This is a genomic window from Pseudomonas fluorescens (assembly GCF_018614775.1).
In the GTDB taxonomy this organism is placed as follows: domain Bacteria; phylum Pseudomonadota; class Gammaproteobacteria; order Pseudomonadales; family Pseudomonadaceae; genus Aquipseudomonas; species Aquipseudomonas fluorescens_BY.
Genome location: NZ_JAGGOF010000090.1, coordinates 1 through 57,671, shown reverse-complemented (window position 1 = coordinate 57,671; position 57,671 = coordinate 1). Strand labels below are relative to the sequence as shown.

Genomic DNA, 57,671 nt, shown 5'->3' with positions numbered 1-57,671 from the left:
TCGTGCTGGTCACCGGCCCCACCGGCAGCGGCAAGACCACCAGCCTCTATGCCGCCCTGGCCCGACTGGACGCCAGCGTCCACAACATTCTCACCGTCGAGGACCCGGTGGAATACGACCTGCCGGGCATCAGCCAGATCCAGGTCAACGCCAAGATCGACATGACCTTCGCCCTGGCGCTGCGGGCGATCCTGCGCCAGGACCCGGACATCATCATGATCGGCGAGATCCGCGACCTGGAGACCGCACAGATTGCCGTGCAGGCGTCCCTCACCGGGCATCTGGTGCTGGCGACCCTGCACACCAACGATGCGGTGTCGGCCGTCAACCGGCTGATCGACATGGGCGTCGAGCCGTTCCTGCTGGCCTCGTCGATGCTGGGCGTGCTGGCCCAGCGCTTGGTGCGCCGGTTGTGTTCGAACTGCAAGCAACCGGATCCGGCTGCGCCCGGCACCTGGCGCCCGGTGGGCTGCGCAAGTTGCAACCAGACCGGCTACAGCGGCCGGACCGGCATCCATGAGTTGTTCTGCATCGACGACGACATCCGCACGCTCATCCACCAGGGCGCCGGCGAACAGGCCCTGCGCGCCGCCGCCCGCCAAGCCGGCATGTTCAGCCTGCGCGAGGACGGTGAGCGCTGGGTGCGCAGCGGCGCCACCGCGCCGGAAGAAATCCTGCGCGTGACACGGGACGCCTGATGAATCGCTACCGTTTCGAGGCCGCCGACGCCCAGGGCAAGGTCCAATCCGGGCACCTGGAAGCGGACAGCCAGAGCGCGGCGTTCAGCCTGCTGCGCAGTCGCGGGCTGACCGCGTTGCAGGTCGAGGCCGAGCGCAACACCGCACAGGCCAATGGCGGCGGGCTGTTCAGCGCCAGGCTTTCGGACAACGACCTGGCCTGGGCCACCCGGCAACTGGCGAGCCTGTTGGGCGCGAGCCTGCCGCTGGAAGCGGCGCTGAGCGCCACGGTGGAACAGGCCGAACGCAAGCACATCGCCCAGACCCTGAGCGCGGTACGCGCCGATGTGCGCAGCGGCATGCGCCTGGCCGAGGCGCTGGCGGCGCGGCCTCGGGACTTTCCGGAAATCTATCGGGCGCTGATCGCCGCCGGCGAAGAGTCCGGCGACCTGGCCCAGGTCATGGAGCGACTGGCGGATTACATCGAGGAACGCAACAACCTGCGGGGCAAGATCCTCACGGCGTTCATCTACCCGGGCGTGGTCGGGCTGGTGTCGATCGCCATCGTGATTTTCCTGCTCAGCTACGTCGTGCCCCAGGTGGTCAGTGCGTTCTCCCAGGCTCGGCAAGACCTGCCGGGACTGACCCTGGCGATGCTCACCGCCAGCGATTTCATCCGTGCCTGGGGTGGGCTGTGTTTCTGCGTTCTGGCCGGCGGCTTCTGGGGGTGGCGGATGTATTTGCGCAACCCAACGGCACGGCTGAACTGGCATGCGCGGGTGCTGCGCCTGCCGCTGATCGGGCGTTTCGTGCTGGGCCTCAATACCGCGCGATTTGCCTCGACCCTGGCGATCCTCGGGGGAGCGGGGGTGCCGCTGCTGCGGGCGCTGGAGGCGGCACGGCAGACCTTATCCAATGACCGTTTGAGCCTGAGCGTCAGCGACGCCACCGCCAAGGTCCGCGAAGGGGTCAACCTGGCGGCGGCCTTGCGGGTGGAAAAAGTCTTCCCGCCGATACTGATCCACCTGATTGCCAGCGGCGAGAAAACCGGCTGCCTGCCGCCGATGCTCGAACGCGCCGCGCAAACCCTGTCCCGCGACATTGAACGCCGGGCCATGGGCATGACCGCACTGCTGGAACCGCTGATGATCGTGATCATGGGCGGCGTGGTGCTGGTGATCGTCATGGCGGTGCTGCTGCCGATCATCGAGATCAATCAGTTGGTGCAATAACCACGCACCCCCAGCTGACACAAAACCTGTGGGAGCAAGGCTTGCCCGCGATGAAATCGTCGCGGTCCCGCTTGAATCGAGTTGCCTGTATCGCGAGCAAGCTTTGCTCCCACAGGTTCCCCCACAAAAGCGGCCAGGCAAAAAAAATCTGGCCGCCGGCACACCTCCCGAGCCTCACCCGGCTCAAACTCGGGTTCCCCGTTCTGTCATCTTCCGCCGCCCGCGACCACCCGCCGCCAGCCCCACCACAAACCCCTGTGACTTTGCCGTCGAACCGGCTGTGAATCCCGCTCTAGAGCCCTCGAACACCCGAGAAAAAACCCGCGGAATCAGCCTTCAGCTCCCGAGGTTTTTTCCTTTATCTGTCACCGGAACCTGCGAATTTCTAACCCATGGCCTCACCCAACGCCTGCGGCACCGGACCGAGCGCCATGACGGCAAGCATGCGTCACCTACCTAACGTACGAACACGATGAAAGGAGATTCTTCATGTTTAAGCGCAACGTTCTCGCGGTATCCCTGACCCTCGCTGGCCTCTGTGCCGCCCAGGCTGCCATGGCTGATGTCAATGGCGGTGGTGCGACCTTGCCACAACCGCTGTACCAGACTTCCGGTGTACTGACCGCCGGTTTCGCCCCTTACATCGGCGTGGGCAGCGGCAACGGCAAACTGGCGTTCCTGAACAACGACTACACCAAGTTCGTGGCCGGCGACACCAGCAAGAACGTGCACTGGGCCGGCAGCGACTCCAAGCTCAGCACCACTGAGCTGAACAACTACGTCACCGCTCACGGTGCCGCCTGGGGCCCGCTGATCCAGGTGCCTTCGGTGGCCACTTCGGTCGCCATTCCGTTCAACAAGACTGGCACTGCCAACGTTGATCTGAGCGTCAACCAACTGTGCGGCGTGTTCTCCGGCCGTCTGACCGACTGGAGCCAGATCACCGGTTCTGGCCGCACCGGCGCGATCACCGTGGTATATCGTGCAGAAAGCAGCGGCACCACTGAACTGTTCACCCGTTTCCTGAACGCCAAGTGCGCTGAAACCGGCACTTTCGCCGTCACCACCACCTTCGCCTCCAGCTATAGCGGTGGCCTGCCAACTGGCGCGGTAGCCGCTACTGGCAGCCAGGCTGTGATGACTGCGGTGAACGCTGCCCAGGGCCGCATCACCTACATGAGCCCGGATTACGCCGCAACGACTCTGGCCGGTCTGGACGACGCCACCAAGGTTGCCCGTGTTGCCGGTGTTTCCCCAGCACCTGCCAACGTGTCGGCTGCCATCAGCGCCGTAGCTGTTCCCGCCGCTGCCAACCGCGCCAACCCGAACGCTTGGGTACCCGTGTTCGCTGCCGTCGCCAACCCTAACGATCCAAGCGTCGTGCCTTACCCAACCACCGGCTACCCGATCCTGGGCTTCACCAACGTGATCTTCAGCCAGTGCTACGCCAATGCTGCTCAAACCACCCAGGTGCGTGATTTCTTCACCCGTCACTACAACGCCACTGCGGCCAGCAGCAACGACGCGGCTATCACGGCCAACCGCTTTGTGCCGCTGCCAGGTGCCTGGAAATCCGCCATCCGCGGCAGCTTCCTGACCGCTTCGAGCGCTCAAAGCATCGGCAACACCAACGTCTGCAACGGCATCGGTCGTCCGCTGTAACACCCCATCCGAGCGACACGTAACACCTGTCAGCAACGGCGAAAGCCGTTGCTGACTTTTGCGTAGTGCCGTCATCAACACAGCCACATGAAATTTTCATGACAACCGTTCGGTCCCGAACGGCTGCAACCGCCTAACCCCTATAACCAACGCTGGCAGCTTGATGGCACTGCGTTGCGCGCCCTTAGAGCAAACCGAAGGATGAGTAGGATGCTGCGCTGCAAACCCCAGACGAAACTGCAGGCCCCCCGTCGCGATGGCGAATTGTCGATGCTGCGGCTCAAGCCGTTGGCCCAGGCCATTGCCCTGCTGATGGTGGCCGGCAATGCCCAGGCGGCGACGGCGTTCAGTTCGGCCTGGTTTGCCGCCAAGGGCGCGACTCAGGCCGGTGGCGCGGCGCGGCCCACCACCGCACAGCCCGGCATGCCGCCGCCCCTGGCGCAACAGCAGCGGGCCAATGCGCAGTTGCAGCGTTCCCTGACCAACCTCAACAACACCGTGGCCGCCATCGCGGCCCAGCAGGCGGCGCAAGCTGCCGGGCGGCAAGCCGCGCTCGGGCAGGTCCAGGTCGTGCCGGATGGCTTGGGCGAGGGCGGGCTCAAGGTCGACAACAGCCTGACCCAGGGCTGGCTCAACGCCAAGGGGCCGCAGCAGTCCCAGAGCGGTGGCAAGACCACGGTGAAGATCGAGCAGACCGCCGACAAGGCGATTCTCAACTGGGAAACCTTCAACGTCGGGCGCAACACCACGGTGGATTTCCAGCAGCAAGCGGACTGGGCGGTGCTCAACCGGGTCAACGACCCCCAGGCGCGCCCGAGTCAGATCCAGGGCCAGATCAAGGGCAGCGGCACGGTGATGCTGGTCAACCGCAACGGCATCGTTTTCAGCGGCAGCAGCCAGGTCAACGTACGCAACCTGGCGGCGGTGGCGGCCAACATCAGCGACGAACAATTCAGCCAGCGCGGGTTGTACGTCGATGCCACTGGCACCCAGCCGACCTTCACCGATGCGGCGGGCAAGGTCGACGTGCAGCAGGGCGCGCTGATCGAAACCCACCGCGCCGCCACGTCCACGGCTGGCGGCGGCTATGCCTTGCTGTTGGGCTCGGAAGTGGAAAACGCCGGCTCCATCATCACCGCCAAGGGCCAGACCACCCTCGCGGCCGGCGACAGTTTTTACATCCGTCGCGGCCAGGGCACCAGCGGCAACCTGCGTTCAACCACCCGTGGCAACGAAGTGGCGACGTCCCTCAAGCCCGGCAGCAGCGCCGGCACGGTGATCAACAGCGGGCTGATCCAGGCGAGCGCGGGTGACATCACTCTTACCGGGCACCGGGTGGAGCAAAACGGCGTGGCGGTGGCCAGCAGTTCGGTGGACACTCGCGGCACCGTGCATTTGCTCAACGCCATCAGCAACAGCAGCGCCAGCGTGACCCTGGGGCAGGGCAGCACCACCGCCGTGCTGCTCGACGCTGCGGGCGGCAGCGCCCTGGACAGCCAGCGCAACGCCGGACCGGCCGGCCTGGACGGCACGCCGAACAACCTGATCTCCGGCCCGTTCAACAACCTCGGCAGCGTGGTCGACCGCAGCGACCAGTCCCGGGTCGAGATCGTCAGCGGCGGCAGCGTCGACTTCCAGAACGGTTCCATCACCCTGGCGACGGGCGGGCAGGTTGCGGTCAGCGCGGCCGGTCGCAGCCTGGTGCGCGATGGCGCGGTGATCGACGTTTCCGGTGCGGTGGGCGTCAAGGTGGCGATGGAGTCCAACTCGATCAAGGTCAACGTGCAGGGCAACGAGCAGCGTGACGCGCCGTTGAATCGTGAGGGCGGCAAGCTGACCAACAACGATGTGTGGGTGGACGTGCGCGACCTGGTCTACGTCCCGGCGGGCACCAACGGCTACGCCACTGACCGCTGGTACACGGCAGGTGGTCTGTTGGAAGTTGGCGGTTATCTCGGCACCCGTGGGCACAGCGTCGGTGAGTGGGCGGCCCAGGGCGGCACCGTGACGTTTGCTGGCAACGACGTGGTGACCCAGCAGGCTGCTCAGTTGAACCTGTCCGGCGGCACCCTGGATGTACAGAGCGGGTACTTGCGCCAATCCTGGCTCATGGGTGCCAATGGTCGTCTGTATGAGCTGTCCAAGGCCCCGGGCGACATCCTCTACACCGGTCTCTACAAGGGTTACGAAGACCACAGCCAGCGCTGGGGCCAGACCGATTACTACTACAACCCGCTGATCGCCCCGCGCGAGCGTTTCGAGGCCGGCTACACCGTCGGCCGCGATGCCGGCAAGCTGGTGGTGTCGACCCGCAACGCCGTGCTGGAAGGCCAGATCGTCGGCGAGGTCTACCAGGGCGAACGCCAGACCCAGGCGCCGAACCTCAACCTCGACGGCTACCAGCAATCGCAAAACGCAGTGGCCCGTCGAGCGCAATTATGGGTGGGCAGCTACACGCCGATCCATGACAAGACCAGCGGCGTCATCAACAGTGGCCTGAACCCCACCTTCGATCAGGTCACCCTTGGCAAGGTGAACGACAAGCTTGCTGCGGGGTTGGACCTGACTTCGGTGGTCGGCACTGATCGGCAAGGCAAGCTGGTGCTGGACAATGAATTGCTCAATGGCTTCCAGCTCGGCGCGGTCAAGGTAGCGGCGGGTGAAGGCATCAAGGTCGACGGCGTACTCAAGGTCGCCGACGGCGGCGACATCACGCTTTATGCCCCGCAGGTCGAGGTGAACGCCGACCTGACGGCCCGCAGCGGTCGGATTTTCCTGGGCAACGTGCTCAAACAGGTCAGGACCGATAATTTCCAGCTGGGAGACGTCACACTTTCACCCGCCACGGGGCAGCGGGCGACGGTCACATTGGGCGAGGGCGTCAAGCTGAACACCGCCGGGCGCTGGAGCAATCTGCTGCTCGACGGCAACGACCGCCAAGGCCTGCCGTTCATCAACGGCGGCAGCGTGTCCGTGCGCAGCAGTGGCGATATCGATGTGCAGCAGGGCAGCCTGATTGACGTCAGCTCCGGTGCTGCCGTGATGGCCGATGGCAAGACTCGCGGCGGCAAGGGTGGGGACTTGACCTTGACCGCGAGTACCGGTGCATCGTCCGGCAGCGGCGACTTGAACCTCGAAGGTGAACTGCGCGGTACCGGCGCAAGTGGCGGCGGGACCTTGAAGCTGGCCGCCAGCAAAGTGCTGATCGGCAACAGCGGCACCCCCCTCGAACCCGGCACTCTGCAACTGGGCGGCGATTTCTTCGACAAGGGTTTCTCGGCCTATGACATCACCGGCAACGAGGGCCTGACTGTGGCCGACGGGACCCGGGTCGATGTGACCATGCCGGTGTACCGTGTTGGTGAGCAGGCGTTGGTCACCGGCAACGACGCAGAGCCGGTCGCAGCCTTGCAGCGCTGGACGCCGCAGCTGTATCAGGAGGACGCGATCAAGGCTGTCCTGACCCAGCGTCGTGGCGCGAGCCTGAGCCTCACCGCCGGTACCGCGAATTCCAGCGCCGTCGACATGGCGAGCACGGTATTGAGCCTGGGCAAGGGCAGCGTCATTACCGTTGATCCAGGCCAGGGCATCGACGTCCGGAGCAGCGGGCAATTGACCGCCAACGGCACGCTTGACGCCTGGGGCGGGCGGGTCAGCCTTACCGAGTTGAGCGTCGATGATGCGGTTCGCGATCAGGTCAATGCCCAGGGCCATGGTCGTTCCATCTGGCTGGGCGAGCAGGCGCTGATCGATGTCTCCAGCCGGGCCGTGACTGCCCGGGATATGCGCGGCCAGGCCTACGGCCTGGTGCGCGATGGCGGGCAGATTGTCATCGGTGGCCAGATTGATGCCGCGAAAGGATCGACGTCTGCCTCCGAGCTGTTTGTGGTGGTGCGCGACGGTGCCCGTCTGCAGGCGGATGGCAGCCAGGCCGTGCTGGATGTTCCCGGCCAGGGACGCACGGTGGTGGCGAGTAATGGCGGAAGCATTTCCCTGGTGTCGGCCAACGGCCTTTACCTGAACGGCGATTTCAGCGCACGTTCGGGCGGCACAGGGGCCGCCGGGGGCCGGTTGTCGGTGGCGCTCGAAACCCCTTATTACCTTAATAGCTCGCTCGAGAACCGGGTCTTGCAGGTGCGTGAGCTGGTGCTGGGGCAAACCGCCCAGGCGAGCACGCTGGGCGATACGGCCGAGGCCTCGGCGGACTCCCTGGTCTACGGTCATGGGCGTTTGGGCGTGGAGCAAGTCCAGGCGGGCGGCTTCGACAGCCTGGTTCTGTTGAGCAACGGCCTGATGAGCTTCGATGGTGACCTGTCGTTGTCTCTCGGCCAAAGTCTGAGCCTGCACGCTCGCAGCTTCGGCTTGAGCGCAGCCGCGCCAGCTGATACCCAAGTCCAACTCAATGCCCCCCATGTTTTGCTGGCGCGTCCAACGGGGAAAGTGAGCAGCCGCCCGACTTTGGAGGGTTACACCCGACCAGTGATGGATGGCAACGATGTGTCCCTATTGGCGAACAAAGCGCTATTTTCCGTCAACGCGGACCTGTTGGATGTGCAAGGCAATGTGATGTTCAGCAGCAAAGGCATGCTGAGACAGGCCGATGGCACCATGGTTGGGCTTGAGCGCGCCGGGTTCGACCGGGTCCAGTTAAGCAGCAGCGGTGATATGCGATTCCTGGCAGGGATCTCCAGCGACGGATTGCCTACGGGCTTTACCACACAATTGGTGACCCCTTCGGACATGATCCTGCAAGCGGCGCAACTGTATCCGGCGACCGGGGTTGGGGCTCGAGTATTGGCGGGGTATGGATGGGGCACATCTAACGGCACCTCTCTTTACGATCCGACGCGCAGCCTGGTTATCGGGCGAACCACCCAGGCCATACCACAAGTGCCTTATTCGGCATTCGGTCACTTGCAACTGGGCAGTGCGCAGATCGAGCAGGGTGGGGTCGTTCGGGCGCCGTTGGGATTAATTGAAATCGGCACCAATGACATCACTGGCGTCACTGCCCGGGTGGATTTGCTGCCCAACAGTCTCACTTCAGTCAGTGGCCTCGGTCTGGTGCTGCCTTATGGCGGTACCGTCGATGGTCAGAGTTATGAGTACGCGGGCAAGAAGGTGGTGTTCCTGGGGCAAGGGGCCATGCCGTCTGTCAACGGTGATCTGAACATCGGCGTGATTCTGGGCGGAAAGTCTGTAATGGCCCAGGAAGGCTCGGTACTCGATCTTTCCGGTGGTGGTGATCTGCTCGGCGCCGGTTTCATCTCCGGCCGTGGTGGTTCCACCGATGCGCGCTTCAACCCGCTGGTGCAAATTGGTGCCAACGGCGGCTTTACGTTGCCTGGCCTGTCCAGCAACCCGGTCTATGCCATTGTGCCGGGTAATCAGAGTGCATACGCGCCAGTGGCGCCCGAGGGCGGCGCCGTCGACCCGAGGGTCGGCCAGCAAATCACCATCGGTGCCGGTGTGCCGGGGCTGGCCGCGGGTACCTATACACTGATGCCGTCTACCTATGCCTTGTTGCCTGGGGCGTTCCGGGTGGAGGTCAACGGCCTCGCGGGTCAGGGTTCCACGACGGGTGCGTTGCAGATGCGCAACGGCTCCTGGACCACCGCCGGGGTGCTGTCGGTGGCCAATACCGGGCAGCGCAACAGTCTGGCCAGCCAGATCATCCTGACTTCAGGCGATGTGCTGCGTCGCTATTCGCAGTACAACGAAACTAGCTATGCCCAGTTCGCTGTAGCCGACGCCGCACGCCTGGGTGTGCCTCGGGCCCTATTGCCGGTGGACGCCAAGACCTTGAAGTTGAAGCTGGCCCCAGGGGCGGGAGACCAAGCGTTCTCCTTCAAAGGCATTGGTAAGTTCGCGCCTCAGAAAGGTGGCTACGGCGGCACTGTCACGGTAGTGGGTAATGTGGGGGGCGCGCTGGAGGTAGTGGCTGATGGACGCGGGGCTACGGCTGGCTTCGAAGGTGTGACACTCAATGCCGAAAGCCTCAATGCGTTGAACGCATCGCGTCAGGTGATTGGCGGCCAGTTCTATACGCTCTATGGTCAGGGCGCAAATTACATCACGCCGACATTTGCAGCGTCGTCCAGAGTGATCTTGCGTGAAGGCGCGACGCTAGCGGCACCGGAAGTTTTCCTGGTGGCCAACGGCGAGTTGTCGATGGAACAAGGCGCGGCCATCAACACCATCGGCCGTGGCGCGGCGGCCTACGATGCTCGTGACGGTTTTGTTTATGACCTCAATGTGAACGGCCAGAATTTGAGCTTGCTGGCCGCCTCCAACGGCTTGCTCAACGTGCTGGCACCCTCATCGGGCAGCAACGGCACGATCAACATTGGTGGATGCAGCCTGACGCCCTGCAGTGGCGTCACCCGGATTCATTCCGAAGGCAGCATCGCCGCCGCTACCGGGGGCAGCCTGGAACTGGACGATCGAGTGCGCTATGGCACTCGCCACTTGACGCTGGCCCTGAGCAATATCAACGTCGGTACCTCCCCGGCATTGAGCGACGCAGCGGCGCGTAATGTCTTGCCGGCCGGTCTGACCCTGAGCCAGACGGTACTCGATCGCCTGTTGCGCGGGGACACCGAATACGGTGCCCCGGCCCTGGAAACTCTTGAACTGTCAGCTCGTGAGGCGTTGAACTTCTACGGCACCGTCAGTCTCGACACCTATGACTCGGCGACGGGCAAGTCGCGGTTGGCCAACCTGATGCTCAGCACCCCGGCCATCTATGGCGCCGGCGACGCCAACGACGTGGCGGCCATCCGCACCGCCAACCTGATCTGGAACGGTGCCGTCGGCGCGCCGGGCTCGGTCATTGCCGGCGGGGCCGGCACCGGCGCCGGTCGCCTGGACATCCAGGCCCAGCGCATCGAGTTCGGCTATGGTGAATTCGCCCAGCCGAGCTCGGTCACTACCCTGGACCGTCTGGCCCTGGGCTTTGCCAACGTCAACCTCAGCGCCAGCGAGCGTCTGACCGCTAACCACAAAGGCAGCCTGGCGGTCCATCAGACCCAGGGTGCATACGACCCGAAAGCAGGTTTCGCCTACAGCGGCGGCAACCTGAATATCCTCACTCCGTTGTTGACCGGTGAAGCCGGTTCGATCAACCGCATCACCGCGGGTGGGGCGATCAACGTGGCGGGTGCGAGCGCTAAGCCGGGCACCGTTTCCGGGCTCGGTGGCGAGTTGTCCCTCAAGGGCGCCAGCCTCAACCTGGCCAGTGCGGTGGTGCTGCCCAGTGGCAAGCTGACCCTGAGCGCGACCCGTGACCTGACCCTGGCCGATGAGGCCCTGATCGACGTGGCGGGTCGCACGGTGACCTTCAACGATGTGACGCGCTACAGCGCCGGTGGCGAGGTGATTCTGCAAAGCCAGAACGGCGACATCCACCAGGCCGATGGCTCGACCCTCGACTTCTCGGCCCGCAACAACCAGGCCGGCCGGCTCAGCGCCGTGGCCTTGGACGGGGCGGCGGGGGTGGTGGACCTGCAAGGGCGGATTCTGGGCAGCAGCACGGGCGAATATGACGCCGGCGGCACCGCCATGCCGTACCTGGCCGGCAGCGTGGAGATCCAGGCCCAGCGCCTGGGCGACAGCGGCAGCCTCAGCGAACAGTTCGCGGCGTTGAACCAACGGTTGAACGATGGGCAGGTGTTCGGCGCCCGGGGGTTCCAGCTCAAACAGGGCAGCCTGGTGATCGGTGACGGGTTCAAGGCCTCGTCGATCAATGTGTCGGTGGACAACGGCAGCCTGCTGGTCAACGGCAAGGTGGACGCCAGCGGCGAGCGCGTTGGCAGTATTTATCTGGCCGCCGGCAATGCCCTGACCCTGGGCAGCGCGGCGGTGCTCGATGCCCATGGCCGACGCCTGCGGGTGGACAGCTACGGCAAGATCATCGACTCACCGAACCGCGCCATCGTGGACCTGACCACACGACAAGGGCTGCTGACCCTGGGCAATGGTGCCCGTATCGACCTGCGCCATGGCACCGAGGTAGCGCTGGGCAGCAAGCCGGGCCTGCATGACGGTCGCGCCCGCGGAACATTGCAGCTCAACGCACCACGACTGGGCGGTGTTTCAGGCGGCGACGTGGCGATCGATGCCAGCGGCGCCGTGGATGTCCAAGGCGCCCGTTCGATCTCGCTAGTGGCCATGTGGCAATACGATGATGCACCGCTGGTCAACGTACCGGCGGCCAGCGGCAAGCCTTATCAGGTCATCAATCAAGCGTGGTTGAACGATGTGCATGACGACAACACCGCGTTCATCACTCAGGCCCACGCCAACGACGATCTGTTGCAGCGCAAACTCGCCGGCCTCGACAACAGCCGCTATCGCGAGGTGTTCCATCTGCGCCCTGGCGTGGAGGTGGTGAGCGCGACGGCCGATGGCGACCTGGTGGTCCAAGGCGACCTGGACCTGTCGCGTTATCGCTATGAGAGCCTCAATCCGCATAACCAACTGGACGAGAATGTCTATGGCTCCGGCGAGTCCGCCAGCCTGACGTTGCGCGCCGGGGGCGACCTGAATATCTATGGCAGCATCACCGACGGTTTCGCCCAGCCGCCGGCCAGCAACGACGACAAGGGCTGGGTCCTGTTGCCAGGCATCGATTTCGCGGCAGGCGATATTGTCGTGCCGGGCGCGGGCGTGACGCTGGCGGATGGCACAGCGTTTCCGGCGGGCTCGGTGCTCAACTTCGACGTGCCACTCAAGGGCACCACCTTGGCGGCGGGAACGCGTCTGCCGGTGGCGGCAACGCTCGACCAGCCACTGCTGCTGCCGGCCGGTACGGTGCTGGCCGCGGCGGTGCATGACGCCTCGGGTAACCTGTTGTTGGCGGCAGGCACCTTGTTGTCGACGGCCCAGACTTTTGACGCGGGAACGGTGTTCGGGGCCGGTAGCCTGATGAACAGCAGCGTCACGGTAAGGAACCTGATCTGGCCCAAGGGCGTCGCGCTGCCTGGCATCGCGAATGCGAGCAACGGCCTGACCAATGTCCAGCGTCTCAGCGGCGATCTGTCGCTGAGCATGGGCTCGAAGATCCCATCGGGCACCGACATCAAGTTGCCGACCGGGGTCGACTCGGTGCAGCTGCGCCCGGAAGTGGCGGGCAGCAACTGGGCTATTGCGCCGATGCTGGCCGAGGGGTCGCAGTCCTGGTCATTGCGCCTGGTGGCGGGTGCCGACACGCAGGCGGCGGACAGCCGGGTCGTGCAGCCTCTGACGGCTGGCGGGGACCTTCATTTGGCGGACAGTCATTACGGTATGTTTGGTAAGGCTGGGGCTGGTGGGGGTTTGGTATGGACTGCAGAGGGGGCGGAAAACTTCGGAGATCCGAGCCTTGAAGGCAAGTTCATTGATTTTGAAAACGTTGCCTATCCGGGGATGTGTGAAGACACCCCATCGTTTTGCAAGACCAGTAGCGGCTTCGTATGGACGGAAGAGGGGGCGGAAAACTTCGGATATCCAGACCTCGTGGGGCAACCGATTGATTTCGAAAAGGATGCGTATCCTGGAATGTGCGACGACACCCCGTCGTTTTGCAAAGCCATTGGACAAACCGAGTACAAAGCCGGCAGCCAACGCTGGAGCGTGATTCGTACCGGCGCAGCAGATCTTGAGCTGTTCTCGGCAGGCGATCTGAAAATGGATTCGCTATACGGCGTCTATACCGCCGGTAGATCGGCGAGCACGACTTTTGCCAATGATCCTTACAACCAGCCCAAGGCGCTGGGAACGGCGGGTAAGGTGCTTAACGATGCACTCGGTGAAAACGAGCAATTTGTCGATGGCGGTCCCCACAGTCTTTACCGCGCCTGGTACCCGGATTTTGGCGGCAACCTGACTCTGAACGTTGGCGGTAGCCTGACCGGCAATGCAATGGATGTGGTGACTAGCAGCAGTAATACGCGACCCAATCCCGGCGATTTGGGTTATGACACTGCGAATGTCGGAAACTGGCTGTGGCGGCAAGGCAACGGTTCGGTTTCTACCGGTACCCAGGCGCAACCCGCTGCCTGGTGGATCAATTTCGGGAGCTATACCGCAGCACAGAATGGCAAGGCTGACTTGATGGTTGGATTTACGGGGTTGGGTACCTTGGGCGGCGGTAACCTGAATGTTCAGGTCGCGGGTGATGCCGGGGTGCTCGATCAAATGGCGGGTAGTCTTCTTGAGCCGCGCAGCAACAGCCGCAGCCAGGGATTGGTGCTGGCCGTAGGCAGTACCGGGCGTGTGGGCACCGATGGCAGTCTGCAACTGACCGGCGGCGGTGATCTCAATCTGCACGTGGGCGGTGCTTTGAATCCCGGGAGCTTGTTCACGAGCGGGCATCTCAACGGTGCGGTCATCAACTTGCGGGGCCACGCCCAGATCGACAGCGGTGCCATCGGCCGAATCGACCTTCGCTACGGCAACGCCCCCACGGTGCAGTCCCCCCGAGAGACACGAGCGTACGATTCCTTCAAATCCACACGCGGTGAGGCTGCCGGCGGGCTGACTCTGATGCCGGGCGACGCCACGTTCAATCTGTCTACCTTGGGCGATCTCATCGTACAAGACGTTGGCGACCCGGGGCGGGCACCGATGATGAGCGCGTCTCCATTCAAAAGTGGCGCGATTAACGGATCGGGTGTGAGCTGGTTTACGCTGTGGACGGCCAACACGGCGATTGATCTATGGACGTCGGGGGGTAACCTGACGCCTCTGACGTCGGGGGTGGATACGGACCTTGCAATGGTCTACCCCTCGATCCTGCGGGCTGTGGCGGCCAGTGGCAGCTTGTATTACGGCAGTGCCAAGGTGACAGGTAGCAGCCCGATCTACGAGGGTAACAATCTTCCGGCGCTGCTGCTCGCACCTGGCTCCAACAGTGAGTTGCAATTGCTCGCGGGCGATTCCATCTACGGCGGCGACATGTCGGTCAGCCGTTCCGGTGCCGCATCGACTGCCCTGGCGACGCCATTTCGACCAGCCTATGCCGCTTCTGTCGACAACGGCATCAGTATCAGGATCAGCAATCTCTCAGCCGATGGCAACCCCGCTCGCCCCAGTGCGAACATTTTGCCGCTGCTTGCCTTCGACACCAGCAGCGCTTCCAGCGAATGGGCCTTCAATGTCGATCCTGCTCGCTTCTATGCGCTTGAAGGCGATTTGCTGGCAGTCACCACCGGGCGGTCGATGACATCGGTTTCCACGGCCAGATGGCCTGGGCGAATTGCATATGAAGGCGCTGGAGCTGTCCGGATGATGGCTGGGCGGGATATCGTCAGCAGCGGAATACCGCTGGCCGGATCGCGCAGTGATAACGCTGAAGCGGGGAACTACACCGTCGCCGGCAACCTCTTCATCCACAACAACCCCACCGACATCTCCATCGTCTCGGCCGGGCGCGACATCCTCTACAGCAACTTCAACGTCGCCGGCCCCGGCCTGCTGGAGATTACCGCCGGGCGCAACATCCTGATGGAGGACAAGGTCGGCATCACCAGCCTCGGCGCCGTGGTACCGGGGGATTCGCGCCCTGGCGCAAGCCTGGTGCTGCAAGCCGGCGCGGGCCTCGATGGGGCGGATTACGAGCGCTTCGTCAAGGCGTACCTGGACCCGGCGAACCAGGCCCTGGCCGGCGTGTCCCTGGCGAGCCAGGACGGTAAGGTCGCCAAGACTTATGAAGCGGAACTGGTGGAATGGCTGGAGCAGCGCTTCGGCTTCAGCGGCGACAGCGAGCAGGCCCGCAGCTATTTCGCGGCGTTGCCGGCCGAGCAACAACGGGTGTTTGCCCGTGACGTGTACTTTGCCGAGCTCAAGGCCGGTGGGCGTGAGTACAACGAAGCCGGCGGCGTGCGCCAGGGCAGCTATCTGCGTGGGCGCGAGGCTATCGCGCTGTTGTTCCCGGAGAAGGACGTGGCGGGCAATGCGATTACTTACAAAGGTGACATCACGATGTTCGGCGGCGCAGGGGTGCACACCGATTTCGGCGGCAGCATCCAGATGCTTACCCCGGGCGGCGGCCAGACCTTCGGTATCGAGGGCAACGCACCGCCGTCCACGGCGGGGGTGATCACCCAGGGCGAGGGCGATATCCAGCTGTACGCCAGGAACAGCATCCTGCTGGGGCAGAGCCGGATCATGACCACCTTTGGCGGCTCGATCCTCGGCTGGTCGGCCCTGGGCGATATCAACGCCGGTCGCGGGTCGAAAACCACCGTGGTCTACACGCCACCCAAGCGCTTGTATGACACCTGGGGCAACGTGACCCTGTCGCCTTCGGTGCCGAGTACCGGTGCCGGTATCGCCACCCTCAACCCGATTGCCGAGGTGGCCCCGGGTGACATCGACCTGATCGCGCCATTGGGCACCATCGATGCGGGCGAGGCGGGGATCCGGGTGTCGGGCAACGTCAACATCGCGGCGCTGACCGTGGTGAACGCGGCCAACATCCAGACCCAGGGCAAATCCACCGGCGTGCCATTGGCGGTGACGGTCAACACCGGCGCCATCACCTCCGCCAGCTCGGCGGCCACCTCGGCCACCCAAGCGGCGGAAGATGTCGCCCGCCAGCAGCAGAACGCCGCGCGGCAGAACCAGGCGTCGGTGTTCACCGTGCAGGTGGTGAGCTTCGGCTCCGAACAACTGGCCCCCTCCCGCGACGGCGCCAGCCGCCAGACGCCACGGGCCTACGACCCCACCAGCCCGGTCCAGGTGCTCGGCGCCGGCCCCCTGGACGAACAGACCCGCCAGCGACTGACCGAGGAAGAGCGGGGGCGGTTGAGTTTGTGATGACCAACAGACCGAGCCGGCCCCATCGCGAGCAGGCTCGCTCCCACAGGGGAATGTGAGTACAGCTGAAAGAGCAAAGTCGGCTGTCAGTGCCTGCGTTCGGGCATGCCGAGCCTAGGCGAGGCACCGAGTGGTGGGGCAAGAGCGTTTTGCTTACTTTTGCCTGGGCCGGCATTCCGGCTGTTCAAAAGTGAGCCGCCGTCAGGGCGGAACCCCAAGTAGCCGTTACCGCAGCAACGGATATGTACCCAGACCAAGTCAGTTTGCAGGGCTCACAACCACCGAGGCGTAGTAAAAAACGAAGCCATCTCCGACCGCGCCAACGCCGAACCAAAGTAAGGCCCCTGCACATGGTCACACGCCACGCTACGCAACTGGCGAAATTGCCGGGCGTTCTCGATGCCCTCGGCCGTCACCATCAACCCAACGCTGCGGCTCAGGCGGATCATCGCCAGGACGCCCTCCCGATCGTGCTCCAGACCCAACTGCGTGAGGATATTGCGATCGAAACGGATACCATCGAACGGCTGGTTCAACACCTCGCGCAACGAGGCGATATTGGTGCCGAACTTATCGATGTTGATCCGCACACCCACGTCCTTGAGTGCATGGAGCGTACTGGCGACCGTCCGGTGGTCGGCCAGTAAAACGCCCTCAGCCACTTCCAATGTCAGGCGATGGGGGGCCAGGCCGCTCGCGTCGAGGGCTGTTTGCACCTGATTGAGCAAGAAGTTGCTGCTGAACCACCTGGGCGAAACCGCGATGGACACGCTGACAGCGGCCGGCCAGGTCACCGCCTCTTCACAGACGTTGATCAACATCCACGTGCCCAGTTCTTCCAACTGGCCCGACGTTTCGGCAATCGGAATGAAATCGGCGCCGCCCAGTTCGCCTTTCTCCGGGTGATGCCAGAACGTCTGCGCTTCAAACCCGTGCAATTGTTCGGCGTTCATGTCGAAGCGGGGCAGGTAGCGCAGTTCCAGTTGGTCCTGGTGCATCGCATCGCGCAGTTGCTGTTCATAGCGGCGCCGGTCGCGAGCCACGTTACCCATGGCTTCTTCGTACACGCGCCAGGTGTTGCGGCCCGCCGCCTTCGCGGCGTACAAGGCGATGTCAGCGTGACGCAGCAATTCATGGGCACGCTCGTCGCCGGGCTGCGCCCAGGCCACGCCGATGCTGACACCCAGGTACAGGGTGTTGCCGTCCAGGTGCATCGGCCGCTGCATGCAGTCGATCAGGCGTTCGCACAACTGGTCAAGATCGTTCGCGTCGCCCGGCTCAGGCATGACGATGACAAATTCATCACCCCCCAGACGCGCCACCAGATCGGTACTGCGTACGTTTTGCTGAAGGATATGGGCGACTTCCTTCAAGACTTTGTCGCCCACGGCGTGACCCAGGGAATCGTTGACCGGCTTGAACCGGTCCATGTCCAGGTTCAGCACGGCCAGCGGTGCGGCGTCGGTCCGGCCCAGGTGTTCGCTGAGGCAATCGAACAGCCGATTGCGGTTGGCGAGCCCGGTCAGCGGATCGTGGAGCGACAGGTGTTTGATCTGCGCCAGCGCCCGCAGCTCTTCGGTGATGTCGGTGGCGGTGCCGCGAAAGCCCAGGGTGCCGGCTTCGATGGCCCGCACCGAGAGCTTGCAGGTGCGCGTGCGCATATTGCGCGCGGTGTACTCGCACAGCAACGCGGCCGACTCGGCGCTGTTGGCACCGCCCAGCAGCCATTGGGCGATGGAAATCGATCCCTCATGGGGGTGAAGCAACCGGTGCAGGGGTTTGCCCAGCCACTCCGCGGGGTTGAACCCGGTCACCTGTTCAAAACGTTCCGACAAGTAGGTGAGGGTCCCGACCGAGTTGACCTCCCATAACCAGTCGGACGACACCTCGGCAATGTCCCGGAAACGTTCTTCGCTGCGCTCCAGCGCCTTGCGGTGGGCCAGCAGGCTGGCGTACTGGCGTTCCTGGGCGCGCAGCATGACCAGGGCATGACGCAACACCGCCAGCGCCAGAACCGCCAAAACCAGCAGTGCCACCGCCAGCAACGGCAGCAGGACCTTGCGCAAATCATTGCCCGGGGTCAGCGGCCGCCATGCCAGCGCCTCCTGGGTCAGGTCGTTGAGCAGGAACTGGGCGGTGTCGGGCGGGCCGGGTGTCCTGGCGATATGGGCATCGGGCAGGACGAAGTCCCGCCCCAGGTTTTGCAGCGACTGCTCATCGAGCACCTTCACGAACAGCAGCAGGCTCGGCGGGCCGGGGATCTCCCGCACACTGTTGTCCGTGCCCGTCGTGATGGCGGACGTGGCGACGAACGCGGGCGCGCCGTCGTGATGCAACATTTCGACGATGACTTCATCGCGATTCTTCGCCGCGCTGGCTTTTTTTTCAATTGCCCGCAGGTTGCCGGTCAGCCAGGTGTCGGCAGAGAGGTCACTCATCTGGCCATCAATCAGCGAGTAGACGGTCTTGCCGGTCGGGGAAATGACAAACACCGCCTGGTAGCCGTAGAGCGAATAGACGCTGCTGCCGACGTTTTCCTGGTCGTAGGCCCACGCCTTGTCCACCTTGATGTGCAGGTGGCGGTAGGCGTCGCTCCATTTGGAGTAGTCGCTCAGATCCCGGCCGATACCGGTGCGGATACCCTCGATGGCGCGTTGGGCGAAAAACAGGCTCTGGTCACGGGCGCGCCGGTCCTGGGTGGCGGTGATATTGAGCAGCATGGCGATGGCCAGGGCGGACATGAAAAACAGCACCAGCATGATGGCCGGGAAGGTGCGGCGCGTGAAGCTTCGGCTTGGCGAGCCCGGGGAAAGGACAGGTGAGTCGTTGCCAGCATCTTCAGTCATAAACAAGCCATCAGCTAAACGCGAAATATCCCGCACGTCTCTGTATCGGCTGTCGGGTCAATTAACTTAATGGTCCCGACGGCCGACACGGCGCGCGCGTGTCGGCTGTCGGGGTTGCAGCGAAGGGGCCAGCAGACGTGCCTTCAGTCCTTGTCCCTGGAATGGCCCGGCAGCAGGCCGCTCAGCACCTGCTTGGCGGCCGCGACCACGATGCCGCGTTCGTTCGGGTCGCCCTGGAGCAGGGTCGAGGCAAATTTCTTCGCCTGTTCCAGTTTGATATGGGGCGGCAGCGGTGGTACGTCGGGGTCGGTGCGAAATTCGATCAGCACCGGGCGGTCCGCCGCCAGCGCTTGTTCCCAGGCCGTCGCCACATCGTCCTCATGCAGCACCAGGATGCCCTTCAGGCCAATGGATTCGGCGAACAGGTGGTAGGGCACGTCGGGAATGTCCTGGGACGCCTCGAATTTCGGATCACCCTCCATCACCCGTTGCTCCCAGGTCACCTGGTTCAGGTCGCGGTTGTTGAACACTGCGCAGATCCAGGTACCGTTGGCCCAGGTGCGCCAGTACTTGGCGACAGTGATCAGTTCGGCCATGTTGTTCATCTGCATGGCGCCATCGCCTACCAGGGCGACCACCGGCCGGTCCGGGTGGCAGAATTTCGCCGCAATGGCATAAGGAACGGCAGCGCCCATGGACGCCAGGCCGCCGGACAGCGAGCACATCATGCCGCGCCGGATCTGGATATCCCGGGCGAACCAGTTGGCACAGGACCCGGAATCGCAGGTGATGATGGCGCGGTCCGGCAGCCGTGGCGACAGTTCGTACGTCACGCGCTGCGGGTTGATCGGTTTGGCTGAGACCAGGGCGCGCTTCTCCAGGGTCTTGTCCCAGCGCTCGCGCCAGTGCTCGACCTTCTTGCGCCAGGCGCGATCGGTTTTTTCTTCGAGCAACGGTAGCAGGGCGCGCAGGGTGTCGGCGCTGTCGCCGTGCAAGCTGACTTCCATGGGGTAGCGCAGGCTGAGCATGTCCGGCTGGATGTCGATCTGCACGCCCCGGGCCTGGCCTTCGGGCGGCAGGAATTCGGCGTAGGGGAAGCCGGAGCCGATCATCAGCAGCGTGTCACAGCCGGCCATCAGGTTGTCGCTGGGTTCGGTGCCGAGCAGGCCGATGGAACCGGTAACCCAAGGCAGGTCGTCCGGCACGGCGGCCTTGCCGAGCAAGGCCTTGGCCACCCCGGCGCCGAGCCTGTCGGCGATGGCGATCACTTCGTCGGTGGCCTGCAGTGCACCGGCCCCCACCAGGATCGCGACCTTCTTGCCGGCATTGAGGACGTCGGCGGCCCGGCGCAGGTCCTCTTCGTAGGGCACGACCTTGGGTTTGCGGTAGCCGACGCCGGAATGCACCGTGCCGTGCTTGCGCGGTGGCTCGGTGTATTCCATCTCCTGGAGGTCGTTCGGCAGGATCAGCGCCGTGACCCGGCGTTCGCCCACCGCCGTGCGAACGGCCCGGTCAAGCAGATGGCGCACCTGAGAAGGCGCGCTGGCCTGCTGCACAAACGCCCCGGCGACGTCCTTGAACAGGCTGACCAGGTCCAGTTCCTGCTGATAGTGCCCGCCCAGGGCCGTGCTGGCCTGCTGGCCGCTGATGGCGAGCACCGGCATGTGGTCCATCCGGGCGTCGTAGAGGCCGGTGATCAGGTGCGAAGCACCCGGCCCCGAGGTGGCGATGCAGACCCCCAGTTCCCCCGTGAACTTGGCATGGGCACAGGCCATGAAAGCGGCCATTTCTTCATGGCGGGCCTGGATGAAGCGGATTTTCCCCTTGGCGCGGTTCAGGGCGCCAAAGACACCGTTGATGCCATCGCCAGGATAGCCATAGATACGCCGAACCCCCCATTCATAAAGGCGTTCCACCAGAAAATCACCGACGGTCATGCTCATGTCTGTCCCTCGTTTTCAGGCTGCGGCAGGTGCGCAGCGTTGACGGTCATACAGGACTGGACCGGCGCAGGCCGTTCAAGGTTTCGATTTTTTCCAGGGGCAGCGCGAAACCCCCTGTGGGAGCGGGGTTGATTTGTTAAGAGGGTGTCATGCCCAGTCGCAACTCGGCACACAACCCGCCGCCGTCGCGATTGCTCAGGGTCAGTGAGCCGCCCATGGCAATGGCCAGTTGCTGGGCGATGGCGAGGCCCAGCCCCGTGCCGCCGGTTTCCCGGTTACGCGAGCTTTCCACTCGGTAGAAGGGCTTGAGCACTTCGGCCAGTTCGTGTTCATCGATGCCGGGGCCGCGGTCCAGGACCTGGATCGACAGCTGTCCGTGATCAGCGGTTTGCACCTGGAGCTGGGCCGCGCCGCCGAACTTCAGGGCGTTGTCCACCAGGTTGACCAGCACCCGGCGCAAGGCATGGGGGCGGGTGTCGATGACGGCGGCGTTTTTTCCGGTCAAGTGCACGTCGTTGCCGGTGTCCTGGTAGTCGAACACCAGGCTGTCGAGAAACGCATCGAGGTTGATGCGACAGCTGGCCTCGGTGGCGCCGTGGATGCTGCGGGCGTAGGCCACGCCTTCGCGCACCAGGTGTTCCATTTCGCTCAAGTCACTCCAGAGTTTGTCCTTTTCAATGCCGTCGTCCATGAACTCGGCCCGCAACTTCATGCGCGTGATGGGCGTCTGCAAATCATGGGAAATCGCCGCCAGCAGTTGCATGCGTTCCTTGAGGTAGGCGGCGATGCGGTCCTGCATGGCGTTGAAGGCCTTGGCGGCGTGCACCACTTCGGTCGGGCCCTTTTCGTCCAGGCGCACACCGTGGGCGTTCGGATCCAGGCTTTCCACCGCCTGGGCCAGCCGGGTGAGCGGACCCACGGCAATGCGCACGGCCAGCCAGGTGCAGCCGATCAGCAGGGCCAGTTGCCCGAGCAACACCACCGGCAGCCAGGGCGACAGCGGCATCATCGCCGGGCGTACGTCGATGGTCAGCGGGCTGCCGTCGCCCAGGCGCAAGTGCGCCTGATAGTGCTTCTGCGGCCCGGGAAGGTTGGTGAAGGTCAGGGCATAGGCCTGGCCGATGGCCTGCTGGATGGAACTCACCGAGATCGGCGTGTCGCCCTGGTCCATCGGTTGGCCAGGCTGGCCTTGCTCCAGTCGGTAGGCATAGTTGCGCCGGGCAAGTGTTGGCAGCCAGGCAGCGCGTTCGGCGGCGGGCAGGCGGTCGAGAATGGCGACGGAGGTGGCGACATCGGTTTCCAGGTTGTCGAGCATGGTGGACTTGGCGGTCTGGTAGCGCTCGTAGTACTGGGCTCCGAAGGACAGGCCCTGGGCCAGGACCAGGCCGATCAGGAAAATCAGCGACAGCCTCGACGCGAGGGTGCGTGGCCAACGCAGCGGCATATTCATACCGACGCCTCCAGGATCTCCACCGGCAACGAGAAAACATAGCCTTCGCTGCGCACGGTCTTGATGTAGGCCGGTTCCCGGGCGTCATCCAGCAGGCGCTGGCGCAGGCGGCTGACCAGCAGGTCGATGGAACGGTCGAACAGGTCGGCGTCCCGGCCCTGGGTCAGGTTGAGCAACTGGTCGCGGTTCAGGACTCGCTGCGGATGGTCGAGAAACACCCGCAACAAGCGATACTCGGCGCCGCTCAGGGCCACCAGGGTGCCGTCGCTGTCGAGCAAGTGGCGGGCGGTGGTGTCCAGGCGCCAGCGGCCAAATGCCAACAGGCGGCCGCTTTCGGTGACCACCAGGTTGGGCGGCAGCATGCGGGTGCGCCGCAGCACGGCGTTGATGCGTGCCAGCAGCTCACGGGCGGCGAAAGGCTTGACCAGGTAATCGTCGGCGCCCATTTCCAGGCCGATGATGCGGTCGGTTTCGTCGCTGCGGGCGGTGAGCATCAGCACGGGCGTGGCCTTGTGTTTGCCAGCGCGCAATTCCCGACACAGCACCAGGCCGTCGTCACCCGGCATCATGATGTCGAGCACGATCAGGTCCACCGGGGTGGTTTCCAGGAACGCCCGCATCTGCCGGCCGTCGGCGACGACGGTGGTGCGCAGGCCGTTCTTTTTCAGGTAGTTGCCCACCAGCTCCCTGATCTCGCGATCATCATCCACTATCAACACGTGATCGACATGATCCATGGTGTCCAGTCCCCTTGGCGTTTCGGTGTGCTCAGTCTACAGGCGCCAGCCGGCCCGGCCCGCGGCGGTTTGTATTGCAGTGTATCTGGCGCGTGGCGGATACACAGGGATGCAAAAAGCCCGTTGGCCCGATACAGACGCGACACCTCAGCGGCATTCAATGGCGTTCATCGAGGCCACCCCACCGGCCAAGACAGAAACATCCATTGAATGAATCGAGGGTACCGCCATGAACACCAGAGCCATCTACGCCGCTTGCCTCTTCGCCGCACTGAACCTCTGCTCCCTGTCGGCGCGGGCCGAAAGCAACGTCCAGGCGCACACCTACACCTACGGCACCCACCTGGACATCCAGAAGGTGCTGTCCCTTTCCGAAGACGCCGCGCCGGCCTGCGGCGTGGTCAACGCCCACATGACCTACCTGGACTCCGCAGGCCACCATCAGGCGCTGGACTATCGCAAGTTGGCTGACAACTGCAATGACGGTAACTGAGCCCATGAGCGCGCGGCCTGTGGGAGCAAAGCCTGCTCGCGAAACAGGCGCCGCGGTCCAGCAGTGACTGCTCCATCGCTCATCGCGAGCAAGCTTTGCTCCCACAGGGCGGCAGCTCCTGCCTGCGTTGCTGTTGATTCTTTATTGAGGTGATGCCATGTTTCTGATCGCTTTTCTCGGCGGGGTCCTGACGATCCTCAGCCCTTGTATTCTCCCGGTGGTACCGTTTCTGTTCGCCCGGGCCAATCGGGCGCCGGGCTCGATGCTGCTGACCCTCGGCGGCATGGTGTTGACGTTCGCCTTGGTGTCGAGCCTGGCGGTGGTCAGCAGCGAGTGGGTGCTGCGCGCCAGCAGCGTCGGCCGGCAAGTCGCCCTGGGGGTGATGGTGCTGTTCGCCCTGTCGCTGATCTTCAGTCGGGTCGGCTCCTGGCTGGCGCGGCCCCTGGTCAGCCTGGGCAATCGGGTGGATGCCGGTGCAGGACACACCGGCGGGCCGCTGGCATCGGTGCTGATCGGCGTCGCCACCGGGTTGCTCTGGGCACCGTGTGCCGGACCGATCCTGGGCGTGATCCTGACCGGGGCCATGCTGCAAGGCGCCAGCGCCGGAACCAGCCTGTTGCTGCTTGCCTACGGCCTGGGCAGCGCCTTGTCGCTGGGTACCTTGATCTTCGCCGGACGGGGCCTGGTGGCTCGCCTGAAACTGTCGTTGCCGGTAACGGCCTGGCTGCGCCGCGGCACTGGCGTGGTGGTGTTGCTGGCTGCCGTGGCAATCGGCACCGGCGCTGATGATCGGTTATTGGCGGGCACCTCGTCCCAAGGGGCGGCGAGCCTGGAGCACAGCCTGCTGGACCAGGTGCCCAAGGCGATCGATTACCTGGTCAGCAAGGCCAGCGCCAACCCCATGCCGGACCTCGAAGCCAAGGGCGCCATGCCGTCGCTGGACGGCGCGGTGCAATGGCTGAACTCGCCAGCGCTGAGTGCCGAGTCCCTGCGTGGCAAGGTCGTGCTGGTGGATTTCTGGACCTACGACTGCATCAACTGCCAGCACACGTTGCCCTATGTGAACGGCTGGGCGAAAAAATACGAGAAGGATGGGCTGGTGGTGATCGGCGTCCATACGCCGGAATACGGCTACGAGAAGCTCATCGACAACGTGCGTGAGCAGGTGCGCAAGCTGGACATCCGTTACCCGGTGGCCATCGACAACCGCTATGCGATCTGGCGCGCCTTCGACAACCAGTACTGGCCTGCCCATTACTTCATCGATGCCAAGGGGCAGGTGCGTTACAGCCACTTCGGCGAAGGGCGCTATGGGGAACAGGAGCAGGTGATCCAGCAGTTGTTGCAAGAAGCCAAGGCCGGCCAGTAACCCTCCTGTGGCAAGGGGGGTGCTGGCCCCTTGCTTATGGAAACGTCGTCAAACTTCTTTTATTTCAGAATGTTGAGCGACAAATCTATGCGCGTTTCTATGTGGGTGGTAACGACGCTTCTCCTGGCCGCCGTCTCGCTTGAGGTCCAGGCCAGGGCGCTGACGCAGAACCAGCAGTCGGTGTGCCGCTGGGGTTCGGACATTGCGGCGGGGGCCCAGGCCTCGAAGCTGTCCGGGATCAGCCTCTACGGCGCTCGCAAGAAACTGCAAGTGCGCAAGTTTTCCCGGCCCTGGATGCGCATGACCGCCCTGGGCATTACCGAGCAGACCTACAACAGCGCCTCGCGCCTCAAGCCTGCTGCGGTCAAGCAGACCTATTACGAGCAGTGCGTGCGCCACGAGCTTGCGCAGAAGTGACTGCGCTGCAGGCCGGTTCAGTCAGGCCGATAGTCCCGCCAGACGCGTCTTTCGTCGAGTTGCAGCCGTTGCTCTTCTTCCTGGCGAAACACGCGGTCGCAGTCGAGGAAAAATTCGTCGAGTTGGGGCGGTGCGATGGCGGTGCCACTGAGCATCGCGTGCACCTGCCCGCGGTGATGGATCTGATGCTCGAACAGGTGGAGCAGCAACCGGTCGATCCGTTCGAGCACCACGCCGTCGACCCGCACCAGATCGACGCGGCGGGCCAGGTCTTTTTCTCGCAGCGCCTCGCAGAAAGTGACCAGTCGCTGGTCGGTTTGGGTCTGACGCTGCATCAGCGCGGCAAAGGCCAGGGGCTCGGAAAAGTCCCTGGACTGTCCGTCAAGATCGCCTTCCAGTGCGGTGAGGTAGTAACAGTCCACCTCCAGGATATGGCAAAGCGTGCCCTGTATGGAAGGGAAGAAGCCGGTGCGCGGCGCCAGGTACTCGGCCTCGCTCAACGGCGCGCAGGCGCCGAGCAACCGGTGGTTGGCCCATTGGTTGTTCAAGGCCTGGGCCAGGAAATAGTTCATTGCACCTCTCTCCGATCTCGCTTCAAAAACTGTGGGAGCGGGCTTGCTCGCGAAGACGGCGGCACATCCAGCATAGTCGTCTCAGGCAGACCGCTTTCGCGAGCAAGCCCGCTCCCACAGGGTTTTCGGTGCGCTTGGCTTAGAGACCCACATCCGGTAGCGCCGGGCGATTGGCCAGGGCCTTGGCCATGATTTCCTCTACATAGCGACGGTCTACTTCTGGCAGGGCCAGGCGCGGTGGGCGGGTGAGGGCGCTGCCGCGGCCGGCGATGGCTTCGCAGAGCTTGATGCACTGCACCAGGTCGGCGCGGGCGTCCAAGTGCAGGATCGGCATCAGCCATTCGTAGATCGGCATCGCTTCGGCAAAACGTCCGGCGCGGGCCAGGCGGAAGATGGTTTCGCCTTCCTTCGGGAATACGTTGGACATGCCGGAAACCCAGCCTTCGGCGCCCACGGCGAGGCTTTCCAGCACGACGTCGTCGAGACCGGCGAACAGCACGAAGCGGTCGCCGACTTCGTTGCGCACGTCGATGAAGCGCCGGGTGTCGCCGGAGGAATCCTTGAAGCACACCACGTTGTCGCAGTCGGCCAGGGAAATCAGGATGTCCGGGGTCACGTCGTTCTTGTAGATCGGCGGGTTGTTGTAGACCATCAACGGCACGTCGGCATGCCGCGCCACGTAGCGGAAATGCTCGGCGGTCTCGAATGGCTTGGAGCCGTAGACCAGCGCCGGCATCAGCATCACGCCATCGACGCCGACCTTGCGCACGGCATTGGCAACCTTCGCCGCTTGCTGGCTGGTGAACTCGGCCACGCCGCAGATCACCGGCACCCGGCCACGGGAGGCGTCCACCGCGACTTCGGTCACGGCAATTTTTTCTTCAGCGCTCAACGAGGTGTTTTCCCCCACCGAACCGCAGACCACCAGGCCCGAGACGCCGTCACGGATCACGTTGGAAATCACCTGGTGGGTTTTTTCCAGGTTGATGGAAAAGTCATCGTTGAATTGGGTGGTGACGGCAGGAAAGACGCCGCTCCAGTTGATGCGTTTGCTCATGGAATGTCTCCAGTGGGTGATGGTGTTGTGGCGAGGAGCCGTGTGAATTCAAGAGTCATGCACCGGGCCACGTATCTGAAAGCCGATAGCCCTGCGGCCATGGGTCGGCGGGGTCCAGCAGCAGTTGATGGGTGCCGGTGATCCAGGCCCGCCCGGCGATGCATGGGTAGATCGCCGGGCGGCCGTCCACGTCGGTCAGCGAGTCGATGCGGCAATGGAATTCGGAGCCGATGATCGAGCGGCCGATAAAGCGTTCGCCGACCCGCATCAGGCCCTTGGCCTGCAGCACCGCCATGCGCGCCGAGCAGCCGGTGCCAGTGGGCGAGCGGTCGATCTTGCCGGGCTGGATCACCACGGCGTTGGCGCCGGTGGCGACGCCGTCCTCCATGACCAGCGGCGCGGCGATCTGGCAGAACGAGATGTGCGACCAGTCGGGGTTCAGCGGGTGCACGAAACCCAGCTGTTCATTGGCCGCGCGGGTGATTTTAAGGCCCGCGGCCACCAGCTCGGCGGCTTCATCGGGGCGGATGGCGAAGCCCAGGCGCTGGGCGTCGACGATGACAAAACTGTCGCCACCGTAGGCGGTGTCCACCTGCAGCGAGCCGAGGCCCTCGACCTCGATCCAGGCGTCGAGGCGGTCGGCGAAGGAGGGCACATTCTTGATCTCCACCCGTTGCACCTTGCCGTCGCGGCAGTCGGCCACGGCTTCGATCAGGCCGCCGGGGGCTTCGAGCACCAGCCGGGTCTGCGGTTCGGTCATCGGCAGGATGCCGCTGTCCAGCAGCACGGTGGCCACGCACAGCGAGTTGGAGCCGGACATCGGCGGAGTGTCGGCCGGTTCCATGATGATCCAGGCCATCTGCGCCCGTGGATCCTTGGCCGGCACCAGCAGGTTGACGTGGCGGAACACGCCGCCTCGCGGCTCGTTGAGGACGAAGTTGCGCAGGACCTGGTCCTGGGCGATCCAGCGCGATTGTTCCCACACCGTGGCCCCGGGCGGTGGCGCGACGCCGCCGACGATCACGTCACCGACTTCGCCTTCGGCGTGGCAGCTGACCACGTGAATGATTTTTGATGAGCGCATGGGCTGTTCCTTGTGTTGTCTGTTCGGGCCTCATCGCGAGCAGGCTCGCTCCCACATGGGATTTGTGTGCGGCACCGTCCCCTGTGGGAGCGAGCCTGCTCGCGATAGGGCTATCAGTTATTTCACCGACTTGAGAAACGCCGCCGTCTCCGGCTGCCTCGGGTTGCCGATCACCTGGTCCGGCGGCCCGATTTCATGCACGCGGCCATTGCAGAAGAACGCCACGCGGTCGGACACGTCTCGGGCGAAGCGGATCTCGTGGGTCACCAGCACCATGGTCATGCCGTCTTCGGCGAGCATGCGCATGGTGTCGAGCACTTCGCCCACCAATTGCGGGTCGAGGGCCGAGGTGGCCTCGTCGAACAGCATGTAATCGGGCGACATCGCCAAGGCCCGGGCGATTGCCATGCGTTGTTGCTGGCCACCGGAGAGCTTGCCGGGGAAGGCCTTGAGCTTGTCCCCCAGGCCGACATGCTCCAGCTGTTTCACCGCCAGGGCTTCGGCGTCCTGCCGGCTTTTGCCGAGCACCTTGCGCGGCGCCAGCATCACGTTTTCCAGCACGGTCAGGTGCGGGAAGGCGTTCCACTGCTGGAAGACAATGCCGATCTTCTGCCGCAGGCGATTGAGGTCGGTGCCGTGGCCATGGACCTCGACGCCGTCCACGCGGATGCTGCCTTGCTGGATCGGTTCCAGGCCGTTGATGCACATCAGCAGGGTCGACTTGCCGGAGCCCGATCCGCCGATGATCGACACCACTTCACCCTTGTCCACGGTGAGGCTCACGCCTTTGACCACTTCCAAAGCGCCGAAGGATTTGTGCACGTTTTCGATCTCAATCATTTTCCTGCCACCTTCTTTCCAGACGTGCGCCAAGGCGGGCGACCACCAGGCTCATGACGTAGTAAATGAGGCCCGCGATGCACAGCACCAGCAGGGGTTCCTGAATGCGCGTGACGATGGTTTGCGAGGCCCGCAGCAGTTCGACGATGCCGATCCACATCACCAGGGCGGTGTCCTTCATCACCCCGAGCACCAGGTTCAGCCAGCCGGGGAACGCCACGCGCGTGGCAATCGGCAGGACAATGAAACGCAAGTCCTGCAGGTAACTCAGGCCCAGGGAGCGGCTGGCCCGTCGCGTGCTCAGCGGCACCGCCAGCACACCACCGCGAACAATCTCGGTGAAGTAGGCGGCGGCGTAGACCCCCAGCACGATGCAACCGACGGCGAACGCGCTGAGGTTCAGGCCGACAATGCTTTTCAGTGAGTTGAACAGCACGAACTGGATCAGCAACGGCACGCTGCGAAACACATCCAGCACCCAGGCCAACGGCAGGCTGGCGCGGGGCAACAGCGCCCGCAGCAGGCCGAACAGCAAGCCGGCGAACGTGCCCAGCAGGATCGACCAGGCAGTCAACTGCAGCGTGACCCAGGCGCCGTCGAGCAGGAACAGCAGGTCATTGACGGTGAAGCTGGTGGCAAACATGACGAGCCCTCAGTAACGGAATGCTCAATAACGGAACAGCCGCCAGGACAACAGCCGGGCGAGCCCGACGATCAGCTTGGCGATCAGGTAATACAGCGCTGCCGCGAGGGCGAAGTATTCGAAGGTGCGGAACGTCTTGACGTTGTATTCCTGGGTGACGCCGGTGAGGTCATTGTTCAGGCCGACGACCACGCCCAGGGAGGTCATCAACACGGCCCAGACCATCTGGTTGGTCAGCGGGTAGAACACGATGCGCAACAGTTGCGGGACGATGATCATCCGGTAGGCCTGGAAGGCACTCATCCCCAGGGAACGGGCTGCACGCATCTGCGTACCCGGTACGGCCTTGAGGCCGCCGCGAAAGTTTTCCGCCAGGTAGCCGGCGTTGTTGAACGTGATCCCGGCCAGTAACGCCAGCCAGGAGCTGACGTGCAGCCCGAGGGAGCCAAGGCCGAAGTAGAGGATGTAGATCTGGAACAGCGAGGGCGTGTTGCGGGCGATGGACACCCAACCGTTGCCGACGCCCCGCAGCAGCGGGTGACGCGCCTGGCGCATCACGGTCAATACCAGGGCGATCAGCACGCCGAAGATCATCGACAGCGCCGCGGTCTCGAACGTGACCCAGGCCCCGGCGAGCATGTCGGGCAAGGCGCGCAAGGCCGGGCGCCACTGGAAGCTGTAGTCAAACATCGGTGCGGTTCTCCGTGCGGGCGATCGATTGCAGCCACTGCGGCGGCTGACCGCTGGCAAGCGCCGTGCACGCGGCTTCGACGCATTCGGCGAGCGCGGCAAAATGCACGCCCCGACCCACCAGGCCCGGCGCGTAGTGGGCGTACTTGCCGGAGTTGGTCATGAGGGTGGTGGCGTGGGACGGGATCACGGGTTCGCCGACCATGCACCAGCAGGTGTCGGTCACCAGCACCGCGCCAAAGGCCTCGATGGCGTTCAGGTGTCCGGCTTGACGTGCCTGCTCCAGCACCGTGCGGCCGCAGGTGATCGCCAGCACCACGTGCGGATGCTTGATCCGGTCGGCGCACAGGGCGGCCAGGGCGGCAAATTCGCTGAGGGAAAAATGCGGGTTGCCCAGGGAGACCACATCGACCCGGTTGTCCCGTGCGCTGTTGAGTTCGCGCCAGCTGGCAAGCAGGCCCGGCGCGTCGACCCTTTCAACCGGCAGTTGCGCATGTGCCTCCAGCACATTGGCTGGGTCGAGGGCTTCCGGCGTCACCCCGGCAATGTGGAACAACGGCGCGGCGCTGGTGGTGGCGAACGCCGCGCCGAAGGCTTTCAGGTCGTCCAGGGTGGGCGCGGCGTGTTCCAGGCCGCGTATCAGCGGGATGCGCCGGCCGGTCAGGCCGCCAACGTGGTAACCCAGCAGCGGGTAGAAACTGTCATCCACAGTGTCCAGATCCGGCACGTCGATGATCAGCCCGGCCTTGCGTTGATCATCGAGATGGCAGCCGGTCAACGGCGCGCGCCCGCACAGGGTAATGCAGATGTCCAGGAAGTCCGGGTATTTCTGCGTCCGTGCCCCCAGCACGCTATTGGCATAGACCACCGCATTGGATTCGGCCCAGACGATTTGCTCGCCGGCCTTGGGCGCGGTGTCCAGCAGGTAGGGCGCGCAGGTGAAGCTCAGCAGCGCGCCCATCGCCATGTACGCATCGCCCAGGGCGCTGGCCGGCTCGCCGAAGGCTGGATCGACGCCCAGTTCCCGCCAGCGGCGCTGGTCCACGGAAATCGAATTGAGGGTGGTCGGCACCCGCACCTTGGCGCCCCATTGCACCAGTTGTTCGGCAAAGCGCAGGCTGGCCGGGCCGGTGTAGATGCAGCCGTCGATGTGCGCCTGGGTCACATCCAGCAACTGCGTGGCGCCCTGGATTTCAGCCATGCGCAACACGATCCGCATCGCCACCTGGGCGGCCTTGCCATAACTGCCGTCAAGCAGTGCCCGATCCTGTTCGGTGAGCTGGAGAGACGACGCCGCGGGCGGTTGCAGCGCAACGTCCGCTGCGTGCCAGTGATCGTTCGGACGTCGACCGGACAACGTCAGGCTGTCGCCTTCAATACGCACGAAACCCTGGCCGCGCAAGCGGTTGAAGGCCTCTTGTCCCACGCACACCACCGGCAGGGAGCGCTGGAAAATCACCTGGGCCACCAGCACCCCCAGCGTGAGGATTTCATCCGCGTCGGCCAGCACCAGCGCCGCGGGTGCATGGCCGTTGCTGATCAACTCCATCAACACGCTGCTGCCGGTGCAGGAGCCGCGCCCGCTGGGAATCGCCAGCACGCGTCCAGCCAGGCGCTCGCCGCTCAGCGGATGGTGGCGGTCGATCACTTCGCCGCTGGCCGGGTTGACCCCGCCCCAGAAACTCAGGCCGACATCGGCGAACAACAGGGCGCCCTGGGCGGCACCCTCCACCAGGCTGCGGCCTTTTACACGAACCGGCGTGCTTGGCATGCGCCGATCCTCAGTAGTAAACCTGTGGCACGGTCAGGTTGGCCGGCGGGATGTCGGTGCCGACCCATTTGACGAACAGTTCCTTGTACCGGCCGGTGCGCACCTGCTGGTTGACGAACAGGTTGAGGTAGTTGATCAGGCCGTACTCGCTGCGCTTGGCGCCGAGGGACACGTAGTCGATGACATAGGGCGCATCACCGGCGATTTTCAGGTTCTTGTATTTGCCCGACTTGAGGGTGGCGGCTGCCACGGTGTTGGTCACCACGGTGGCCTCGATGTGCCCCTGGGCAACGGCCAGCAGCGTATCGTTCTGGGACTGGTAGGCGCGGAAGCTGCCGCTGCCCCAGTTTTTCTGGTCTTTCTCCAGGGCGATGGCTTCATAGGTGCCGCTGGTATTGCCCACGGCCTTGCCCTTGAGGTCGGCGAAGCTGTTGATGCCGGTGTTGTCGCGGGTCAACACGACCATCTGGAAGGCGAAGTAAGGCACGGTCAGGCCGACGGTCTTGGCCCGCTCCAGGGTGTCGGAGGTGGACGCGACGATGACATCGGCGCGGCCCGAGATCAGTGCCGGGATGCGGTCCGGGAAAGGGGTTTCCACCACTTCGGCGTCTACGCCGAGGACTTTCGCCAGGTCTTGGCAGTAGTCGACGTCGAAGCCCGCCGGTTTGTTGCTTTCATCGCGAAAACCCATGGGCGGGAAATCCAGGGTCACCGCACAACGCAGTTTGCCCGAGCCGATGATGTCGTCGAGCTTGTCGGCGTGGGCGTGGGCGATAAACAAGGGGCTGAGGACAACGCTGAGGGCTACGGCCAGTGCAGGGTTCTTCATAAATGCCTCGCTGTCGAATAAATGCGGTGAAATATCGTATTGAGGATTTCGTATACGATATTAGATAAGCAAGCGGCGTGCCCGAATCGAGTTATTCGTAGAAATGCCGGGAAACGTTTGATTTAGAGGTGTTGAGTGGATTGGCCCCCGCACGTTGGCAGGGACCGAGGGTTGTTTCCAGTGTTACAGATGGGAGCAAAGGGGGTCGGTAGCGCCCCGTAAGGGAACAGGGTTCAGCGTTGATTCTCGCGGTACTGGCTCGGCGACAGGCTGGTCAAGGCACGAAACTGACGGCTGAAGGCGCTGTGGTCGGTGTAACCACAGCGCAAGGCGATTTCGGTGATCGGCAGGGTGTGGTCGAGTAACAGTCGGGAGGCTTCTTCCAGGCGTGCCTTGTGAATCATCTGCCGGGGCGTGAGCTGGAAGATGCGCTTGCAGTGCCGTTCCAGCTGCGCCACCGACAAGCCGGCGAGGGCGGTCAGGTCGGCCAGGCTGATGGGGTGGGCGAAGTGGCTTTTGATATGGGCGTCTACCGCCGCCAGTTTCGGGAACGCCGGGTGACTGGATTGCGGCAGTTGCAGGTCGCGGGAAATGCCGGCGAGGCCGACGATGCTGCCGCTGGGGTCACGCAACGCCAGTTTGTGGGTCAGGCACCACACCGGCTGGTTGCCATAGTACAAGTGCAATTCGAGTTGGTCGGCCAGCTCCCGTCCGCTGCCCAGTACTTTGCGATCCTGTTCGGTGTACAGCGGGCCGAAGCGTTCGGGGAACACCTGTTCGGCGGTGAGCCCGAGCAGCTCGCTGCTGCGTTTGAAGCCGCAACGCCGGGCCAGGGTCTGGTTGACGAAGGCATAGCAGGCTTCGCGGTCCTTGATGAAAAACACCACGTCGGCGAGGGTGTCCAGCAGTGGCGCGACGGCTTGCAGGCTGCGGAGCAGCGTGTCGAGGTCGCAGGGCGTAAAGGCGGTGAGCGAGGGGTACATATCCGGCATGGCCTTTTTTGTGAGCGCGGGCTTGTTCGGGGCAGTGGAGTGTCAAGTGCAAGTGGGGTGCTTGTCACGCCGCTATCGCGAGCAGGCTCGCTCCCACAATGGTTTTGTGTCGTTCACTGAATGGCTGATCAACAAAATAACCCTGTGGGAGCGAGCCTGCTCGCGAAGAACGATAGCGCGATCACCGACCGGGCATCCGCCACAGATACCACGCCGCCACCGTCCGATAGGGGCTCCAGGCCAGGCCGATATCAATCATCTGCTTGCGGCTGGGCTGTTGCTCCAACCCCTTCAGCCGTCGATAACCTTCGCGCACCCCGAAGTCATCGGCCGGGAGGATATCGGGTCGCTCCAGGCTGTAGATCAGCAGCATCTCCACGGTCCAGCGGCCGACACCGCGCAAGGTGATCAAGCGTTCGATCAGGGCTTCATCTTCCATCGCCAGCGCCGTGGCGTAGTCGGGCACCTGTCCGTCCAGCGCCGCCTGGGCGATGCCCTGGAGGGTGGCGATCTTGCTGGCGGAAAAGCCACAACCGCGCAGCTGTGCAACGTCTGTCGCCAGCACCTGCTCAGGCGTGGGGAAGGTTTGACCCGGAAACAGCGCCAGCAGCCGACCCAGAATGGCATCGCCGGCCCTGGCGTGCAGTTGCTGATAGGCAATCGCCCGCATCAGCGCCTCGTAAGGATCCCGGGCCGGCTTGGGTTGCAACAGGCAGGGGCCGGTCGCCTCGACATGCCGTCGCCAGTCGTCATCGAGGTTTGCCAGGAAGAGACTGGCGTCGGGGTAAGGGACAGGCATTGACGAGGTGGTCTCCGGGGCGATCAAAACGCCAGGGGCAGCGAAACCTGCCGGGCGGCTTTTTCCAACCGCAGCAGAAAGGCCTTGCGCGGCTGCCCACCACCATAGCCGGTCAACGCGCCGTCCGCACCGATCACCCGATGGCAGGGGATGACGATGGCCAGGCGATTCTGCCCATTGGCCAGCCCGACGGCGCGGCTGGCACCGGGGCTGCCAAGAACGGCGGCAATGCCGCCGTAGCTACGGGTTTCGCCGTAGGGGATCTTTTGCAGTTCGGCCCAGACGCGCACGGCGAAGGCACTGCCGGGCATGTGCAGCGCAACCGTGAATGCCGTGAGCTTGCCGGCGAAATAATCAGCCAGTTCGCTTTCGATCTGTTGCAAATGAGCGTTGTGCCCTGGCGCGAGCGTGTAGCCGTAGCGCTGCTGCAGCTCGTCCAGCTCCTTGGTCAGGGCCGGTCGGTCGAGGAATTCCAGCAGCACCAGGCCGCGCCGTTCGGCCATCGCCAGCATCGGCCCCAACGGCGTGGTCAGCCGTGTGAACAGCAGGGGCTCGCTGTGGGCGGCGCGGCCCGGCGTGATGTGGAAGGATTTCACGAAGGCATCGCGAAAACCGCTCAGTGACTCATAGCCGGAGTCGAACGCCGCGTGGTCGATGGACGCACCTTCCTTGATGCCGCCCAGGGCGATACCCAGGCGGCGGGTGCGCAGGTACGCGTGAAAGGTCATGCCGAAATGCTGCTTGAACCAGCGCCGCAGCGTCAGCGGTTCGACGCCTCGCTCCTGCAGCAGGGCGTCGGTCCAGCGCCGGTCGGGCTCGGCGTCCACGGCGCTGAGCAACGCCTTGATCCAGTCCGGCGCGATGGCGGCAGCGTCCAGCGGCTTGCAGCGCAGGCACGCGCGGTAGCCGGCCGACAGGGCCTCGTCAGCGTGGGCGAAGAACTCCACGTTCTCCGGCTTCGGCTTGCGTGCCGTGCAACTGGGGCGACAGAAGATGCCAGTGGTCTTGACCGCAGTGAAGAACACCCCCTCGTAGGCGGTGTCTCGTTCGAGCATGGCGCGGACCATCTCGGCGTGGGGCGGGAGCAGCGAGTCTTGTAGGTTCATGGTGTGAGCATAGAGCCGTGTCCGGGACGGCTCCACCGGAAAATCGACAGGGAATTTTTTCCTGACGGTTGCGGATGCTCAAGGGACGGACGCTTGGGAAAACACCGTGGGAGCAAAGCTTGCTCGCGATGCGGCCCACGCGGCCCACGCGGTCTACAGGTCACCGAGGCGCCTGAATCGCGAGCAAGCGTTGTTCCAAAAGACTCTCCCCGGCGCTAGGCAGTTTTCTTCAATACAGGCTGCCACGGGCTACTTACTCTGATCGCACCCCACAGACATGCAGAAGGTATCGCGATGAGTTTGATTTTTTCCATGGCGGCGTTTGCCCTGGTCGCCTCCATTACGCCCGGACCGGTGAATATCGTGGCCCTCAGCTCAGGCGCCCGGTACGGCTTTCGCGCCACCTTGCGCCATGTCGGCGGCGCAACCCTGGGCTTTGTCCTGCTGCTGGTGCTGATGGGGCTCGGGTTGCATGAAGTGTTGCAACGCTGGCCTGGGCTGACCCGGGTGGTGCAACTGGGCGGCGTCGCGTTCCTGTTGTTCATGGCCTGGAAACTGGCGATGGACAACGGGCACTTGGGCGGCGAAGACGAGGGGCGGGCGCCCTCGATGGTCTACGGTGCGCTGATGCAATGGCTCAACCCCAAGGCCTGGCTGGCCTGTGTGGCCGGTATGGGGGCATTCGTGGCTGACGGCGAGGCACGGCTGGTGTGGCAATTTGCGGCGATCTACCTGGTGGTCTGCTACGTCTCGGTGGGCTGCTGGGCTTACGCCGGCAGTTTCCTACGCACCTGGCTGGGCAATCCGGCGACCATGCGCCTGTTCAATCGGGTGATGGCGGTGTTGCTGGTGGCGAGTGCGGTGTATTTGTTGATGCCTTGAGACACCACGGACGTTTGACCCGCATGCTTTTATGGGGAGAGGGGATAAATCCCTCGCCACAGGCAACCCTGCTCCCCGTTCAGCCAGTATCAGCCGCGATACTGCCCCGGTGTAGCCGCCAGGTGTTGCTTGAACGCTCGCTGGAAGTGCGCCTGGTCGGCAAACCCGCTGTGCAGTGCGACGTCGGCGATCAGCTTGCCTTCGCGCAATTGCTGGCGGGCGAACTGGATCCGCCGGTTGACCAGGAACGCATGGGGCGTCATGCCGTAGTGGCGCTTGAAGGCGCGGCTCAGGTAAGACGCCGAGAGATTCGCTGCGGCGCAGATGTCTTCGAGCTTCAACGCCTCGGTGCAATGGTCGTGGATAAACTGTGCTGCGCGCATCAACCCAGGGTGGCTGCCCCGGTCCGGGCGCCCGGCCGGGTTGAGCCGCTGTTGAAGATCGGTGAAAAACGCCTCGGCAGCGGCCCGCTTGCACAGGGGGCTGAGGTGGTCATCCACCAGTTGCCCATACAACCCTTGCAACGCCGCGAACAGCTCGGCATCGCGACTGTGTGCAGTGGCGAAGCCCTGGAAGTCCAGGTTCGGGTCAAAACCCAGGCGACGCTGCAAATCCCTCAACCACAGGGTCTCCACGTAGAGCATCACATAGGACCAGGGTTGATCGTCGATCGGGTTGCAGGCATGCACGGCCCCGGGGTTCATCAGCACCACCGTGCCGCTCGCCACCTGGAAATTCGACTGCTCATGAATATACGTGCTGCGCCCGGCGGTGATCGCACCGATCGAGAAATGATCGTGGGAGTGGCGCGAGTAGCAGACCTTGCGCCCGTCGGCGATGGCCCGGGCCTCGATGAAAGGCAGGGCCGCATCGCGCCAGAAGCGTGGGGCGGCGTCATGAGTGGCGTGCTTCATCGGTCAGCGTCCTCGTCGTATGCTGTCGCAGTGTATTCGCTCCGATCGACAATTACCTCTTCGCTCAGCCGACAGGTTCATCGGCAGTTGGAGGAAGGGGCCTCGGCTCAATTGCGGGGCGATTCCGCGGGGTCTGGTGCAGAGCGAGTGGTTCGGGCATGTCGAGGGAGCCTTCACCGGTTCGGCTCGTGGTGGATCCGCGGGCAAGTTCGAATTGGCCGACGGTGGCACGATCTTCCTCGACGAAATGGGCGACATGTCTTTCGGGGCCCAGGTCAGCCTGTTGCGAGTCCTGCAAGAAGGCGAAGTCACCCGCGTGGGGCGGAGAAATCCCAGCGGGTCAACGTGCGCATCATTACCGGTCTGCAATAGCGAGCGGGCCTCCCGCCATAAGGGCTTCTGAAATGTTTTTTTACATTCCCCTGTAAAAAGCCTCAACCCCGGCCGATAACGGGGTAAGCGTACACACAATTAATCCAATCTTACGCTGACTGGCATGGATGCTCGACCCCATCACCCCGAGGTCTTCCCATGTCCATTCGTAACCTGAATATCGCACCCCGAGCCTTTCTTGGCTTCGCCTTCATTGCGCTGCTCGTTATTGTCCTGGGCGTCTTCGCCGCCAATCGCATGTCGGTGATTCGCCAGGCCTCGGTGGAGATGGAGCAGACCCAGGTCCCCAGTCTCGGCTACTTGTCCAATGTGATGGAAAACGTGCTGCGCATGCGCATCCTCTCGTTCCGCGTTCTGGTCAACCGCGATCCGGCCAGCCTGAAGGAAGCCGAGACCCGTATTGGTGTCCTGGTGGAAAAGCTGAACAAGGCCAACGCCGCCTACGCAGCGCTGCCGACCAGCGCTGGTGAGGCCGAGCTGTACAAGGCTTTTTCCGTGACCCTCGATAAATACCTGAAGGACCAGGAGAAGATGCTGGAGCTGTCTCGGCAGGACAAGGCCGACGAGCTACGTACCCACATCAATACCAGGATCAAGGAAGGCACCGACCTGATGGGTGAGCAGCTCAACAAGCTGATCGCAATGAACGTGGCCGGTGCCGGTGAGGCCTCGGCCAGCGCGGGTGAGCACTATGACACCGCGATCATGGGCATTGTCATCGTGTCGGTCATTGCCGCGATGGCCACCGTGCTGCTCGCGCTGCTGCTGACGCGCAGCATTGTCACGCCGCTCAACCGTGCGTTGGAGGCGGCGCGGGTCATTGCCGGGGGGAACCTGGTCCAGGTGATCGCGGACGATGGCAAGGATGAACCCGGGCGGTTGCTCAAGGCCCTGGCCGACATGCAAGGCAGCCTGCGCCAGACCATCGAACAGATTGCCGGTTCCGCCACCCAGTTGGGCGCGGCGGCCGAAGAACTGAGCGCGGTGACGCAGGAGTCTTCCCGTGGCTTGCAACAACAGCACAATGAAATCGAGCAGGCCGCCACGGCGGTCAACGAGATGACCGCAGCGGTGGAGGAAGTCGCCCGTAACGCGGTCTCTACTTCCGAAGCTTCGAACCAGTCGACCCAGGCGGCCCATGAAGGTCGCTCGCGCGTGGTGGAAACCGTCGACGCGATCCAGACCATGACCCACGATGTGCAGACCACCGCGTCGATGATCGAAGGCCTGGCGGTCCAGGGCCGCGATATCGGCAAGGTGTTGGACGTGATCCGTGCCATTGCGGAACAGACCAACCTGCTGGCCCTCAACGCCGCCATCGAAGCCGCTCGCGCCGGGGAGGCTGGACGCGGTTTTGCGGTGGTGGCCGACGAAGTCAGGGCCCTGGCCCATCGCACGGCGCAATCGACCCAGGAAATCGAAAAGATGGTCGCCGGCATTCAGAACGGCACGGGGCAGGCCGTGCAGTCGATGCAGCAAAGCAACCAGCGTACCCAAAGTACGTTGGAAATGGCCCGGGCCGCCGGCGTGGCGCTGGAACAGATCACCCAGTCGATCCACCAGATCAACGAACGCAACCTGGTCATCGCCAGCGCGTCGGAAGAGCAGGCCCAGGTGTCCCGTGAAGTGGACCGCAACCTGGTCAACATCCGCGACCTGGCGACCCAATCGGCCAGCGGCGCGAAACAGACCAGCGACGCGACCCATGAACTGTCGCGCCTGGCAGTGGCGTTGAACGCGATGGTGGCGCGGTTTGTGATTTGAGATAGGGTTGAGGCTGGATACCGCGCAATCAGGAGACTTACATGCGCTTTTCAGCCTTGACCCAACGCATTACCGGCGATGGCGCCGCTGCCTGGCAGATCCACGACCGGGCGCTGGCCATGCGCGAACAGGGCATGGACGTGCTGCTGTTGTCGGTGGGCGATCCGGACTTCGATACACCGCGCGCCGTCGTTGACGCCGCGGTGGGCAGCCTCCGGGCCGGGGATACCCATTATTCGGACATCCGGGGCCTGCAGGCCTTGCGCAGCAGCATTGCCCAGCGTCATCAGCGGCGCTGTGGCCAGGCGATGGGCGCCGAGCACGTCACCGTGTTACCTGGGGCGCAATGCGCGGTGTATGCGGTCGCGCAATGCCTGCTCAACCCTGGCGATGAGGTGCTTGTTGACGAGCCGATGTATGTCACCTACGAAGCGGTATTCGGTGCCTGTGGGGCGACGGTGGTGCCGGTGGCGGTGCGCCCGGAAAACGGTTTTCGGGTCGAGCCGGCTGATGTGGCCCGGCGGGTGACACCGCGCACCCGGGCGATGTTGCTCAACAGCCCGAACAACCCATCCGGTGCCAGCCTGCCGCTCGCGACCTGGCAAGGGTTGGCGCGGCTGTGCATCGAGCATGACCTGTGGCTGATCAGCGATGAGGTCTACAGCGACCTGCTGTACGAAGGCGAACACATCAGCCCGGCCAGCCTGCCGGGCATGGCCGAGCGCACCGCGACGATCAACAGCCTGTCCAAATCCCACGCCATGACCGGCTGGCGTATCGGTTGGGTCATCGGGCCTGAGCCCTTGGCCGGGCATCTGGCCAACCTGTCGTTGTGCATGCTGTTTGGCCTCCCGGACTTCGTCCAGCGCGCAGCCCAGGTTGCCCTGGAAGAGGATTTGCCTGAAGTGGCGCACATGCATGAAGAATATCGCCAGCGCCGGGATCTGGTCTGCGCGATGCTCGATGACTGCCCGGGCCTCAAACCGGTGCGGCCGGATGGCGGGATGTTCGTGATGGTCGACGTGCGCCAGACCGGCCTGGATGCCCAGGGATTTGCCGAGCACCTGCTGGAGGGCTATGGCGTTTCGGTGCTGGCCGGCGAAGCCTTCGGCCCCAGCGCGGCAGGGCACATCCGCATCGGACTGGTGGTCGACCGGACACAACTGGCGCAGGCCTGCCAGCGAATCGCGGCGTGTACGGCGGGGCTGCTGCAGGCACTTCGGGCCTGATCACTCAGCCAACTGACCCACCGCTATCGCGAGCAGGCTCGCTCCCACAAGGATTTACAGTGAACACGGAATCAATTGTGGGAGCGGGCTTGCTCGCGATGACGGCAGTACATTCAACAGAAATGCCAGCTGACCCACCGCTTTCGCGAGCAAGCCCGCTCCCACAGGACCCATGTCGATCAGCGGTTTTGTTTGCGCACCAACCTCATCACCCCGACAAAAAACACCGGCACGAACACCACGGCCAAGGTCGCGCTGATCATTCCGCCGATCACCCCGGTGCCGATGGCCTGCTGGCTCGCCGAGCTGGCCCCGGTGGCGATGGCCAGGGGCACGACGCCGAGGATGAAGGCCAGGGAGGTCATGATGATCGGCCGCAGGCGCAGGCGTGCGGCCTGCAGCGTGGCGTCGATCAGGTCATGGCCCTGGTCATACAGGCTCTTGGCGAATTCGATGATCAGGATCGCGTTCTTCGCCGAAAGGCCAATGATCGTCACCAGCCCGACCTTGAAGAACACATCATTGGGCATGCCACGCAACGACACCGCCAGCACCGCGCCCAGTACCCCCAGCGGCACCACCAGCAGCACCGAAGTGGGGATTGACCAACTCTCGTACAGCGCCGCCAGACACAAGAACACCACCAGCAGCGACAGGCCGAGCAACAGCGGCGCCTGGCTGCCGGACAGGCGTTCCTGCAAGGACAACCCGGTCCATTCCTGCCCCAGGCCCGTCGGCCCCCGCGCCACCAGCCGTTCGATTTCGGTCATGGCCTCGCCCGTGCTGTGGCCGGGTGCCGGTTCGCCGGAAATGCCAATGGCCGGGTAACCGTTGTAGCGGGTCAGCTGCGTCGGACCCTGAGTCCACTTGGCCTGGACAAACGCCGACAGCGGCACCATTTTCCCGGCGTTGTTGCGCACATGGATGTTCAGCAGGTCGGCCACCTGGCTGCGCTGGTCGCCTTGCGCCTGGACCACCACCCGCTGCATCCGTCCCTGGTTGGGGAAGTCGTTGACGTAGGCCGAGCCGACCGCGGTGGACAACACGTTGCCGACATCGGCGAAGGACACCCCCAAGGCATTCGCCTGCTTGCGATCGACTTCCAGTTGCACCTGCGGCGCCTCGGCCAGGGCGCTTTCGCGCACGTTCATCAACACCGGGCTTTTCCCCGCCGCGGCGAGCAGTTCGTCACGGGCCTGCATCAACGTGGCATGGCCGAGGCCACCGCGATCCTGCAAGCGGAACTCGAAACCACTGGAGGTTCCGAGGCCGTCCACCGGTGGCGGCAGCACGGCAAACGCCATGGCGTCCTTGATCGCACCGAAGGCCTGGTTGGCCCGGTCGGCAATCGAGCCGGCCGAGTCGTCACTGCCACGCTCGGACCAATCCTTGAGCGTCGTGAACGCCAGTGCCGCATTCTGTCCGCTGCCGGAAAAGCTGAAACCGAGGATCACCGTGCTGTCGCCCACGCCCGGTTCGCCGGCATTGTGGGCTTCGATCTGCTCGACCACCTGCACCGTGCGGTTCTTGCTCGCACCGGGAGGCAGCTGGATGTCGGTGATGGTGTAACCCTGGTCTTCCACCGGCAGGAATGAAGAGGGCAGGCGACTGAACAGCAGGCCCATGCCCACCAGCAGCACACCGTAGACCAACAGGTAGCGCCCGCTGCGCTTGAGGGCATAGGCGACCCAGCCTTGATAGCGCTCACCCAACTGGTCGAAGCGGCGATTGAACCCGCCGAAGAACCCACCTCTGGCGTGGTGCTCCCCCGGGTTGATCGGCTTGAGCAAGGTGGCACAGAGGGAGGGCGTCAAGCTCAGGGCCAGGAAGGCCGAGAACAGGATCGACGTTGCCATGGACAACGAGAACTGCCGATAGATCACGCCCACCGAACCCGGCATGAACGCCATCGGGATAAACACCGCCACTAGCACCAGTGTGATGCCGATGATCGCCCCGGTGATCTGCCCCATGGCCTTGCGCGTCGCTTCCCTGGGCGACAGTCCTTCGCTGGCCATGATCCGTTCGACGTTCTCCACCACCACAATGGCGTCGTCCACCAGGATGCCGATCGCCAGGACCATGCCGAACATGGTCAGCACATTGATGGAGAAACCCAGGACGAGCATGGTCGCAAACGTGCCCATCAGCGCCACCGGCACCACCAGCGTCGGGATCAAGGTATAGCGGATGTTCTGCAGGAACAGGAACATCACCGCGAACACCAGCAGCATGGCCTCGCCAAGGGTATACACCACTTTGGTGATCGAGACTTTGACGAACGGCGAGGTGTCGTAAGGGATCTTGTACTCGACCCCCGCCGGGAAGTAGCGCGCCAGTTCATCCATCTTCGCCCGCACCAGGGTTGCGGTTCTGAGGGCATTGGCCCCCGGCGAGAGTTGCACGCCCACGGCGGTGGACGGCTTGCCGTTGAGCCGCGTGGAAAACTGGTACTCCTGGCTGCCGATCTCCACCCGTGCCACGTCGCCGATGCGCACGGTCGAGCCATCGGTATTGGCCTTGAGCACGATGTCGGCGAACTCTTCGGGCGTCGACAATTGCCCCTTGACCAGCACCGTCGCGGTCATTTCCTGAGTGGGGCGCGCCGGCAGGTCGCCGATGCTGCCCGCGGAAACCTGGGCGTTCTGCGCCACGATGGCGGCGTTGACGTCGGCTGGGGTCAAGTTGAAGCCGAGCAGTTTCTGCGGGTCGATCCAGATCCGCATCGCCCGTTCGGCGCCGTACAACTGCGCCTTGCCGACACCGTCCAGGCGCTTGATCTCGTTCATCACGTTGCGCGCCAGGTAGTCGCTGAGGGCCACGTCGTCGAGCTTGCCGTCGCTGGAGGTGAGGGTGATCAGCAGCAGGAAACCGGCCGAGACCTTGTCCACCTGCAAGCCCTGCTGGGTGACGGCCTGGGGCAAGCGCGACTCAACGGCCTTGAGGCGGTTCTGCACATCGACCTGGGCCAGCTCCGGGTTTGTGCCGGGTTGGAACGTCGCGGTGAGGGTGGCGCTGCCGAGGCTGCTCTGGGAAGCGAAGTACAACAGGTTATCGGCACCGTTGAGTTCTTCCTCGATCAGGCTGACCACGCTCTGGTCCACGGTTTGCGCCGACGCGCCCGGGTAGGTGGCGGAGATCTCGATCTGTGGGGGCGCGACGTCCGGGTACTGGGCCACCGGCAACTGCGGGATCGCCAGCACACCGGCCAGGATGATAAACAACGCAACCACCCAGGCGAACACCGGGCGGTCGATAAAGAACTGCGGCATGGCAAAGGACCTGATTACTGACCAGGGAGCTGGGCAAGTGGAAGAGGGGAGTTGTCGATCCGGACTTTTTCACCGGGCCGGGCGTGTTGCAGACCTTCGACGACAATTCGATCGCCCGGCTTCAAGCCCTGGGTGACGATCCAGCGATCATCCTGCGCCGCGCCCAGCGCTACCGGTTGCACGCTGACGGTCTGCTCGGCGTCGAGCAGCAGCACCTGGGCGATCCCGGCGCTGTCACGCAGGATGGCCCGTTGCGGCACGCTGATGCCTTGGCGGTCGACGGCTTGCTCCAGGCGCACGCGTACGAAGCTGCCCGGCAGCAGGTCGAGGTCGGGGTTGGGAAATTCGCTGCGCAAGGTGATCTGGCCGGTGCCCGGGTCAACGGTGATGTCGGCGAACAACAGTTTGCCCGGCAGCGGGTACAGGCTGCCATCGTCCTGGATCAGCGTGGCCTTGGCCTGATCCGGCTCGACTTGCTGCAGGTGGCCGGCGCGCAGGGCCCGGCGCAATTCGTTGAGTTCGCGGGTCGATTGCGTCAGGTCGGCATGGATCGGATTCAACTGCTGGATGAGCGCCAGGGGGGTGGTTTCGTTCTGCCCCACCAGTGCGCCTTCGGTTACCAGCGCCCGACCGATGCGCCCGGCAATCGGTGCGGTAACGGTGGCATAACCGAGGTTCAACCTGGCCCGTTCCACGGCTGCCTTGCTGGCGGCGACATCCGCCGCGGTCTGGCGCGCAGCGGCGCGGGCATTGTCGTAATCCTGGCCGCTGATGGCGTTGTCCTCGATCAGGCGCGAGTAGCGCTGCGCCTGCAAACGGGCCTGGAAGGCGTTGGCCTCGGCCTTGCGCAACGCCGCGTCGGCGCTGTCCAGGTCGGCCTTGTACGGCGCCGGGTCGATGCGAAACAGCACGTCGCCTTTCTTCACATCGCTGCCTTCGCGATAGACCCGTTGCAACACCACGCCGGGCACCCGCGCCCGCACTTCGGCGGTGCGTGGCGCTGCAATCCGCCCGCTCAGCTCGCTGCTGATGGACAGCGGCCGGGCTTCGATGGTTTCGATGGCCACGCTGGCCAGCGGCGCTTCGTCCGTGGGCGGCGCGGCGCTGTCACAGGCGCTCAGCGACAGCGCCCCGAGCAGCAGGCCCAGCGTGGCGAGAGAGTTCTTTGGCATGGTGCATCCCCAATAATGAGCGGTGCCATGCTACGGCGCAGAGGCGGGAGGATCGGTAAAGCTTTGTAGGGGGTGTGTGAAATTGTGTAAGGGTTTTGCGCCGGGTTGGGTGGGGGCGTATATCCTTGGCAACTTGATTTCTTCAGTGACTGTCATGACGCCTTCGCGGGCAAGCCCGCTCCCACAGGAGTTCGCGTGAACCCTGTGGGAGCGGGCTTGCCCGCGAAGGCGGTCGATCAGGCGCCACAGCACTATTCTGGATACACCCCATGCCCAACATCCTCTTGGTCGAAGACGACACCGCGCTGTCCGAGCTGATCGCCAGTTACCTGGAACGCAACGGCTATCAAGTCAGCGTGCTCGCCCGTGGCGATCACGTGCGTGAGCGGGCGCGGGTCAGTCCGCCGGATCTGGTGATCCTCGACCTGATGCTGCCAGGCCTGGACGGCTTGCAGGTTTGCCGCCTGCTGCGGGCCGATTCGGCGACCTTGCCGATCCTGATGCTCACCGCCCGGGACGACAGCCAAGACCAGGTGCTGGGCCTGGAAATGGGCGCCGACGATTACGTCACCAAACCCTGCGAGCCGCGGGTCTTGCTGGCACGGGTGCGGACCTTGTTGCGGCGCAGCAGCCTCACCGAGCCACAGACCGCCAATGACCGCATTCTGATGGGCAACCTGTGCATCGACTTGTCCGAGCGCACCGTGAACTGGCGCGGGCAACCGGTGGAACTGTCCAGCGGCGAATACAACCTGCTGGTGGTGCTGGCCCGTCATTCCGGCGAAGTGCTGAGTCGCGACCAGATCCTGCAACGCCTGCGCGGCATCGAATTCAACGGCACCGACCGCTCGGTGGACGTGGCGATCTCCAAGTTGCGGCGCAAGTTCGACGACAACGCCGGCGAAGCGCGCAAGATCAAGACGGTGTGGGGCAAGGGCTACCTATTCAGTCGCTCCGAGTGGGAATGCTGAGCCGATGTGGAAGCTGCTGATTCGCCTTTACCTGGTCACCATCGTGTCCTACAGCGCGGCGATCTACCTGATGCCGGAGCTGGTGATCCGCTTGTTCCACGAACGTTTCATGACTTACAACCTCGACCATTCCCGTGGCCTGCAAACCCTGATGGCCAGGCAGTTCCATGCCGTGCCCAGCGAGCAGTGGCCGGCGCTGGCGGCACAGATGGACAAGGAATTCGAGCCGTTGCACATCGAGCTGGCCGCCATTGAGGACCCGGGTTTCAGCACGGCCGAACAGGCGCGTCTCAAGCGCGGTGAGAATGTGGTGCGCCTCGGTGACTGGGCCTGGCGAACCCTGGCGGTCGCGCCGCTGGATGAGCGCACGGCGGTCAAAATGATCGTTCCGCCGGACCCGGCCGACGTCAACTGGCTTTACTGGAGCATAAACGTGCTCATCGGCGCGACGCTGCTTGCCTGCCTGTTGCTCTGGTTGCGGCCGCACTGGCGCGATCTGGAGCGGCTCAGGAGCACCGCCGAGCGCTTCGGCAAAGGTCACCTGGGCGAGCGCACGCAGATCGCGTCCAGCTCGAACATCGGCAGCCTGGCCCATGTGTTCGACACCATGGCCGGCGATATCGAAAAGCTGCTCAACCAGCAGCGCGACCTGCTCAACGCCGTCTCCCATGAACTACGCACGCCGCTGACCCGGCTCGACTTCGGCCTGGCCCTGGCGCTGTCCGACGATTTGCCGGCGGCCAGTCGCGAGCGCCTGCAAGGGCTCATCGCGCACATTCGCGAGCTGGATGAACTGGTGCTGGAGTTGCTCTCCTACAGCCGTCTGCAAAACCCCGGGCGCTTGCCCGAACGGGTCGAAGTGCCGCTGGACGAATTCATCGACAGCATCCTGGGCAGTGTCGACGAAGACCTGGCGGCGCCGGACGTAGTGATCGATGTGTTGTTGCACGGCTCGCTGGAACGTTTCGTGCTCGACCCGCGCCTGACCGCGAGGGCTTTGCAGAACCTGCTGCGCAACGCCATGCGCTATTGTGAAAGACGGATCCAGGTCGGCGTGCTGGTGGGTGATCAAGGCTGTGAAATCTGGGTCGACGATGACGGCATCGGCATCCCGGACGACGAGCGCGAGCGGGTCTTCGAGCCGTTCTACCGCCTGGACCGCAGCCGCGACCGTGCCACGGGCGGTTTCGGTCTTGGCCTGGCCATCAGCCGCCGCGCCCTGGAAGCCCAGGGCGGTAGCTTGACGGTGGAAGCCTCGCCACTGCGCGGGGCGCGGTTCAGGCTGTGGCTGCCCACTCCATCACCCTGATCAATAGGATCCCCGTGGCGAGGGAGCTTGCTCCCGTCGGATGGCGAAGCGGCCCCTCCAGCCTCACCCGAACAAACCCGCCGCAATATTGATCGAAAACCCCAGGATCGCCGTGTTGAACACGAACCCGATCAACGATTGCGCCAGAACGATCTTGCGCAGCTGGCGGGTGGCGACGCCCACGTCCGAGGTCTGCACCGCGACCCCGATGGTGAAAGAGAAGTACAGGAAGTCCCAATAATTGGGCGTGGTCAGGCCCTCTGCGAATCGCAGGGCCGGCTCCTTGCCCTCCCAGGTGTAATACAGTCGCGCATAGTGGACGCTGAAGATCACCCCGATCAGCAGCCAGGAACCGATGACCGTCATCGCCGTGAAGCCGTAATGCAAGAGCTTGTCGGTGGCCTGCAGGTCGCGGCTGCCGGCCAGTTCGAAGGTAATGGTGGCAAGGCTGGCCAAGGCCGCGATGCAGACCGTGAACAAAACCAGCCCGGCGTTTTCATCCTCGATTTCGGCGATGCGCCTGACGTCCGGTGCTTTGGCTCGCACGGTCAGCCACGACATGAGCGCCAGATAAATCCAGACCCCGGCATTCCAGCCGATCAGGATTTTGCTGATGACACTGTCCGCAGGGACCAGGATGCCCACTGCCAGGCCAACGGCCATGGCGCTGGATAGACGCGGGTGGGTGCGGGCGAGAAAGGGCATGGAGGCTCACTGTCCGGGAGATAGGCGCCTAGTATGCTCAGGCCAAGGCATATTCGGCTATGGCACGATTGAATGTGGGAGCGAGCCTGCTCGCGATAGCGGTGGGTCAGCTTGCGACGTTGTTGCAGGTGCTGGCCCCATCGCGAGCAGGTCGCTCCCACATTTTTCCAAGGTGGAAAAATTCAGATTGGCCACCCCTCATCCACCGGCGAAATGTCTTTCGTCGCAAATATTCCCCGCTGATGGCTTTTTGATGGCTGCTTGCAATGTGATTGCGTACAATCGCGGCTTTCAACCGGGCATGGAGGCAGTCCGACTCTCCCGTCACGAGAACACTCCATGCTCATTGGTACGTATTCCCCCGCGCTCGTTTCCATTTCCCTGTTTGTTGCCGTATTGGCGTCCTACACCGCGCTGGACCTGGCTGGGCGTATCGCCACCACCCAGGGACACGCGGCGCACCTGTGGATGGGTGGGGGCGCCTTGGCGATGGGGGTGGGCGTCTGGTCCATGCACTTCATCGGCATGCTGGCGTTCAGCTTGCCGGTGGAGCTTGGCTACGATACTTCTATCACTGCGCTGTCGCTGCTGATCGCCATCGTGTCTTGTGGTTTTGCCTTGTGGCTGGTGAGCCAGCCCAGTCTGCCAACATGGCAGTTGGCTTTTGGCGCGCTGATCATGGGCGCGGGCATCAGTGGCATGCATTACACCGGTATGGCTGCATTGCAGATGCAGCCGGGCATCGACTATGACCCGACGCTGTTCGGGGCTTCGCTGGTCATTGCTGTCGGTGCCTCTGCGGCGGCGTTGTGGATTGCCTTTCGTCTGCGCCAGAATAGCCCTCACGTGCGCCTGGCCCGGGCCGGTGCTGCAGTGTTCATGGGCATCGCCATTGTCGGCATGCACTACACCGGGATGGCCGGGGCGCAGTTTCGCGACGGCAGTTTCTGTGGTGCCTTGGACGGGCTGAGCGGCAAGGGCCTGGACAATGTGGTGCTGATCACCACCCTGGCGGTACTGGCCATCGCCTTGTTGACCTCGATCCTCGACGCACGCCTGGAAGCCCGCACCGCCGAGCTGGCCCAATCCCTGACCCTGGCCAACCGCGAGCTGACGCAGTTGGCATTGCACGACCCGCTGACCGGTTTGCCCAACCGCGTGCTGCTGGCCGACCGCATCGACCAGGCCATGCACCGCGTGGAGGAGCAGGGGGGCTGTTTTGCCTTGATGTTCATCGACCTCGATGGTTTCAAGCCGGTCAACGACGCTTTCGGTCACCACATGGGCGATCTGTTGCTGCGGGACGTGGCCCTGCGTCTGCGTGAAGACTTGCGCAGCCAGGACACCCTGGCGCGGATCGGCGGGGATGAATTCGTATTGCTGGTGCAGTTGGCCGAGCCCGACGATGCCTTGCGCCTGGCCGCCCGTCAGGTCGGGTTGATTGGCCGCACGTTCCGGGTAGCCGAGCATGATCTGCAGATCTCCGCCAGCGTTGGCATTGCGGTGTACCCGGGTAATGGCTGCAACGCCGAAGAACTGTTGATGAATGCCGACGCGGCGATGTACCACGCCAAGGGCGCGGGCAAAAACGGCTACAGCTTTTTCGACGCTTCGATGAACAGCAACGCCCGCAAGCAATTGCAACTGCTCCAGGACTTGCGCGTCGCCGTCGAACAGCAGCAGTTCAGCCTGTATTACCAACCCAAGTTCGACGCCGTCCTCGGTCGTCCGGTAGGCGCCGAGGCCTTGTTGCGCTGGACCCATCCGACCCAGGGCCTGCTGATGCCCGACACCTTCATTGACCTGGCGGAAAAGACCGGGTTGATCATCCCCATCGGCGAATGGGTGCTGAACGAAGCCTGCCGCCAGATGCGCGAATGGTACGTGCTCGGTTACACCGACTGGCGCATCGCAGTGAACCTTTCGGCCTTGCAGTTCTGTCATACCGGGTTGGTGCAGAGTGTCGCCAAGGCACTGGAGACCCATCACCTGCCGGCCAACAGCCTGACCCTGGAAATCACCGAAACTACCGCCATGAGCGATGCAGACGCGAGCATGACGGTGCTGCAGCAACTGTCCGATATGGGCGTGGACCTGTCCATCGACGACTTTGGCACCGGCTATTCCAGCCTGATGTACCTCAAGCGCCTGCCGGCCAACGAGCTGAAGATCGATCGCGGCTTCGTCCGCGACCTGGAGCACGACAGCGATGACGCGGCCATCGTCTCCGCCATCGTCGCCCTCGGCCAGGCCCTGGGCTTGCGGATCGTGGCCGAAGGGGTAGAGACCGACGTGCAGCAGGACTTCCTGACCCAGTTGGGCTGCGATTCGCTTCAGGGCTACCTGCTGGGCCATCCGCTGCCGGCCGAGCGCTTCCTCCTCGACATCCGCCAGGCGAAACGCGTGGCGATGGCCTGACACGCATCTAAAGGCCCCTGAAAAACCGGTGGGAGCGAGCCTGCTCGCGATAGCGGTGGGTCAGTTTGCAAGAATGTTGGCTGTGCCGCCGTTATCGCGAGCAGGCTCGCTCCCACAGTGTCGGGGGATCACAAAATTTCTGTTTACCACAGACCGCTGTGGGAGCCTTCACAGCAAAAAGGAATGAATTGCCGCCGTTGAAGTCCCAGTTCAGTACCCTGAATAACTGGAGTTTTTCTATGCGCAAGTCACCCCTGATCGCCAGCCTGGTCCTGATCGCCGGTCTCGGAGCCCTCGGCCCCGTGGCACAAGCGGCGCAAGCCACCGGAGATGCGGTGGAGCATTCGCCCAACAATGGGCGCCGATTGGTGGAAGCCGACCGTACGCCCGCCGAATACCAGCGCTCGGAAAAAGCCATCAAGAACTGGAAAGAAAAGGGCCTCGAAGCCCCGGACGAGGGTTCGCAATGGGTGCAGATCAATGACAAATACGTGATGGTGGTGATCGCCTCCGGTCGGATTCTCAAGATCACCCCCGCCACGCGTTAAGCCATCAGAGCACTTCGCCTTTGTCCCACAGGTGAACCAGCTCGCCGGGTGCCTGGTCCTCAGGCACCTTGAGCACCATTTCGTCATCCTGGTCGTTGGCGCGGTAGCGCACCTCGATCTGGAAAAAGCGCTGATCGCCACGACCGGGCGCAGGCGCGGCCAGTGGCAGGCAACCTTCCAGCAAGGAACAGATGCGCGTGCGCTGGGTAATGTCGCACTGGGCGAATTCGATTTCCCGTGGGCGGGTCAAGGCGTGAATGGCCGCCACGCCGCCCTGGCGTGACAGCCGTACCACCGCGTTGTCATCGAGGTCTGGAAGGGTTTTCATCAACTCTCCTGTGTCAGGTCGACGCCGACCTGGTGCCAGCCGTTCTGCACCGCTTGCACCTCCCGGATACCAAAGCGCTGGCGGGCGTGCTCGACGGTCAGGCGGGCGAAGTCGCTGAAGGAGGCGTCGTTGGCCAGTCTTCTATCGCACAAGGTTTCATACCAGATCCGGCCGGCTTTTTCCCAGGCAAATCCGCCCAGCGTGGTCGCCACCAGATAAAAGGCGCGGTTGGGGATGCCCGAGTTGATGTGCACGCCGCCGTTGTCCTCGCGGGTGATGACGAACTCGCGCATGTGCGCCGGCTGTGGGTCCTTGCCCAGCAGCGGGTCATTGTAGGCAGTGCCGGGGTTGGACATGCTGCGCAGGCCGTCACCGTTGATCTTGTCGGTGAGCAGGTCGGCGCCGATCAGCCAGTCCGCCTGGTCGGCGGTCTGTTCGAGCACGAACTGCTTGACCAGCACGCCGAACACGTCGGAGACAGACTCGTTCAACGCGCCGGACTGGTTGGCGTAGACCAACCCGGCTTCACTTTCGGTGACGCCGTGGGTCAGTTCGTGGGCCACCACGTCCAGGGAACGAGTGAAGCGCTGGAAGATTTCGCCATCGCCGTCGCCGAATACCATTTGCGCGCCATTCCAAAAGGCGTTCTGGTAACCCTGGCCATAATGCACGCTGCCCACCAGGGCGAAGCCCTTGTTGTCGATGGAGTCGCGGCCCAGGACTTTCCAGAAAAAATCATAGGTGGCGCCGAGGGCATCGTAGGCCTCGTCGACGGCTGGGTCGCCACTGGCCGGCTGGCCTTCCAGGCGTATCGGCTGGCCGGGCAGTTCCATGCTGTTCCGGGCATCATGCACGCTGCGTTGCGGGTGCCCGGCCTGGCCCGGCTTGGGCAGTTTCGCGGCGGCCGGTGGCGTGCTCGGCGGGCCAGGGTTGTGCCGCAGGTTGCGCACGTGGGTCAGCGTGCCGAGGGCGCTGGAACGCTGTTGCTCGGAGCCATGGGCAATGATGCGATTGAGGATGTACGGAGGAATGAAACTGTGAATCGGGCGAGAGTCGAACATCAGAAAATCCTTATCTGAACGGCAGGGCGATACCCATGTGAACCGAAGTGGTTCCAGCGGTTCCCCACTGATGGGGCACAAACCATGCGGTAGGCGCAAAGCTTGCCAGACACGCCGATTTCTGCGAAAACCCGCGCCTCGAACCACACGGAAATGCTCCATGAACGAAGAACTGCACATCATCGACCTGCAACAGGGCGATGGTAAAAGCGTAGTCAAAGGCGCGCTGATCACCACCCAATACCGTGGCACGCTCGAAGACGGCACCGAATTCGATTCATCCTACAGCCGTGGCAAACCGTTCCAGTGCGTGATCGGCACCGGCCGCGTGATCAAGGGGTGGGACATCGGGTTGATGGGCATGCGGGTCGGCGGCAAGCGTCAGCTGAAAGTGCCGGCGCACCTGGCCTACGGCGAACGTTCCGTGGGCGCCCACATCAAGCCCAATGCCAATCTCATCTTTGAAATCGAGCTGTTGGAAGTGCTGACCCGGGACGATTGAACGGCGCCGGTCGATCAGGACGTTACAACGCCGGGGGATCGCTGAACAACGGGATGCGACCGTTGACAGAGGGGCGGTAGCGCCAGGCCAACTGAGCCAGGCCTGGTGCTCGCTGGAGTATCGTCCCTAGCGCGGCTTGGGCGATGAGCAGTGCCAGGTGTTGACCGGGGCATTCGTGCTGCCCGGTCCCGAAACTGAAGCTGCGGCGGTTCGGGCGGTCCAGCAGTAAGGCGTCGGGTTGCGGGTTGAGCAGTGGATCGCGGTTGGCCGAGGCCAGCAGCACCAGGATCGCATCGCCGGGGTGCAAAACCCTCCCGAGGATCTCGCAGGGGGTGGCGACGAATCGGCGAGTGTTTTGCACCGGTGGGTCGAAGCGTTGGACTTCCGCCAGCAGCGAGCTGATTTGCTTGGGCTCATTCCTGATCGCCTGATACAGCGCCGGATGGTGGATCAGCGCCAGCACTGTGTTGCCGATCAGGCCGGCCGTGGCTTCATAGGTCTGTGCGAGCAGGCCGATCAGGTTGGCAATGAGGCCGTCCGGATCGGCCTCTTTGAAATCTTGGCAGATGCGCGCTGACAAAAGGCTGTCCCGCGCATCGATCCGCGCCTGGAACAACGTGATCAATTGCTCGGTGGCCCGGTGTGCGGCGTCCAACTGCGTGGCGTGGCTGAGGGGCGACAGACAGGCGACGAAACGCCCCGTCAGTTCGCTGACCAGGCGACTGTCCGCCGGGTTGAAGCCCAGCAATGTCGCCACCACGCTGGTCGGCCAAATGAACTGCGCATGGTGCAGGCCTGCGGCGCCGTCCCTGAGAAAACGCGTCCTGACCAGCGCCTCGACCTGATGGGGATCGATGTCCTGTAACCCTGGCGCAATCGCCGCCCTCGGGCAACGCTGCCGGTCTCCTTCGTTCATCCGCATCAGTCGCCCGAACACCTGGCCGGCAGGACCCGCGGCAATTGCCTTGGGCACCGGCTCGTGAGTGGGGCGCACCTGGCAGGCCGGATGGCGCAGCACGGCGCACACCGCCTCGGCGCTGCTGGCGATCCACAGGTTGAGTTCGGGATCGAATGCCAGGCCACCGGCGCTGCGCAACGTGGCGTAGAAAGGGTAGGGATCGCTGTGCGTCGCGGCGGTGATCGGGTCCATGGAGCGCTGCCTGTTCGTGATGGAGAAAGTGTTGCTACTATCCCCAGACGCTGCATGGCTTGATTCGTCGGGGAGCGAAATATGGACGCAGAACTACATGACCGGGGCGTCTCTCAAGTGGCCGCGGCCATTGCCGAGCCGGCCCGCACTCGAATGCTCTGTGCATTGATGGATGGTCATGCTCGGACCAGCACGGAGTTGGCCAGCATCGCCGACGTCAGCGCGTCCACCGCCAGCGCCCACTTGGCGAAGCTCAAGGACCTGGCCCTGGTGCGCCTGCATGTCCAGGGCCGTCATCGCTACTACAGCCTGGCGGACAAGCGCGTCGCCCAGGCCCTTGAGGCGTTGATGGTGATCGGCCAGGACGCCGCGCCGACCTTCACCTCGCGCACACCGGATCGCCTGCAATTTGCCCGTACCTGCTACGACCACATGGCCGGTACTTTGGCCGTGCGGCTGCATGACCGCCTGCTGGAGGCTGGATGGCTGGTGGAGGTGGACGGGCCAGGTTATCGGCTGAGTGAGTCGGGCGAAAAGTTGTTCGAGGGGTTGGGCATTGACGTACAGGTGCTCGCCACCCAACGGCGCCGATTTGCCTGCCCCTGCCTGGACTGGAGCATGCGCCGTCCACACCTGGGCGGCGCCTTGGGGGCGGCGTTGCTGCACGTGGCGATCAAACGCAAGTGGCTGATTCAGGACCGGGACAGCCGGGCGCTGGGGTTGACCGCCAGCGGTCGCAAGGAAATTGCGCGGCGGTTTGGCGTTAACGTCGAGAGGGATGTCGCGCCGGCTGACGCTATCGCGAGCAGGCTCGCTCCCACAGTGGAATTGCGTTGACCGCAGACTCCACGAACACCCCGAAACCCTGTGGGAGCGGGCTTGCCCGCGAAGACGTCGTGTCAGTCGACACCAATGCTGGCCGAACCGCCGCCTTCGCGAGCAAGCCCGCTCCCACAAGGGTCCATGCCAGTGTGGCTGATCAATGTGGGAGCGAGCCTGCTCGCGATGGCGATATCCGCCACACCGCCGCCATCAAGGCAGGCTCACGCCATATGCCGCCGCCGATACTCGTCCGGCGTGGTGCCCATCATCTTGCGGAACATGCTGATGAACGCCGAGGCGCTGTTGTAGCCCAGGTCCAGGCCGATGGTTTCCACGGTCTGGCCCCGTTCGAGCCGGGCCAGGGCTTCGATGACTTTCAGGCGCTGGCGCCATTCCATCAATGACATGCCCAGATCCCGCTGTGCCCGGCGCATCAGCGTGCGCTCGGTGGTGTGGGCGGCGCGAGCCAGTTCCGGCAGCGAACGTGGATCGCCGGGGTTGGCCTCCAATGTCCGCAATACCGAGCCCAACAACGGGTCGTCGGAGGAGGGCAGGTAGCTGCCGACATGGGGCGCCTGGGTTAGCTTGTCCACCAGCACCTGAAGCAGCCGCTGCTGTTCGGGCGTTTGCGACTGGCCCGGCGGGTCGCTGCGCAGTTCTTCGAGCAGTGCGCGGATCAACGGGCTCAAGGTCAACGCGCAAGCCTCGGTCGGCAACGCAGCGCACAGTTCCGCCGCCAGATACAACGAGCAGTGACAGGCCTCATGCCGATTGAACCCGACATGTTCCAGGTCCGGCGGCAGCCAGATACCGTACTGCGGTGGCGCCAGGTAATGGTGCCCGGCGGTCTCGATCTCCATGACCCCGCTGTAGGAATAGACGAATTCGCCCCAGGCATGCCGGTGGCGGGGGTAGGTGGCATGTGCGGGCATGCAGGCGCTGCGAAAATAAATCGGCACGGGCAGGGCCGTTTCGAACGGCGGGATCTTCACGTGCTGGGCAGGCATGGACATATCGACGGCTCTGACGGAATACCGGGATGGCTTGTCGGGTAATCACTATATCCAGCAAAGCTGTCAGGCAGACAATCCTTTCATCGAATTCAACCAAGGACTGTTCCCATGACCACTCGCCGCGCCTTGGATGGCCAGGTCTGTGCCCTGATGACCGGCCTCTGCGCCATCTGGGGTTTCCAGCAAGTTGCGATCAAGGCCAGCGCTGCCGACATGGCGCCGATGCTGCAACTGGGCCTGCGCTCTGCCATCGCTGCGGTGCTGGTCTGGCTGCTGGTGCGGGCCCGTGGCGAGCGCCTGTCCCTGGCCGATGGCAGTTGGCGCCCGGGGTTGCTGGTGGGCTTGCTGTTTGCCCTGGAGTTCGTGCTGGTGGGCGAAGGCCTGCGCCACACGACGGCGTCGCACATGGTGATCTTCCTCTACACCGCGCCAATGTTCGCCGCCCTTGGGCTGCACTGGAAACTGCCCAGCGAACGCCTCAAGCCTTTGCAGTGGACGGGCATCGGCGTGGCGTTCGCCGGGGTCGTGGTGGCCTTCAGTGGCGGGTCGGGTGCGGCGAACGGCAGCTCGCTGCTCGGTGATGGCATGGGCCTGCTGGCCGGCGTGCTCTGGGGCGCGACCACAGTAACGGTGCGCTGTTCGCGATTGACGGACCTGCCCGCCAGCCAGACGCTGCTGTATCAACTGGTCGGCGCTGGTGTCGTGCTCATCGCACTGGCGGCGATCCTCGGGCAAGCGACGACGATCAACCCTACGCCGCAACTGCTGGCCAGCCTGGCGTTCCAGGTGCTGCTGGTGTCGTTCGCCAGTTTCCTGATCTGGTTTTCGCTGCTGCGCCGTTACCTGGCCTCGCAACTGGGCGTGCTGTCGTTCATGACACCGTTGTACGGCATCGGCTTTGGTGTGTGGCTGCTGAACGAGCCGCTGGAGCCGAACTTCATTGCCGGCGCCGTTCTGGTGCTGAGCGGTATCTTGCTGGTCAGCGGCTACGGCTGGATTCGCGAGCGCTGGGGGCAAGGGGCGCCATTGCGGCGCGGGTAGCCAAAACGAAGCGTAAAAGTGTCAGCATTCGATCGTTCCCACGCTCTGCGTCACTAGTGTCCGGTAAAACCTTTCAGAGCTGAAGGCTGCCTTGGGCAGCCTTCAGCTCTGTTCGCTTTTGCCTTCGGTATTCAAGCTGTTCGATGCTCAATGGGCGTTCAAACAAGCTG

Annotated in this window: 40 protein-coding genes and 2 pseudogenes (1 of these 42 running past the window's edge); 19 read left to right on the top strand and 23 right to left on the bottom strand. The window is 63.9% G+C overall.

Translation table 11 applies throughout. The annotated features are described in order from the left end of the window. From gspE to J7E36_RS20910, 4 genes are all read left to right on the top strand, one after another. Positions 1-698, top strand: partial view of a type II secretion system ATPase GspE gene (gene gspE, locus J7E36_RS20925; RefSeq protein ID WP_215007246.1) — the end only. 721 nt of this gene lie to the left of the window's left edge; the window shows 698 of its 1,419 coding nt (coding positions 722-1,419); its start codon lies off the left edge, out of view; it ends in the stop codon at positions 696-698. Beyond that, positions 698-1,909: a type II secretion system inner membrane protein GspF gene (gene gspF, locus J7E36_RS20920; protein ID WP_215007244.1), complete on the top strand. Its 1,212-nt coding sequence runs from the start codon at positions 698-700 to the stop codon at positions 1,907-1,909. Before gspE ends, gspF begins: the two co-directional genes overlap by 1 nt. Positions 1,910-2,398: 489 nt before the next feature. Further along, on the top strand, positions 2,399-3,571 hold the full coding sequence (locus J7E36_RS20915; protein ID WP_215007242.1) for a substrate-binding domain-containing protein: 1,173 nt from the start codon (positions 2,399-2,401) through the stop codon (positions 3,569-3,571). A gap of 210 nt (positions 3,572-3,781) precedes the next feature. After that, on the top strand, positions 3,782-16,369 hold the full coding sequence (locus tag J7E36_RS20910) for a filamentous hemagglutinin family protein (protein ID WP_215007240.1): 12,588 nt from the start codon (positions 3,782-3,784) through the stop codon (positions 16,367-16,369). Positions 16,370-16,641: 272 nt separating this feature from the next. On the opposite strand, the gene J7E36_RS20905 is transcribed toward J7E36_RS20910, so the two are convergent. The 4 genes from J7E36_RS20905 to J7E36_RS20890 form a co-directional block, all read right to left on the bottom strand. After that, positions 16,642-19,215, bottom strand: coding sequence for a bifunctional diguanylate cyclase/phosphodiesterase (locus J7E36_RS20905; RefSeq protein WP_215007239.1), 2,574 nt, complete (start codon positions 19,213-19,215; stop codon positions 16,642-16,644). A 143-nt stretch (positions 19,216-19,358) separates the two neighbouring features. Then, entirely contained in the window at positions 19,359-21,158 is a 1,800-nt protein-coding gene (locus J7E36_RS20900) for a thiamine pyrophosphate-requiring protein (protein ID WP_215007236.1), read from the bottom strand. Between the two features lie 136 nt (positions 21,159-21,294). Then, on the bottom strand, positions 21,295-22,608 hold the full coding sequence (locus tag J7E36_RS20895; RefSeq protein ID WP_215007232.1) for an ATP-binding protein: 1,314 nt from the start codon (positions 22,606-22,608) through the stop codon (positions 21,295-21,297). After that, positions 22,605-23,345 carry a response regulator gene (locus tag J7E36_RS20890; RefSeq protein WP_215007229.1) on the bottom strand — a complete coding sequence of 247 codons (741 nt, stop codon included), beginning with the start codon at positions 23,343-23,345 and terminating at the stop codon, positions 22,605-22,607. Before J7E36_RS20890 ends, J7E36_RS20895 begins: the two co-directional genes overlap by 4 nt. 229 nt (positions 23,346-23,574) lie before the next feature. Here J7E36_RS20890 and J7E36_RS20885 point away from each other — a divergent pair, with 229 nt between their 5' ends. The 3 genes from J7E36_RS20885 (at position 23,575) to J7E36_RS20875 (ending at position 25,624) form a co-directional block, all read left to right on the top strand. After that, entirely contained in the window at positions 23,575-23,838 is a 264-nt protein-coding gene (locus J7E36_RS20885) for a DUF2790 domain-containing protein (protein ID WP_215007226.1), read from the top strand. Between the two features lie 157 nt (positions 23,839-23,995). Then, entirely contained in the window at positions 23,996-25,207 is a 1,212-nt protein-coding gene (locus J7E36_RS20880) for a cytochrome c biogenesis protein DipZ (protein WP_215007223.1), read from the top strand. Between the two features lie 87 nt (positions 25,208-25,294). Further along, positions 25,295-25,624, top strand: a complete 330-nt coding sequence (locus J7E36_RS20875) for a hypothetical protein (RefSeq protein ID WP_215007220.1) — start codon at positions 25,295-25,297, stop codon at positions 25,622-25,624. Between the two features lie 17 nt (positions 25,625-25,641). On the opposite strand, the gene J7E36_RS20870 is transcribed toward J7E36_RS20875, so the two are convergent. The 11 genes from J7E36_RS20870 to J7E36_RS20820 all read right to left on the bottom strand — a co-directional run bounded on the left by J7E36_RS20870 (position 25,642) and on the right by J7E36_RS20820 (position 36,007). Continuing rightward, positions 25,642-26,196, bottom strand: a complete 555-nt coding sequence (locus tag J7E36_RS20870; RefSeq protein WP_215007218.1) for a DinB family protein — start codon at positions 26,194-26,196, stop codon at positions 25,642-25,644. Between the two features lie 139 nt (positions 26,197-26,335). After that, entirely contained in the window at positions 26,336-27,253 is a 918-nt protein-coding gene (locus J7E36_RS20865) for a dihydrodipicolinate synthase family protein (RefSeq protein ID WP_215007216.1), read from the bottom strand. Between the two features lie 55 nt (positions 27,254-27,308). Continuing rightward, on the bottom strand, positions 27,309-28,337 hold the full coding sequence (locus J7E36_RS20860) for a trans-3-hydroxy-L-proline dehydratase (RefSeq protein WP_215007213.1): 1,029 nt from the start codon (positions 28,335-28,337) through the stop codon (positions 27,309-27,311). Between the two features lie 117 nt (positions 28,338-28,454). Further along, positions 28,455-29,177, bottom strand: coding sequence for an amino acid ABC transporter ATP-binding protein (locus J7E36_RS20855; RefSeq protein ID WP_215007210.1), 723 nt, complete (start codon positions 29,175-29,177; stop codon positions 28,455-28,457). Further along, positions 29,170-29,820 carry an amino acid ABC transporter permease gene (locus J7E36_RS20850; protein ID WP_215007207.1) on the bottom strand — a complete coding sequence of 217 codons (651 nt, stop codon included), beginning with the start codon at positions 29,818-29,820 and terminating at the stop codon, positions 29,170-29,172. The genes J7E36_RS20855 and J7E36_RS20850 overlap by 8 nt, the downstream gene beginning before the upstream one ends. 24 nt (positions 29,821-29,844) lie before the next feature. Continuing rightward, a complete protein-coding gene (locus tag J7E36_RS20845; protein ID WP_215007205.1) occupies positions 29,845-30,510 on the bottom strand; it encodes an amino acid ABC transporter permease in 666 nt (221 codons plus the stop codon). Further along, positions 30,503-32,281 (bottom strand): cis-3-hydroxy-L-proline dehydratase, encoded by a 1,779-nt coding sequence (lhpI, locus tag J7E36_RS20840; RefSeq protein ID WP_215007202.1) that lies wholly within the window; start codon positions 32,279-32,281, stop codon positions 30,503-30,505. Before lhpI ends, J7E36_RS20845 begins: the two co-directional genes overlap by 8 nt. 10 nt (positions 32,282-32,291) lie before the next feature. Continuing rightward, on the bottom strand, positions 32,292-33,110 hold the full coding sequence (locus J7E36_RS20835; protein WP_215007200.1) for an ABC transporter substrate-binding protein: 819 nt from the start codon (positions 33,108-33,110) through the stop codon (positions 32,292-32,294). 233 nt (positions 33,111-33,343) lie between these two features. Then, the gene (locus J7E36_RS20830; protein ID WP_215007198.1) at positions 33,344-34,093 is read right to left on the bottom strand and encodes an AraC family transcriptional regulator; all 750 of its coding nucleotides are present in this window, start codon (positions 34,091-34,093) and stop codon (positions 33,344-33,346) included. A 190-nt stretch (positions 34,094-34,283) separates the two neighbouring features. Beyond that, positions 34,284-34,901 (bottom strand): DNA-3-methyladenine glycosylase family protein, encoded by a 618-nt coding sequence (locus J7E36_RS20825; RefSeq protein WP_215007196.1) that lies wholly within the window; start codon positions 34,899-34,901, stop codon positions 34,284-34,286. 23 nt (positions 34,902-34,924) lie between these two features. Further along, a complete protein-coding gene (locus J7E36_RS20820) occupies positions 34,925-36,007 on the bottom strand; it encodes a bifunctional transcriptional activator/DNA repair enzyme AdaA (protein WP_215007194.1) in 1,083 nt (360 codons plus the stop codon). Positions 36,008-36,301: 294 nt separating this feature from the next. On the opposite strand from J7E36_RS20820, the gene J7E36_RS20815 reads away from it, so the two are divergent. After that, positions 36,302-36,889 (top strand): LysE family translocator, encoded by a 588-nt coding sequence (locus J7E36_RS20815; RefSeq protein WP_215007192.1) that lies wholly within the window; start codon positions 36,302-36,304, stop codon positions 36,887-36,889. Between the two features lie 89 nt (positions 36,890-36,978). Here the strand turns inward: J7E36_RS20815 and J7E36_RS20810 are convergent, their stop codons facing one another. Continuing rightward, on the bottom strand, positions 36,979-37,803 hold the full coding sequence (locus J7E36_RS20810) for a helix-turn-helix transcriptional regulator (protein WP_215007190.1): 825 nt from the start codon (positions 37,801-37,803) through the stop codon (positions 36,979-36,981). Positions 37,804-37,909: 106 nt separating this feature from the next. Between J7E36_RS20810 and J7E36_RS20805 the strand changes: the two are divergent. The 4 genes and pseudogenes from J7E36_RS20805 to J7E36_RS20795 form a co-directional block, all read left to right on the top strand. Then, positions 37,910-38,160, top strand: a pseudogene (locus J7E36_RS20805) (sigma 54-interacting transcriptional regulator); the annotation flags it as partial. A gap of 174 nt (positions 38,161-38,334) precedes the next feature. Next, positions 38,335-39,105 (top strand): annotated as a pseudogene (locus tag J7E36_RS25635) (MCP four helix bundle domain-containing protein); the annotation flags it as partial. Continuing rightward, entirely contained in the window at positions 39,097-39,960 is an 864-nt protein-coding gene (locus tag J7E36_RS25630) for a methyl-accepting chemotaxis protein (RefSeq protein WP_435304189.1), read from the top strand. The pseudogene J7E36_RS25635 and the gene J7E36_RS25630, both read left to right, overlap by 9 nt. A gap of 41 nt (positions 39,961-40,001) precedes the next feature. After that, the gene (locus tag J7E36_RS20795; RefSeq protein ID WP_215007185.1) at positions 40,002-41,189 is read left to right on the top strand and encodes a pyridoxal phosphate-dependent aminotransferase; all 1,188 of its coding nucleotides are present in this window, start codon (positions 40,002-40,004) and stop codon (positions 41,187-41,189) included. 179 nt (positions 41,190-41,368) lie between these two features. On the opposite strand, the gene J7E36_RS20790 is transcribed toward J7E36_RS20795, so the two are convergent. Both J7E36_RS20790 and J7E36_RS20785 read right to left on the bottom strand, forming a co-directional pair. Next, a complete protein-coding gene (locus J7E36_RS20790) occupies positions 41,369-44,461 on the bottom strand; it encodes an efflux RND transporter permease subunit (protein WP_215007182.1) in 3,093 nt (1,030 codons plus the stop codon). 14 nt (positions 44,462-44,475) lie between these two features. After that, positions 44,476-45,633: an efflux RND transporter periplasmic adaptor subunit gene (locus tag J7E36_RS20785; RefSeq protein WP_215007179.1), complete on the bottom strand. Its 1,158-nt coding sequence runs from the start codon at positions 45,631-45,633 to the stop codon at positions 44,476-44,478. Between the two features lie 269 nt (positions 45,634-45,902). On the opposite strand from J7E36_RS20785, the gene J7E36_RS20780 reads away from it, so the two are divergent. Both J7E36_RS20780 and J7E36_RS20775 read left to right on the top strand, forming a co-directional pair. Next, positions 45,903-46,604, top strand: coding sequence for a response regulator transcription factor (locus J7E36_RS20780; RefSeq protein WP_215007176.1), 702 nt, complete (start codon positions 45,903-45,905; stop codon positions 46,602-46,604). 4 nt (positions 46,605-46,608) lie between these two features. Continuing rightward, on the top strand, positions 46,609-47,913 hold the full coding sequence (locus tag J7E36_RS20775; protein WP_215007173.1) for an ATP-binding protein: 1,305 nt from the start codon (positions 46,609-46,611) through the stop codon (positions 47,911-47,913). A gap of 63 nt (positions 47,914-47,976) precedes the next feature. On the opposite strand, the gene J7E36_RS20770 is transcribed toward J7E36_RS20775, so the two are convergent. Continuing rightward, the gene (locus J7E36_RS20770) at positions 47,977-48,618 is read right to left on the bottom strand and encodes a DUF1345 domain-containing protein (protein WP_215007170.1); all 642 of its coding nucleotides are present in this window, start codon (positions 48,616-48,618) and stop codon (positions 47,977-47,979) included. Between the two features lie 339 nt (positions 48,619-48,957). Between J7E36_RS20770 and J7E36_RS20765 the strand changes: the two genes are divergently transcribed. Continuing rightward, a complete protein-coding gene (locus J7E36_RS20765) occupies positions 48,958-51,036 on the top strand; it encodes a putative bifunctional diguanylate cyclase/phosphodiesterase (protein WP_215007167.1) in 2,079 nt (692 codons plus the stop codon). A 239-nt stretch (positions 51,037-51,275) separates the two neighbouring features. Continuing rightward, positions 51,276-51,584 carry an RcnB family protein gene (locus J7E36_RS20760; RefSeq protein ID WP_215007164.1) on the top strand — a complete coding sequence of 103 codons (309 nt, stop codon included), beginning with the start codon at positions 51,276-51,278 and terminating at the stop codon, positions 51,582-51,584. 4 nt (positions 51,585-51,588) lie between these two features. Here the strand turns inward: J7E36_RS20760 and J7E36_RS20755 are convergent, their stop codons facing one another. Both J7E36_RS20755 and J7E36_RS20750 read right to left on the bottom strand, forming a co-directional pair. After that, positions 51,589-51,912, bottom strand: a complete 324-nt coding sequence (locus J7E36_RS20755; protein WP_215007161.1) for a protealysin inhibitor emfourin — start codon at positions 51,910-51,912, stop codon at positions 51,589-51,591. Further along, entirely contained in the window at positions 51,912-52,973 is a 1,062-nt protein-coding gene (locus tag J7E36_RS20750) for a M4 family metallopeptidase (RefSeq protein WP_215007158.1), read from the bottom strand. The genes J7E36_RS20755 and J7E36_RS20750 overlap by 1 nt, the downstream gene beginning before the upstream one ends. A gap of 160 nt (positions 52,974-53,133) precedes the next feature. Between J7E36_RS20750 and J7E36_RS20745 the strand changes: the two genes are divergently transcribed. Further along, positions 53,134-53,475, top strand: coding sequence for an FKBP-type peptidyl-prolyl cis-trans isomerase (locus tag J7E36_RS20745; protein ID WP_215007155.1), 342 nt, complete (start codon positions 53,134-53,136; stop codon positions 53,473-53,475). Positions 53,476-53,497: 22 nt separating this feature from the next. On the opposite strand, the gene J7E36_RS20740 is transcribed toward J7E36_RS20745, so the two are convergent. Continuing rightward, a complete protein-coding gene (locus J7E36_RS20740) occupies positions 53,498-54,625 on the bottom strand; it encodes a cytochrome P450 (protein ID WP_215007153.1) in 1,128 nt (375 codons plus the stop codon). 81 nt (positions 54,626-54,706) lie between these two features. Here J7E36_RS20740 and J7E36_RS20735 point away from each other — a divergent pair, with 81 nt between their 5' ends. Then, complete coding sequence (locus tag J7E36_RS20735; RefSeq protein ID WP_215007150.1) at positions 54,707-55,462, top strand: ArsR/SmtB family transcription factor; 756 nt, start codon at positions 54,707-54,709, stop codon at positions 55,460-55,462. 206 nt (positions 55,463-55,668) lie between these two features. On the opposite strand, the gene J7E36_RS20730 is transcribed toward J7E36_RS20735, so the two are convergent. Continuing rightward, on the bottom strand, positions 55,669-56,460 hold the full coding sequence (locus J7E36_RS20730) for an AraC family transcriptional regulator (protein ID WP_215007147.1): 792 nt from the start codon (positions 56,458-56,460) through the stop codon (positions 55,669-55,671). A gap of 108 nt (positions 56,461-56,568) precedes the next feature. Between J7E36_RS20730 and J7E36_RS20725 the strand changes: the two genes are divergently transcribed. Further along, a complete protein-coding gene (locus J7E36_RS20725; protein WP_215007144.1) occupies positions 56,569-57,501 on the top strand; it encodes a DMT family transporter in 933 nt (310 codons plus the stop codon). Positions 57,502-57,671 lie beyond the last annotated feature (170 nt).

Coding starts and splice junctions, on each gene's coding strand:
- gspF (WP_215007244.1), top strand. CDS start 698: ATGAATCGCTACCGTTTCGAGGCCGCCGACGCCCAGGGCAAGGTCCAA.
- J7E36_RS20915 (WP_215007242.1), top strand. CDS start 2,399: ATGTTTAAGCGCAACGTTCTCGCGGTATCCCTGACCCTCGCTGGCCTC.
- J7E36_RS20910 (WP_215007240.1), top strand. CDS start 3,782: ATGCTGCGCTGCAAACCCCAGACGAAACTGCAGGCCCCCCGTCGCGAT.
- J7E36_RS20905 (WP_215007239.1), bottom strand. CDS start 19,215: ATGACTGAAGATGCTGGCAACGACTCACCTGTCCTTTCCCCGGGCTCG.
- J7E36_RS20900 (WP_215007236.1), bottom strand. CDS start 21,158: ATGAGCATGACCGTCGGTGATTTTCTGGTGGAACGCCTTTATGAATGG.
- J7E36_RS20895 (WP_215007232.1), bottom strand. CDS start 22,608: ATGAATATGCCGCTGCGTTGGCCACGCACCCTCGCGTCGAGGCTGTCG.
- J7E36_RS20890 (WP_215007229.1), bottom strand. CDS start 23,345: ATGGATCATGTCGATCACGTGTTGATAGTGGATGATGATCGCGAGATC.
- J7E36_RS20885 (WP_215007226.1), top strand. CDS start 23,575: ATGAACACCAGAGCCATCTACGCCGCTTGCCTCTTCGCCGCACTGAAC.
- J7E36_RS20880 (WP_215007223.1), top strand. CDS start 23,996: ATGTTTCTGATCGCTTTTCTCGGCGGGGTCCTGACGATCCTCAGCCCT.
- J7E36_RS20875 (WP_215007220.1), top strand. CDS start 25,295: ATGCGCGTTTCTATGTGGGTGGTAACGACGCTTCTCCTGGCCGCCGTC.
- J7E36_RS20870 (WP_215007218.1), bottom strand. CDS start 26,196: ATGAACTATTTCCTGGCCCAGGCCTTGAACAACCAATGGGCCAACCAC.
- J7E36_RS20865 (WP_215007216.1), bottom strand. CDS start 27,253: ATGAGCAAACGCATCAACTGGAGCGGCGTCTTTCCTGCCGTCACCACC.
- J7E36_RS20860 (WP_215007213.1), bottom strand. CDS start 28,337: ATGCGCTCATCAAAAATCATTCACGTGGTCAGCTGCCACGCCGAAGGC.
- J7E36_RS20855 (WP_215007210.1), bottom strand. CDS start 29,177: ATGATTGAGATCGAAAACGTGCACAAATCCTTCGGCGCTTTGGAAGTG.
- J7E36_RS20850 (WP_215007207.1), bottom strand. CDS start 29,820: ATGTTTGCCACCAGCTTCACCGTCAATGACCTGCTGTTCCTGCTCGAC.
- J7E36_RS20845 (WP_215007205.1), bottom strand. CDS start 30,510: ATGTTTGACTACAGCTTCCAGTGGCGCCCGGCCTTGCGCGCCTTGCCC.
- lhpI (WP_215007202.1), bottom strand. CDS start 32,281: ATGCCAAGCACGCCGGTTCGTGTAAAAGGCCGCAGCCTGGTGGAGGGT.
- J7E36_RS20835 (WP_215007200.1), bottom strand. CDS start 33,110: ATGAAGAACCCTGCACTGGCCGTAGCCCTCAGCGTTGTCCTCAGCCCC.
- J7E36_RS20830 (WP_215007198.1), bottom strand. CDS start 34,093: ATGTACCCCTCGCTCACCGCCTTTACGCCCTGCGACCTCGACACGCTG.
- J7E36_RS20825 (WP_215007196.1), bottom strand. CDS start 34,901: ATGCCTGTCCCTTACCCCGACGCCAGTCTCTTCCTGGCAAACCTCGAT.
- J7E36_RS20820 (WP_215007194.1), bottom strand. CDS start 36,007: ATGAACCTACAAGACTCGCTGCTCCCGCCCCACGCCGAGATGGTCCGC.
- J7E36_RS20815 (WP_215007192.1), top strand. CDS start 36,302: ATGAGTTTGATTTTTTCCATGGCGGCGTTTGCCCTGGTCGCCTCCATT.
- J7E36_RS20810 (WP_215007190.1), bottom strand. CDS start 37,803: ATGAAGCACGCCACTCATGACGCCGCCCCACGCTTCTGGCGCGATGCG.
- J7E36_RS25630 (WP_435304189.1), top strand. CDS start 39,097: ATGCAAGGCAGCCTGCGCCAGACCATCGAACAGATTGCCGGTTCCGCC.
- J7E36_RS20795 (WP_215007185.1), top strand. CDS start 40,002: ATGCGCTTTTCAGCCTTGACCCAACGCATTACCGGCGATGGCGCCGCT.
- J7E36_RS20790 (WP_215007182.1), bottom strand. CDS start 44,461: ATGCCGCAGTTCTTTATCGACCGCCCGGTGTTCGCCTGGGTGGTTGCG.
- J7E36_RS20785 (WP_215007179.1), bottom strand. CDS start 45,633: ATGCCAAAGAACTCTCTCGCCACGCTGGGCCTGCTGCTCGGGGCGCTG.
- J7E36_RS20780 (WP_215007176.1), top strand. CDS start 45,903: ATGCCCAACATCCTCTTGGTCGAAGACGACACCGCGCTGTCCGAGCTG.
- J7E36_RS20775 (WP_215007173.1), top strand. CDS start 46,609: ATGTGGAAGCTGCTGATTCGCCTTTACCTGGTCACCATCGTGTCCTAC.
- J7E36_RS20770 (WP_215007170.1), bottom strand. CDS start 48,618: ATGCCCTTTCTCGCCCGCACCCACCCGCGTCTATCCAGCGCCATGGCC.
- J7E36_RS20765 (WP_215007167.1), top strand. CDS start 48,958: ATGCTCATTGGTACGTATTCCCCCGCGCTCGTTTCCATTTCCCTGTTT.
- J7E36_RS20760 (WP_215007164.1), top strand. CDS start 51,276: ATGCGCAAGTCACCCCTGATCGCCAGCCTGGTCCTGATCGCCGGTCTC.
- J7E36_RS20755 (WP_215007161.1), bottom strand. CDS start 51,912: ATGAAAACCCTTCCAGACCTCGATGACAACGCGGTGGTACGGCTGTCA.
- J7E36_RS20750 (WP_215007158.1), bottom strand. CDS start 52,973: ATGTTCGACTCTCGCCCGATTCACAGTTTCATTCCTCCGTACATCCTC.
- J7E36_RS20745 (WP_215007155.1), top strand. CDS start 53,134: ATGAACGAAGAACTGCACATCATCGACCTGCAACAGGGCGATGGTAAA.
- J7E36_RS20740 (WP_215007153.1), bottom strand. CDS start 54,625: ATGGACCCGATCACCGCCGCGACGCACAGCGATCCCTACCCTTTCTAC.
- J7E36_RS20735 (WP_215007150.1), top strand. CDS start 54,707: ATGGACGCAGAACTACATGACCGGGGCGTCTCTCAAGTGGCCGCGGCC.
- J7E36_RS20730 (WP_215007147.1), bottom strand. CDS start 56,460: ATGTCCATGCCTGCCCAGCACGTGAAGATCCCGCCGTTCGAAACGGCC.
- J7E36_RS20725 (WP_215007144.1), top strand. CDS start 56,569: ATGACCACTCGCCGCGCCTTGGATGGCCAGGTCTGTGCCCTGATGACC.